Origin of the sequence: Streptomyces sp. NRRL F-5727, from assembly GCF_000719555.1 — a bacterium.
In the GTDB taxonomy this organism is placed as follows: Bacteria; Actinomycetota; Actinomycetes; order Streptomycetales; family Streptomycetaceae; genus Streptomyces.
Window position 1 is genome coordinate 1 of record NZ_JOGX01000081.1, and the last position, 51,226, is coordinate 51,226.

The following is a 51,226-nucleotide window of genomic DNA, read 5'->3' on the forward strand; positions in this document are numbered from 1 at the left end:
CGGCGGGGTCGTGGGGGGCGTGGTGGTGGTGGGCGTGGTGGTGGTGGGCGGCGGCGGCGTGGTGGGCGGGGTGGTCGGGCGGGCGCCGGCCTTCACGGTGAGGGTGGCGGCGTCGAGAGCGTCGCCCGCCTTGTAGAAGCCGGCGAAGGCGGCGGCGCCGTCCTCGGTGAGCTTCGCCGGGATGTCCTTGAAGACCATCGCGCCGCCGGCGCCCCGGCCGGGGCGGACGCCGGTCATGTCGAGTGCGGCGAAGGAGACGTCGTCGCGGGTGGTGAAGGTGCCGTCCTTCTCCTTGGTGACGACGTCAGCGGTGATCTCGCCGGTCGGCGCGGCGGAGCCGGCGGTCCGGAGCCGCACGTCGGAGATCCGGATGTCGAGGGCGCCCTCGTGGGCCTCGAAGTGGACGCCGCCCTTGAAGGCGGTGGCGGTGGCGTGGCTCGTCGTGTCGTAGGTGCCGGTGCCGTCGACGAAGGTGAAGACGCCGTTGCCGGCCGCCTGGGTCGCGCCGCCCTCCGTCGTGGTCCTCCCCTTGGCGAAGGGCTGGGCGAGGTAGGAGCGGAAGGACTGCTTGATGCCCCAGTCCAGGGTGCCGTCCACCAGGGACGTCGGCGGGGCCGGGGTGTCGGCGGCCGCGGGAAGAGCGAGGGTCAGGGCGCCGGCGCCCAGGGCGGCGGCCGTGGTGACGGCGGCGGCCAGAGTGACGGGGCGGCGCATACGGGTGGCCATGTCGGGGTTCTCCTCGGCGGGGACAGCGGGGGTGTGGGGTGGAGGGGGGTGAGGTCAGTCGGTGGGGCCGGCGGTGCGGCGCCGGCGGAGGAGGGCGTACGCGACGGCGGCGGCGGCCAGGACGCCCGCGCCGATCCCGGCGTAGACGCCGAGGGGGGTGCCGGAGTCCGCGGCGGACGAGGCGGTCACCGGCACGGCGGACGGGGCGCCCGAGGCGGACGGGGACGGGGAGGCCGGAGCGGTCGGGTCGCTGCCGAGGTCGGGCAGGGCCGGGAGCGCGGCGGCCGGGTCGACGGAGACGGCGAGGGAGACCGGGTCCATCACGGTGCCCGCCTTGTACATCCCGCCGAAGGCGCGGGCTCCTCCCTCGGTGAGGGTGGCGGGCGCCTCGGTGACGACGGCGAGGCCCTTCTCCGGGACGAGGCCGCGGGCGGCGAAGGTGACGAGGGGCACGTCCCGCTCGGTTCTGCCGGAGCTGGTGACGTCGGCGGCGAGGGTGCCGGTGCCGCCGGTCACCTTCACGGTGACCCCGGCGAGGGTGAGGTCGAGCGGGGTGCCGGTGAAGCGGACGCTGCCGGCGAAGGCGGCGTCGAGGGTGCCGGTGGCGGGGTCGTAGGTGCCCTTGCCGGAGGGGAAGCGGAAGAGCGCTCCGCCGTCCTGGGCGCCGTCGGAGAGCGTCCACCTACCCTGCGCGAGGGAGCCGGTGACGTACTCGCGGAAGGTGCGCCGGACGCCCCAGTCGACGGCGGCGGTCCGCAGCGAGGGGGAGACCGCCCGCGTGGGCTTCGGCGTCGGACTCGGCTGGGCGGAGGGCGACTTCGCGGTGGGCGACTTCGCGGGCGGCGCGGCTTCGACGTCCACGGTGAGGCTGATCGGGTCGAGCGCGGTGCCGGCCGGGTAGTAGCCGGCGAAGGCGGCGGCGCCCTGGGCCGTGAGCGTGGCGGGGACGTTCGCGAGGGAGACGGGGCTGGTGCCGCCGCGCATGTCGAGGCCGCCGAGGTTCAGGGTGGCGAGCGGGACCTGGGAGCGGACCGTCAGGGCGCCGCCGCCCTTGGCCTTGCTCGCCATGTCGGCGTAGAGGGTGCCGGTGCCGCCCTGGATCCGCACCCGGGGGCTGCCGATGGTGAGGTCGAGCTCGTGCGTGCCGTCGGCCTTGCGGTGTCCGGTGAAGTGGACGCCGCCGCCGAACGCGGCTTCGAAGGCGCCGGTGGCGGGGTCGTACGCACCCCGCGCGGAGTGGAAGCGGTACTGGGTGCCGACCGTGCCGGCGCCACCGGTGAGGCTCCAACTGCCGTGCGCGATGGGCCCGGTGACGTAGCTCTGGAAGGAGGACTTGATGCCCCAGTCGAGCCGGCCGCCCCGCACCGGGCTGCTCTCCGCGTGGGCCGCGGCGGCCGGGACGAGGGCGGCGAGCAGGGCCGCGAACAGGGTCACGGCGAGTGCGCGGCAGGGTCTGGACAGCAGCATGGAGCACCCCTCCGGGGGCTAGCGAGTAAGGTAAGGCTAACCTAAGCTACATCCAGCCCGGCGGGAACCCATCCCACCCGAGACCGAAGGCCGAAGGCCGGGCCACGAACCTCCGACGCGGAACGACAGGACGGTGTCCGGTGCGCAGAACTCGCCTCGCGGGAGCGCTGACAGCAGTGATCGCCCTCGCCCTCACGGCGGCCGGATGCGGGGGCGGTGACGCTCCGAAGGCAGCCCCCGGCGCGATGGCGGCGGCCGCCCCCGACCGGGTCGAACCGCTCCCCTCCCCCGCCTCCCCCCGACTCCCCGTCACCGTCGCCTCCGCCGACGGGCGGAAGGTGACCGTCGGCTCCGCCGACCGGATCGTGCCGCTCAGCGGCTCGCTCAGCGAGATCGTCTTCACCCTCGGCCTGGGCGACCGGGTGGTGGCCCGGGACGTCACCGCCACCTTCGAACAGGCCGCGGAGCTCCCGGTGGTGACCCGCGCCCACGACGTCTCCGCCGAGAGCGTCCTCTCCCTCAGACCGACCCTCGTCCTCGCCGAGTCCACCACCGGCCCCGCCGAGGCGATCGCCCAGATCCGCGACGCGGGCGTCCCGCTCGTCGTCGTCCCGGCCGCCGAGGACCTCGACGACGTCGGCAGCCGCATCGACGACGTCGCCGCCGCGCTGGGCGTGCCCGCCGCCGGCACGGAGCTGCGCGAGCGGACCGCCGAACGGCTCGACGCCGTACGGCAGAAGATCCCGGCCCGCGCCGAGAAGCCGCGCGTCGCCTTCCTCTACGTGCGCGGCTCGGCCGCCGTCTACCTCCTCGGCGGCGCCGGTTCCGGGGCGAGTTCGCTCCTGGAGGCCGCCGGGGCCGTCGACGCGGGCAAGGAGTCCGGGCTGACGAAGGACTTCACCCCCGTCACCAGCGAGGCGCTCGCCGCGGCGGCGCCCGACGCGATCCTCGTCATGACCAAGGGACTCCAGTCCGTCGGCGGCGTCGACGGGCTGGTGAGGATCCCCGGCGTCGCCGAGACCCCGGCCGGCGCCGACCGCCGGGTCGTCTCCGTCGACGACGGCGTCCTCCTCAACTACGGCCCGCGCACCGACCAGGTGCTCGCCTCGCTCGTCGACCAGCTCTACCGGGACACCCCGTGACGGCCCTCCGGGAGCGGCCGGTCCTCCCGGCCGCGACGACCCCGGCGGCCGGCCCCCGGCGGGGCAGGGCCGCGCTGCTCACCGGCGGGCTGCTCGCCGCGCTGCTGCTGCTCGCCCTGCTGTCCGCCGGCATCGGCGCGTACGGCATCCCGCTCGGCGACGTGCTCGCCTCGGTCCTGCACCGGACCGGCCTCGGCGGGCACGCCCTCGACCGGACCGCCGAGAGCGTGCTGTGGAACATCCGGCTGCCCCGGGTGGTGCTCGCCGTGCTCGTCGGCGCCTCCCTCGGCTGCGCCGGCGCCCTGATGCAGGGCGTCTTCGGCAACCCGCTCGCCGAACCCGGCGTCATCGGCGTCTCGTCCGGCGCCGCCGTCGGCGCGGTCGGCGCGATCGTGCTCGGCGCGGGCTTCCTCGGCACCTGGACCGTGAGCGTCTTCGCCTTCGCGGGCGGGCTCGTCACGGTGGTGCTCGTCTACGCGATGTCCCGCTCGGGCGGCCGGACCGAGGTCGTCACCCTGATCCTCACCGGCATCGCCGTGACCGCCTTCGCGGGCGCGCTCATCGGGCTGTTCGTCTTCTTCGCGGACAACGCCCAGATCAGCCAGATCACCTTCTGGCAGCTGGGCTCGCTGGCCCAGGCCACCTGGCCGAAGGTGCTCGCGGTGCTGCCGTGCGCGCTGCTCGGCCTGGCCGTCGCCCCGCTGTACGCCCGCCGGCTCGACCTGCTCGCGCTCGGCGAGCGGCCCGCCCGGCACCTGGGCGTGGAGGTGGAGCGGCTGCGGATCGCGCTGATCCTGGTGGTGGCGCTCCTCACGGCGGCGGCGGTCGCGGTCTCCGGCATCGTGAGCTTCGTCGGCCTGGTCGTCCCGCATGTGCTGCGGATGGCGAACGGCCCCGGCCACCGCTTCCTGATCCCCGGCAGCGCGCTCGGCGGGGCGGTCGCGCTCACCGCCGGCGACCTGGCGGCCCGCACCCTCGCGGCCCCCGCCGAACTTCCCCTGGGCGTCCTCACCGCCCTCATCGGCAGCCCGTTCTTCTTCTGGCTGCTGCGCAGGACCCGCAGGAAGCAGGGGGGTTGGGCGTGATCGGCGTGTTCAGGAGGCGCACGAGGGAGCTGCCGGCGGCCGTGGAGCCCGGCGGGCTCGCCGCCGAGGCCGACGGGGTGACGGTGGCGCGGGGGCGGCGGACCGTCCTCGACGGGGCCCGGATCGGGGTGCGCGCCGGCGAGGTGCTGGCCCTGGTGGGGCCCAACGGCGCCGGGAAGTCGACGCTGTTGTCCGTGCTCGCCGGGGACCTGGCGCCCGCGGCGGGGTCGGTACGGATCGGGGGCCGGGCTGCCGGCGACTGGACCGCGCCGGAGCTGGCGCTGCGCCGGGCGGTGCTGCCGCAGACCGCCGAACTCTCCTTCCCCTTCACGGTCGAGGAGGTGGTCCGGATGGGCCGGGCCCCCTGGGCGGGCACCGGGCGGGAGGCGGAGGACGCGGCGGCGGTCGCGGAGGCGATGGCCGCGACCGGGGTCACGGGGTTCGCCGCCCGTCCGTTCTCCGCGCTCTCCGGCGGGGAGCGGGCCCGGGTGGCGCTGGCCCGGGTGCTGGCCCAGCGGGCCGGGCTGCTGCTGCTCGACGAGCCGACGGCCGCGCTCGACCTGCGCCACCAGGAACTGGTGCTGCGGGTCTGCCGGGAGCGGGCGGCGGCCGGGGACGCGGTGGTGGTCGTGCTGCACGACCTGGGGCTGGCGGCGGCGCACGCGGACCGGGTGGGGATCGTGCACGGGGGCGGCGTGGCCGCCGACGGGCCGCCCGCCGAGGTGTTCGGCGAGGCGCTGCTGAGCCGGGTCTACCGGCAGCCGGTGGAGGTCTTCCCGCACCCGCGGACCGGTGTCCCGCAGGTCGTCCCCCGGCGGGACGGACCCCAGGGCGAAATCACCCCGAACCACCCCGCTTGACCGGTGCTTGACCCCGCGATGGGGTGGTCATGGCGCGCCTGTTACCACCCCGTGTCCGATCCGCCGGACGTGAGAGTCACATCACTGGACGTGGGGGTTTGACTGAGGTAAGCCTCGGTTAAGTTAGGTCCGCCTCAGTGGCCGTTCCCGTCCCGTCGCCCCGTCCTGGAGCCCTCATGCGAGCCGTCCGCACCACCGCCGTCACCGCCCTGGCGGGCGCCGCCGTCGTCGCCGCCGTCACCGGCTGCACCGCGAAGAGCGACGCCAAGGGGGACGCCGACGGCATCACCGTCACCGCCAAGGACGACTCCTGCGAGGTGTCGAAGAAGGAGTTCCCGGCCGGCCACGTCACCCTGAACGTGGAGAACCGCGGCTCCAAGGTCACCGAGGTCTACGTCCTCTACCCGGACGACCGGATCGTCACCGAGCGCGAGAACATCGGCCCCGGCACCAAGGCCGCGCTCACCGCCGAGATCAAGGCCGGCTCGTACGCCGTCGTCTGCAAGCCCGGCATGACCGGCGCCGGCATCCGCCAGACCGTCACCCTCACCGGCGGCGCCGCCGCCCCCAAGCGCTCCGCCGAGATGGACGCCGCCGTCGCCGCCTACCGCCAGTACGTCCAGGCCCAGGCCGACGAGACGCTGCCCAGGGTGAAGGTCTTCACCGACGCCGTCCGCGCCGGCGACCTGGAGGCCGCGAAGAAGGCGTACGCCCCCTCCCGCATCGGCTGGGAGCGCACCGAGCCCGTCGCCGAGTCCTTCGGCGACATCGACCCGAAGGTCGACGTCCGCGAGGACGGCCTGGAGGAGGGCCAGGACCCGGCGAAGGACTGGACCGGCTGGCACCGCCTGGAGAAGGCGCTCTGGCAGGACAAGAAGATCACCGCCCGTGAGAAGCAGCTCGCCGACCTGCTCGACAAGGACCTCGCGGACTGGGTGAAGCGGGTCGGCAAGGCCGAGATCACCCCCACCTCCATGGCCAACGGCGCCAAGGAACTCCTCGACGAGGTCGCCACCGGCAAGGTCACCGGCGAGGAGGAGCGCTACTCCCACACCGACCTGGTCGACTTCAAGGCCAACGTCGAGGGCGCCCAGAAGTCCTTCGAGCTGCTCAAGCCGGTCGCCGCGAAGAACGACGCCGCGCTCGTCGCCGAACTCGACCGGCAGTTCGCCGCGCTGAACACGCTGCTCGACACGTACCGCGCCGACAAGACCGGGTACGACTTCACCTCCTACGACAAGGTCGGCAAGGCCCAGCGCAAGGAGCTGTCGGACGGCGTCAACGCGCTGGCCGAGCCGCTCTCCAAGCTCGCCGCGGCGGTCGTCAAGTGAGCCCGGCGCCCGCCCGCCGCACCGTCCTCGCCGCCGGCGGCGGCCTCGCCCTCGGTGCCGCCGTCGCCGGCGGCGCCGTGGCGCTGACCCGCGACGGGGACGCCACGACGCCGGTCGCCGACAGCGGCGCCGCCGTCCCCTTCCACGGCGCCCACCAGGCCGGCATCGCCACCCCCGTCCAGGACCGGCTGCACTTCGCCGCCTTCGACGTCACCACCGACGACCGCGAGAAGCTGGTGAGGCTCCTCAAGGAGTGGACCCGAGCCGCCGAGCGGATGACCGCCGGCCGCGAGGTCGGCGAGGGCGCCCACGGCGGGCTGCCGGAGGCGCCGCCGGACGACACCGGCGAGGCGCTCGGCCTGAAGCCGTCCCGCCTCACCCTCACCGTCGGCTTCGGCCCCTCCCTCTTCGACGGGCGGTTCGGGCTGAAGGACAGGCGTCCCGGGGACCTGGTGGAGCTGCCCAGGTTCCCGGGCGACAACCTCGACCCGGCCCGCAGCGGCGGCGACCTGTGCGTCCAGGCGTGCGCCGACGACCCGCAGGTCGCCGTGCACGCCATCCGCAACCTCGCCCGGATCGGCTTCGGCACGGTCGCGGTCCGCTGGTCCCAGCTGGGCTTCGGCAAGACCTCCTCGACCACCCCGGACGCGCAGACCCCGCGCAACCTCTTCGGCTTCAAGGACGGCACCCGGAACATCGCCGGCACCGACGCCGCCGCCCTCGACCGGCACGTCTGGGTCGGTGCGAAGGACGCCACCGGCGGCGCCGCCTGGATGGCCGGCGGCTCGTACCTGGTCGCCCGCCGCATCCGGATGAACGTCGAGACCTGGGACCGCACCCCGCTCGCCGAGCAGGAGGACATCTTCGGCCGGGACAAGAAGGAGGGCGCGCCCGTCGGCAAGGCGAAGGAGCACGACGAGCCGTTCCTGAAGGCGATGAAGCCGGACTCGCACGTCCGGCTCGCCCACCCGGACACCAACGGCGGGGCGACCCTGCTGCGCCGCGGCTACTCCTTCACCGACGGCACGGACGGCCTGGGCCGGCTCGACGCGGGCCTGTTCTTCCTCGCGTACCAGAAGGACGTCCGGGCCGGCTTCGTCCGGGTGCAGACCGCGCTCGCGGCGTCGGACGCCCTCAACGAGTACATCCAGCACGTCGGCTCGGCGGTCTTCGCCGTCCCGCCCGGCGTCCGCGACGCGGACGACTGGTGGGGCCGCGGCCTTTTCTCGTAACCCCCCGGAGGTGTACGCCGTGTTCGGCAACTATCTGATCGGCCTGCGCGAGGGGCTGGAGGCCAGCCTCGTCGTCTGCATCCTCATCGCCTACCTGGTGAAGACCGGCCGGCGGGACGCGCTGAAGCCGATCTGGGCCGGGTTCGGCGTGGCCGTCGGCATCGCGCTCGCCTTCGGCGCCGGCCTGGAGTTCGGCTCCCAGGAGCTGACCTTCGAGGCGCAGGAGCTGCTCGGCGGCTCGCTGTCCATCCTCGCCGTGGTGCTGGTGACCTGGATGGTCTTCTGGATGAGGAAGACCGCCCGGCACCTGCGGGCGGAGCTGCACGGCAAGCTCGACGCGGCCCTGGCGACGGGCACCGGCGCGCTCGTCGCCACCGCCTTCCTGGCCGTGGGCCGGGAGGGCCTGGAGACCGCCCTCTTCGTGTGGGCGTCGGTGCGGGCCTCCTCCGACGGCAGCCACGCGCCGCTGATCGGCGTGGTGCTCGGCCTGCTGACGGCGGTGCTCCTCGGCTGGCTGTTCTACCGGGGCGCGCTGAGGATCGACCTGGCGAGGTTCTTCACCTGGACCGGCGGGATGCTGGTCGTGGTGGCGGCGGGCGTCCTCGCGTACGGCGTGCACGACCTCCAGGAGGCGCGCTTCCTCGGCGGCCTCGCGGACAAGGCGTTCGACGTCTCGGCGACGGTCCCGCCGGACAGCTGGTACGGCACGCTCCTCAAGGGCGTGTTCAACTTCCAGCCCGACCCGACGGTCCTTCAGGTCACGGTGTGGGCGCTGTATCTGGTCCCGACGCTCGCGCTCTTCCTCGCCCCGATAGGGTCGGGTCCGTCCGTGCGCGTGGAGAAGCAGAAGGCGACCGATGAGAAGGCTGAGGCCGGAACGGCAGACCCGGCGGTCTGAGGTACGGCGGGGACGGCGTCCCGCGAGGACCCTGGCGGCCGTCGCCGCGGCGACGGTCGTGGCGCTGACGGCGAGCGGCTGCGTGACCGTCCACGGCGAGACCGCCGTCGTGACGGGCGCGACCCCGGAGGAGGCGACGGCGGCGCTGGCCTCCTTCGTCACCGCGTTCAACCGGGCCGACAAGGCCAACGACCCGAAGCTCGACGCCGAGCGGGTGACCGGCCCGCTCGGGGCGATCAACCAGGCCGGGCTGAGGTCGAAGTCGGTGACCCAGCCGGAGGGCAATCCGGACCACGAGCCGCTGGAGCTGCGCGACGCCCGCTTCCTGGTCCCCAGGAAGGCGGGCTGGCCGCGCTGGTTCGTCGCGGACACCGACGCCAACCGGGACGACGGCACCCCCGGGGCGGACAACCGCTGGCTGGTCGCCTTCGTCCGCAACGGCCCCGACCAGGGGTGGAAGGCCGCCCATCTGGTGATCCTCGGCCGCGACGAGATGCCCGAGTTCGCCGAGGCGGACGGGGGCCTGGTGCCGGTCGCCGCCGGCTCGGACGCGCTCGCGGTCGCTCCCGGCGAGCTGAGCGAGCGGTACGCCGCGTATCTGAAGGACGGCGGGGCGAGTCCGTTCGCCGCCGGCGCGCACACCACCGAGTGGCGCGAGAAGCGGGCCCGTACCGCCCAGCGGCCCGGCCTGGCCACCCAGTTCATCGACCGGGCCGCCGACGCGGGCGACTTCGCGCCGCTGGCGCTCGGGACGGCGGACGGCGGGGCGCTGGTCTTCTTCGCCAGCCGCCACTTCGAGCGGCAGACGACCTCGCCCGGCTACCGGCCGAAGCTGGGCCCGGAGCTGCGGGCCCTGATGAAGGGCGAGCTCAGGAACACGGTGACCAAGGAGTGGGTGTCCAGCCAGGCCGTCCTGGTGAAGCCGGCGGGCACCGAGCGGGACGCGGTCACCTTCGCGGGCCGGCTCCAGGGCGTGGTGGCCGTCGAGGGCTCGTAGCCGCTCCCGCTCCCGGGCGGGGGGTCAGCGGGTGAGGGGCCAGGCGATCTCGTGGGCCTCGTCCCCGTCCCCGGCCTCCCGCTCGGCGGCGTGCCGGGCGCAGGCGTCGGTGAGGGTCTCCAGCAGGTTCAGCGGGTCGGGCAGGGCGTGCTCGGGGCCGCGGACCCAGCCGACGACCGGGTGGTCGTCCTCGTCACCGGGCAGCCGGGCGGGCGGGACCAGGACGTAGCTGCCGCGGCAGTGCCAGCGCAGGCCGGGATGCTCGTCCATGGTCTCGGGATGGCAGTCCAGCTCGCAGGGCCACCACTCGTCCTCGTCCTCGGGGGTGCCGCGGGTGGCGGTGAAGAAGAGCATCCGGCCGCCGTCGCCGGTGCTGTCCGGGGACTCGGCGACCGGTCCGACCTCGACGCCGTCGGCGAGCAGCCGCTCCAGGGCGGCCCGGCCGGCGGCCAGCGGCACGTCGAGGACGTCGTGGACCATGCCGGTGGCGGTGATGAAGTTCGCCCGGGGCTCGTTCCGCGCCCAGCGCTCGATCTGCGCGCGGTCGGTGGTCGACTGGGTCTGCCAGGCGAAGGAGACCGGGTGCCGGGCCGGGGTGGGACAGCCGATCCGCTCACAGGAACAGCTGTAGCCGACGGGGTAGGCGGCGGGGGCCAGGGGCAGTCCGGCGGCGGCGACGGCCAGGAGCAGCGACTCGCGGGTGTTCCCGTCGTCGGCCGCGGACCGTTTCGGGCGCCGGCGCAGCCACTGTGCGAGTTTGCCCTCCGTGCCGCGGTAGCGGCCGATGCCGTCGCCCATCTATCCCCTCACAGCTCATGCTCGCCCGGTCGTGGCTCTGCCCATCGTCCCACCATCCTGCTCCCCGGGTGACCGGAGTGGGGAACCCGGGCCGGTGACGACGCTCACGCTCGTCACGGCCGGGGCGTGAGGCCGCGCAGGGCGAGGTCGACGAGGGCGTCGGCGTAGGCGTGGGTCAGCGGCCCGGTGCGGTGCAGCCACCGGTGGTGGAGCGGCCCCACCAGGAGCTCGGTGGCGAGCCGGGCGTCGACGTCCGGGTCCGCCTGGCCGGCGGCCTGGGCGGCCTCGATCCGGCGGGCGTACAGCTCCAGTTGCGGTGCGAGGAGGGCGGCGGTGAAGCGGGCGCCGAGCTCGGGGTCGGTGCAGCCCTCGGCGGCGAGCGCCCGGGTGGGGGCGTCGTAGCGGGGGTCGTTCAGCTCGTCCACGGTGGCGCGGAGGACGAGCCTGAGGTCGGCGCCCAGGTCCCCGCTGTCGGGCAGCCCCGCCTGGCCGGGCGCGGCCCCGGCCTCCTCGGCGGCGCGGCCGGCCAGGTCGAGATAGGCGTCGAGCAGGACGGCCGCCTTCGAGGGCCACCACCGGTAGATGGTCTGCTTGCCGACCCCGGCGCGCGCGGCGATCCCCTCGACGGTGGTCTTCCCGTACCCCACCTCGGAGACGAGACCGAGCGCGGCGTCGAAGATGGCCCGCCGGGACCGCTCGCTCCGCCGGGAGGCGTCGGGAACCCTGTGCTGTTCGGACATGCCGCCAACCTACCACCTGGGCGAGACGCCGCGTCTCGCCACTCCGCTCCGGGCAGGGGACGGGTGGCGACGGGGTGGCCGGACGGGGTCGAGCGGGTGTGCGGAGCGCGAACCACCCGAACGGTCCACTGTGCGGGGGCGCCTGAGAGCGGACCATGGCTCCACCGATCCACGGCCCGCCCCGCGGGCCGCCCGTCCGTGAGGAGGCCCGATTGCGCTCCACTCCGCGCGAGTCCTCGCCCCGCCGCTACCTGATGTGCCCACCCGCGCACTTCACGGTGACGTACTCCATCAACCCGTGGATGGACCCGACGAAACCCGTCGACCTGCCGCTCGCCGTCGCCCAGTGGGAGGACCTGGCCGACCGGTACCGGGCCCTCGGGCACACCGTCGAGCTCCTCACCCCCGACCCGGCCCTGCCCGACATGGTCTTCGCCGCGAACGGCGCGACGGTCGTCGGCGGACGGGTCCTCGGCGCCCGCTTCGCCTACCCCGAGCGGACCGCCGAGGCCGACGCGCACCTCGACTGGTTCCGCCGCAACGGCTGGGCCGAGGAGGACCTGCGGGTCCCGCAGCACGTCAACGAGGGCGAGGGCGACTTCGCCGTCACCGACTCCTGGATCCTGGCCGGCACCGGTTTCCGCTCCAGCCCGCTCTCGCACGGCGAGGCGCAGGAGTTCTTCGGACGGCCGGTGATCGGCCTGGAGCTGGTGGACCCGCGCTACTACCACCTGGACACGGCGCTCTGCGTCCTCGACGAGGCGGCCGACGAGGTCATGTACTTCCCGGACGCCTTCTCCCCCGGCAGCCGCGCCGTCCTCGACCGGCTCTTCCCCGACGCCCTGAAGGCCACCGCAGAGGACGCGGCGGCACTCGGGCTCAACGCGGTCAGCGACGGCCGGCACGTGCTGCTCCCCCAGACGGCCACCGGCCTCTTCGCCCCGCTCCGCGCCCGCGGCTTCGAGCCGATCGGCATGGACCTCGGCGAACTCCTCAAGGGCGGCGGCAGCGTGAAGTGCTGCACCCAGGAGCTGCGGCCCTAGTCGTCCTCGGCGGGCGGCCAGGAGTCGCCCCACTCGGCGTCACGGGCCTGCTTGTAGAGGGGTCCGTGGCGCTTGGTGACGGTCTCGCGGCCCAGTCCCTCCGGGGCGCAGAGGTCGAGGAGGACGAGGCCCTTGCGGATCTGCGGCCTGCGGGTGACGCGGGCGGGCGCGGGCGTCACGGGGAACCTGGTGGCGGCCACGTACGCGAACTTCTCGTCCTCGTACGGCAGCGAGCCGCCCTTCACCCGGCGGTGCAGCGAGGAACGGCTGACCCGGGCCGAGAAGTGGCACCAGTCGGTGCCCGGTTCGATCGGGCAGGCGCCGCTGTGCGGGCAGGGCGCGGCGACGGTGAAGCCGGCGTCGACGAGGACGGACCGGGCGGCGATGATCCGCTCGTAGCCGTCCGGGGTGCCGGGCTCGACGATCACGACGGCGCCGCGGGCGGCCCGGGCCGCCTCGGTCACCAGCGCGGTCCGGTCGGCCTCGGTGAGCTCCTTGAGCACGTACGAGACGGTGACCAGGTCGGTGTCGGCGAGCCGCAGCGCGGTGCCGATCCGCTCGCGCCGCCAGTCGGCGTCCAGGACGCCGGCGGCCAGTTCGCGGCCGAGGGCGAGCGCGGGCTCGGCCCAGTCGAGGACGGTGGTACGCGGCGGGGCGCCGTCCCACGCCTCGGCGACGGCCCAGCTCGCGGCGCCGGTCCCGCCGCCGACGTCCGTGTGGCTGCCGGGCACCCACTCCGGCGCGGCGGCCCGCAGCGCGTCCAGGGCGGCGCGGGCGGCCTCGACGGTGGCGGGCATCCGGTAGGCGGCGTACGCGACGACGTCGGACCGGTCCCGGAGGACGGGCGCGTCGGTCGGGGTCGCGCCGCGGTAGTGCGCGATCAGCCGCTCGACGGCCTTCGCGGCGTGCGAGGGGGGCAGGCCGTCGAGGACCCTGGCGAGGGCGGCGCGCAGAACATCGACGGAGACGGCGGAATCATTCACCGTCCCCAGTCTAGGCGCCCCTCCTCACCCGCCGTTCCGTCGTGGCCCGGCGCGGGGTCGGGTGTCAGGGGGTCGGGCGCCAGGGGCGGCAGAGGAGGAGGAAGCTCGCCAGCGCGGCGGTCGCGCACGCGAGCTGGACGACCGCCATCGGGACCGCCGTGTGCTCGCCCGCGATGCCGACGAGCGGCGACGCGATCGCGCCGATCAGGAAGGAGGACGTCCCGAGCAGCGCCGACGCCGAGCCCGCCGCGTGCGGCGTCCGCATCAGCGCTTGCGCGTTCGTGTTCGGCAGCGCCAGTCCCATCGCGGACATGAGGACGAAGAGCCCGGCCGCGACCGGCACCAGGCCGACCTCGCCGAAGACGCCCGTCGTCATCAGGAGCAGCGCCGCCGAGGCGAGCAGGACGACGGACAGGCCCCAGCCGAGCGCCTTGTCGAGGCTGACCCGGCCGACGAGCAGCTTGCCGTTGATCTGGCCGACGGCCACGAGGCCGATGGAGTTGAGTCCGAAGAGGAGGCTGAAGGTCTGCGGGGAGGCCCCGTAGATCTCCTGGACGACGAACGGCGACGCCGAGATGTAGGCGAAGAGCGCGGCGAAGGCGAGCCCGCCCGCCAGCATGTAGCCGGTGAAGACGCGGTCGGCGAGCAGTCCGCGCATGGTGCGCAGGGCCTGGCCGACGCCGCCCTCCTGGCGTCGCTCCGGAGGCAGCGTCTCGTGCAGGAAGCGCCAGACGACGAGGGTGAGCAGGACGCCGATGACGGCGAGGACGTGGAAGACGCCCCGCCAGTCGGTGAGCCGCAGGATCTGCCCGCCGATGAGCGGCGCGACGATCGGCGCGACGCCGGAGATCAGCATCAGGGTGGAGAAGAAGCGGGCCATCTCGACGCCGTCGTAGAGGTCGCGGACGACGGCCCGGGCGATGACGATGCCGGCGGCCCCGGCGAGCCCCTGGAGGAGCCGGAAGGCGATGAGGAGTTCGGCGCTGGGCGCGAAGGCGCAGACGGCGGTGGCGAGGACGTAGACGACCATGCCGGCGAGGAGGGGCCGGCGGCGCCCCCACTTGTCGCTCATGGGGCCGACGACGAGCTGGCCGAGCGCCATGCCGGCGAGGCAGGCGGTGAGGGTGAGCTGGACGGTGGCGGCGGGGGCGGTCAGCGAGCGGGTGACCTCCGGCAGGGCCGGCAGGTACATGTCCATGGACAGCGGCGGGAGGGCGGTGAGCCCGCCGAGCACGAGGGTGACGAGCAGTCCGGCCCGCCGGGCGGCGGCGGGAACGACCACCGGGGTTCCGGTTATGTGTCCTTGTGTGGATTTCTGGCCGCTCTCCGGCATCGACTGCTCCATTTCGTTGAATCCTTGCCTATGCTCTCAGCTCGGCGGGGCGGATCGAGACCCTTGGGGTGGACGGACGTGAACGACATGGCCGACATGGTGCGGTGGGGCGTGCTCGCGACGGGCGGGATAGCCGAGCGCTTCGCGACGGATCTCGCGGAGCTGGACGGCGCGGAGGTGGTGGCGGTGGCGTCCCGGACGGAGGCGTCGGCGCGGGCCTTCGCGGACCGGTTCGGGATCGAGCGCGCGTACGGCGGCTGGGACGGCCTCTTCGCCGACCCCGAGGTGGACGTGGTCTACGTGGCGACCCCGCACCACGCCCACCGGGAGGCGGCCGGCCGCGCCCTGGAGGCGGGCAAGGCGGTCCTCTGCGAGAAGGCGTTCACGCTGAACGCGCGGGAGGCCGAGGAGCTGGTCGCGCTCGCCCGCGGCCGCGGCCTCTTCCTCATGGAGGCCATGTGGATGTACTGCAACCCGCTGGTCCGGCGGCTCGCGGAGCTGGTCCGGGACGGCGCGATCGGAGAGGTGCGGACCGTCCAGGCCGACTTCGGACTGGCCGGGCCGTTCGGCCCGGACCACCGGCTGCGGGACCCCGCCGTCGGCGGCGGCGCCCTGCTCGACCTGGGCGTCTACCCGGTGTCGTTCGCCCAGCTGCTGCTCGGCGAGCCGGACTCGGTGCAGGCGCACGCACGGATCTCCCCGGAGGGCGTCGACCTGAACACCGGCATGCTGCTGGGCTGGTCGGACTCGGGCGCCTCGGCGCTGCTGTCCTGCTCGCTGGAGGCGGACACCCCGCTGACCGCCTCGGTGACGGGCACGAAGGGCCGGATCGACGTGCCGCGCGGCTTCTTCTTCCCCGAGCGGTTCACACTGCTGCGGGACGGGGCGGAGCCGGAGGAGTTCACCAACTCCCACGACCCCCACTCGCTGCGGCACGAGGCCGCCGAGGTGATGCGGTGCCTGCGGGCCGGGGAGACGGAGTCGCCGCTGGTGCCGCTGGACGGCACCCTCGCCGTGATGCGGACGCTCGACGCGGTACGCGAGCGCGTCGGCGTCCGCTATCCGCAGGAGGCCGAGCTCACGCGGGTGTGAGCCCCGGCCGGCCGGCCTCCGTCACGAGGGAGGCGGCGGTGGTGACCGGGGCGCCCGGCGTCGTCACGTACGGGACCGTGCGGAAGTCGGCGCGGGCGCTCTCCTCCCCGAGGGTCACGGTGACGTAGCCGCGCCGGCCGTGGAAGAACCTCAGGTGCGGGTTGGCCTGGGTCAGCCGGTCGTAGTTCGACGGGCGGTCGGCGCCGTCCTTGCCGCTGGCGATCGAGGTGGCGACGATCTCGGTCCCCAGCGTCCGGGAGCCCGGGTCGCGGAAGTCGGCCTTGATGTCGAGGCCGTACGAGACGTGGACGTCGCCCGTCAGCACCATCAGGTTCTCCACCCCGGCGGACTCGGCGCCCGCGAGGATCCGCGCGCGGGCGGCCGGGTAGCCGTCCCAGGAGTCCATGGAGAGCTTGAAGTCGGCGGTGGGGCGGTCCCGGCGCTCGGCGAAGACGACCTGCTGGGGCAGCACGTTCCAGCGGGCGTCCGAGGCGCGCCAGCCGTCGAGGAGCCACCGCTCCTGGGCGGCGCCGGTCATGGTGCGGGCCGGGTCCTCGGAGAGCGGGCCCGGGACCTGCCAGCCGTCGCCGTACGCCTGGTCGGAGCGGTACTGCCGGGTGTCGAGGATGTCGAACTGGGCGAGCCGGCCGAAGCTCAGCCGCCGGTACAGCCGCATGTCCGGGCCCTCGGGGAGCTGGGGGCGGCGCAGCGGCTGGTGCTCCCAGTACGCGCGGTAGGCGGCGGCCCGGCGGAGCAGGAACTCCTCCGGCGGGACGGAGTTCTCGGGGATGCCGCCCGCGTAGTTGTTCTCGGTCTCGTGGTCGTCCCAGGTGACGACGAAGGGGTGCGCGGCGTGCGCGGCCCGCAGGTCGGGGTCCGACTTGTAGAGGCCGTACCGCAGCCGGTAGTCCTCCAGGGTGACCGTCTCGCGGTTGAAGACGGCCGGGAGGGTGCGGTCGGTGTAGGCGCGGGCGCCGCCGCTGGCGTTGACGGCGTACTCGTAGAGGTAGTCGCCGAGGTGGAAGACGACGTCGAGGTCCTCGTCGGCGAGGTGCCGGTAGGCCGTGAAGTACCCGTCGTGGTACGCCTGGCAGGAGACGGCGCCGAGCCGCAGTCCGGCCGGCCGGGCCCAGGGCGCGGGCGCGGTGCGGGTCCGTCCGACCGGGCTGACCCAGTCCCCCGCGCGGAAGCGGTAGAAGAACGCGCGCCCCGGCTCCAGGTGCTCGACCTCGACGTGCACGGTGTGGGAGAACTCCGGGTGCGCGGTGGCGCGGCCGCGCCGCACGGTGCGGGTGAAGCGCTCGTCGTGGGCGAGCTCCCAGTGGACGGAGACCCTCTCGGCCGGGAGGCCGCCGCCGGGCTCGAAGGGGCGGGGCGCGAGCCGGGTCCACAGCAGGACCGAGCCGGGCAGCGGGTCGCCGGAGGCGACGCCGAGGGTGAACGGCTCCTCGGTGATGCGGCGCGCGTCCAGCTCCGCGGCGGCGGCCGTGCCGGCGGCGGGCAGCTGGGTGGCGAAGGCGAGCGCGGCGGCGGCGCCGGCCGCGGTGAGGAACCGGCGGCGGCCGAAGTGGCGTGCGGCGGCGCGGAGTTCCTCGCTGTGGGCCGGTGTGCTGCTCGGTGCGGGTGTCATGTGCCCCTCCCCTGACGGTTGGTGTCCGTCGGTATTCGAGGGGCGCGGAGCGACATCGCATTGTCGGGGACAGGTCATCCACGTGTCGGACGGATGAGTTCATGGGGCACGCGTCTGGCGTACGCTGCGCGGCCGGGAGCGACACGAGGCTGGAAAGGCGGTTCGGCATGGGCGTCGCGGTGGTGACGGGAGCGGGTTCGGGCATCGGCCGGGAAGTGGCGCGGGCGCTCGCGGCGGCGGGCTGGTCGGTGGCGCTCGCGGGCCGCAGGCTCGGGCCCCTGGAGGAGACGGCGGAGGGGCCGGCGGACGCCCGCACCCTGTGCGTCCCGACGGACGTGACGTCACCGGAGGAGGTGGCGGCCCTCTTCGACGCGGTACGGGACCGCTTCGGCCGCGTCGACCTGCTCTTCAACAACGCGGGGACGTTCGCCGGCGGCGGCACCCCGGTCGAGGACCTGGCCTACGACACCTGGCGCGCGGTCGTCGACGTCAACCTGACGGGCGCCTTCCTCTGCGCCCAGGCGGCCTTCCGGGCGATGAAGGAGCAGTCCCCGCAGGGCGGCCGGATCATCAACAACGGCTCGATCTCCGCGCACGTGCCGCGCCCGCACGCGATCGCGTACACCGCGACCAAGCACGCCATGACGGGCCTGACCAGGTCCCTGTCGCTGGAGGGCCGCCCGTACCGGATCGCCTGCGGCCAGATCGACATCGGCAACGCGGCCACCGAGATGACGGCCCGCATGCGGACCGGCATCCTCCAGGCCAACGGCGAGCTGGCCGCCGAGCCGGTGATGGACGCGGCGGACGTGGCGGCGACCGTCGTCCACATGGCGGCCCTGCCGCTGGAGGCGAACGTGCAGTTCGCCACGGTGATGGCCACGGCGATGCCCTACATCGGCCGCGGCTGACGGCTCACTCCACGGGGGCCTGCCCGGTCTCGAACCGCGCCACCTTCCCGTCCTCGACGGTGAACCGCCAGACCGTCCGCATGGCCCCCCAGGTGTCGTTGCCGTAGGTGGCGACGAGGCCGAGCCCGTCCTCGGTCTCGCTCTCCACCACCATCCGCCCGTTCGACGAGAAGACCTCCCGCTCGGTCCACTCCGCCAGGTCGCGCTCCGACCCGTCGTCGGACATGGTCGCCCCGGGCGCGAGGGCGGCGGCGAAGGCGTCACGGTCGTTGGCGTTCAGCGCGGCGACGAAGGCGCGCACGGCGGGCTCACGGAGCCGGTCCACGGGAAGCGTCATGCCCTACCCGTACACCGCCCGTCCCGCCCGCCCGGCGGAACCCGGCCGCGCCCCCGGCGTGTCAGCGCCCGGGCTGGGCCGCCCGGGTGACCGGGGCCCGGGCGGACGGCACCACCGCGGCCGGCTCGCCCGGCGGCGGGCCCGCCGGGCCGGCTCCCGGCGGCAGCGCCGCCTCCAGCCGCTGCCGCTGCCCCTCGTCGAGCTCGTGCGCGAGGAGCGGGCCCAGGACCGCGTCGGCGCCCTGGAGGGCGAAGGTCTCGGCGGTGCCGTCGCCGTGGTGTTCCAGCCACTGGACCGACCACTCCACGACGCGCCGCGTCTCCGCCGCCGACAGGTCCTCCAGCACGAGCAGGGACCGGAGGAGGAAGCGGGCGCGCCAGTGCGGCATGCGGTGTTCCAGCCACGCCAGCGACCAGGAGATCGTCTTCGCGCGCTGCGCCAGCGGGACGTCGAGGCGGGTCAGACGGGGCTCCAGCACGAAGGTGGCGCGGGAGGCGGTGGGGTCCGCCGACACCCGGGCGGTCACCAGCGCGTCGACGTCCGCGGCCCGGTCGGCCGGCAGGTCCGGGCGCTCGGCGAGGACGCCGAGCATGCACCACGCCTCCGTCGTCTCCTGCCGGCGGATCCACCACAGCCCGTAGTCCGCCAGCCGCGCGGTCTGGGCCTCGCTCAGGCCCTCCATGTCGAGCAGCGACCGCAGCGTGCGGTGCAGCTTGACGGCATGGCCGTGGTTCTCCAGCCAGACGAGGGCCGTGTCCAGGTAGGTGTCGCGCTCGGCCGGCCCCATCCCGCCGCGCTTGGCGAGCGCGACCAGGAGCCGCCGCGCCGCCCGGCTGGTCCGGTGGCTCCTCAGCCACTCCAGGGCGCGCGGCAGGACCCACTCCCATTCGCCGTCCGTCAGGTCCCCCCGCGCCACCAGCGGGGTGAGGACGAAGCCGGCCTCCTTCATCGCGTGGTGCCGGGCGAGCCAGGCACGGGCCATCGCGACGGTGTCCCGGACCCGGTTCTCCACCAGCCCCGGACACTCCAGGAGCCGCTCCGCGAGCAGCCCCGCCTCGACGGTCGTCACCCGGTGCCGCAGCCAGCCGATGGCCAGCAGGGCGCTGTCGTCGAGCTGCCGCTCGTTCAGCTCCCTGTGGGTGAGGAGCAGTTCCAGCACGAACCGGGCGCGGGGCTGCTCCTCGTACGTCACCAGCCACCGCAGGCTGTGCGTCACCACCGCGTCGAGCTGCGCGTCCGTCAGGCCCGGTGTCTTCAGCAGCCGCTGGATCAGGTACGTGGCGGTGATGGTCGTGCCGTGCCGCTCCAGCCAGGCGAGGGCTGAGGCGACGACCCTTCCGGCGTACTCCTCCGCCTGCTCCGCGTCCTGGAGCGCGGGCTGCCCGAGCACGGTGGTCAGCAGGTGCAGCGCCTGCCGCTCGGTGGCGTTCTCCTCCAGCCACTCCACGGCGTGGACCAGGTCCCGCAGCCGCTCCTCGTCGGTGCGTGCCGTGTGGTCCTCCAGCGCCCGGTGGAGCCGCTGGACCTCCAGCCGGAGGGCGGGATCCTCCCGCTCCCGGAGCTCGGCGAAGGCCGCGGCCCGCCCGCGCTGTTCGGCGGTGAGCTCGGGCCGCCGCAGCAGCTCCGGCAGCAGCTGGTCGGTTCCGCTGCCCGGGCAGTGCCGCTCCAGCCAGGTCAGTCCCTCCTCCACGCCGGCCGCGGCCTCCGCCGTCGTCAGGTCGTCGCGCGCGAGGAGCGCGCCGAGCAGGGAACCCGCGACCTTGTGCCGCCGGTGCTGCTCCAGCCAGCGGGCCGTGTACCGGACGCCGGACCGGACGCCGGCGGGCTTGAGTTCGGCGCGGCGGAGCAGGGGGCGCAGGACCCGGTCCGCCGTGTCGGCGAGGTGGTGCGCGCGCAGCCAGGCGAGCGCCGAGGCGATGCCCTGTTCCGCCTGGGCGCCGGCGAGTTCGGGCCGGGCGAGCAGGGCGGGCAGGACGTAGCTGGCGTCCTTGTCCTCCTGGTGCGCCGACAGCCAGCCGAGGGCCAGGACGACGGCCCGGCCGGCCTCGAACGCGGGAATGTCCTCCCGCCCGAGCAGGTGCTGGAGGACGAACCCGGCCCCCGGCTTGTGTCCGTGGAGCTCCAGCCAGGACGTCGCGAGCCCTATGGTCAGCCGGGCCTGCTCCTCGGCGAGGTCGCTCCGGGACAGCAGCCTGGACATGATGAAGCTGGCGTTCTCCTCCTCGGCGTGGGCCTCCAGCCACGCGACGCCGAAGCCCGTCACGAGCCCCCGGCCCTCGGGGGTGAGGTCGTCGCCCTCGAGGAGCCGGCGGATCAGGAAGTCGGGGTCCTTGTCCTCGGCGTGGGCCTTCAGCCACGCGACGCCGAAGCCCGCCACCACCCCTCGCTCCTCGGGGGTGAGGTCGTCGCCCTCGAGGAGCCGGCGGATCAGGAAGTCGGCGTCGTTCTCCACGGCGTGGGACGACAGCCACCGGAGCGCGTGGTCGACCGTCTGCCGGAGCTGTGACCTGCCCGCTCCCCGCAGGCCCAGCACCGGGTGCAGGACCCGGTTGGCGTGCCGCGTCTCGCCGTGGTGCTCCAGCCATTCGAGCGCCAGGGTGGCGGCGTAGCGGATCTCCTCGCGCGGCAGGTCGGGGTGTTCCAGCAGGGCGACGACGACCCTCGACGAGATCTCCAGGGTGTGGTGGCGCCCCACCCAGCCGTAGGACGCGGCGAACGCGCGGCGCACCTCGTCGTTGGTCAGGTCCCGCCGGACGAGGAGGGGGTACAGGATCGTCCCGGTCTGCCGCGCGGCCATCGTGTTCTCGCACCAGTGCAGGGCCGCGGGGACGGCCTTCCTCACCTGGTGCGGGGCGAGGTCGCCGCGGGTCACCAGGGCGCTCAGGACGAAGTGGGCCTCCCGGGACCGGCCGTGGAGTTTGATCCAGCCGATCGCGTTCTCCAGGAACGGGCTCAGCCCGTCCGGGAGGTCCGTCCGGCTGAGCAGCGGGCCCAGGACGTAGCTGGCGTCCTGGCGCCAGCCGTACGCGTCGAGCCAGCGCAGCGCCGTCGGCACGAGCAGGGCCGCGCTCTCGGCGGGCAGGCGCGACAGGCCGCTGTGGAGCAGGTGGCGGGCGTCGGCGTGGTCGCCGTACTCGTCGAGCCAGGGTCCGGCGATCTCCTGCCAGTTCCGTACGGCCGCCTGCGACCAGGGCGGACCGTAGACGAGGGCCCCGAGGGCGTACCCGCCCGTGTCGGCGTCGCGCCGCATGGCGTCGCCGATGGCGGCGGCGTTCTCCGTGAACCAGCGGTCGAGGAGCTCCGACACCGCGTCCCGGGAGCGGGGCGCCAGGTCGTTCATCAGCCGGGCGAGGTTCGTCGCGTAGCGCCCGAGCGTCCGGGGGCCGGTGAGGGAGGCGTCGAGCAGGGCCGAGGTCCTCCGGCGGTCCGGGGACCGGGATCCGGACGGGAGGATCACGGACTCGGCGAGCTGGTCGCAGACGATGTCGTGGGCGGTGGTCACCGTGTCGGCCGGCCCGGTGCGCTGCAGCCATCCCAGGTCGAGCAGGGTCTCCACGACCTCCTCGGCCTCCAGCGCGTCCTCGCGTCCCCGGGGAAGCGCGGCCCGGGCGGCGGCGACCACCTCGGCGTACCGCTGCGGACACGCGGTGGCCGCGGCCGCCGCGGCCACCAGCAGATCGGACGCCGGGACCTGCTGGAACGCGGTCGCCCTGGGGTGCTCCCCCGCGGTCCGGACGACGCCGAGGTCGTCCTCCTCCAGCCGGCTCCTGAGCCAGGTGGACAGCTCGCCGCTGGCCCGCAGCCCGGCGAGGTCCGGCAGGCTGCCGTCCTCGAAGCGGCGCTCCACCTCACGGGCGATCAGCAGCGCGATGACGGGGCGGTGACCGCAGATCTCCCACATCCGGTCCATGCCCAGGCGGGCGACGGCGGTGGGTGCCAGCCTGGTGAGCGCCTGCTCCGCCACCCGCCGCTGGAACTCCTCGTCCTGCCGCAGCGTGAGCTCGTCGAAGAGTTCGTACAGGTGGAGTTCGTCGCTCTTGCGCAGCCAGCCGGGGCGTGCCGTGGCGAGGAAGGCCACCTTGATCCCCTGGAGGCGGGCGGCCGGCAGGAGCTGGTAGCGCAGGGTCGTCAGGTCGAGCCGGGGGCCGTCGTTCCTGACGTAGTGGTGGAGGTAGTCCATCACCACCAGGGCGGGGGTGGCCTCGGCCAGGACCTCGTCGACGACCTCGGTGGTCACGGACTCCTTGCCGCCGGGGCGCAGGTGCAGCACCCGCCAGCCCTCGTCCAGCGCCACCCGTCCCACCTCGAGGACGGTGCGGGTCTTTCCGGTGCCGGCCGCGCCGGTGAGCAGCACGCCGCGGTCGTCGGAGGCGCGCAGGCGGCGGAAGAGGCGGGACGGTTCGGTGTCGTGGTCCTGGCCGGGGGACACGTAGGGGAGGCATTCGGGGGTGAGGTTCCGCTCGAACCCGCCGAGCCCTCCGACGAAGCTCTCCTGGGGGATCACCGACCCCAGCCCCGGGGGGCGTCGGGCGGGCCGGCCGGCGGCCCCTGCCGCGGCGGCGGGCTTCTCGCCGGTGAAGGCCCGGTTGCGGGCGAGCGGGATCCGGAAGCCTTCGCCGGTGGCGGCGATGCGGGGTTCCGGTACCTCCTTGCCTCCCTCCATCCGGTCCGCCAGCCGTGACCTGAGGACCGTCAGGACGTCCCCGGTCGTCAGATGGCGCTGCTCCTCGCCTCGGCGTCCGTCGCCGAGCGGTCCCGTGATCCCGTCTCGGAGCAGGTCCGTCAGGGCGAGGGTGAACACGCTGCCGGCCGGGGTGCACAGCGATTCCTCGGTCGCCGCGGCCGAGGTGAGGACGCAGGCCCCCTCGATGCCGAAGTCCTCGTCCTCCGGGCGGTCCTCGCCGCCCATCCGCACGGCGTAGCCGCTGTAGCAGCAGTCGACGATGACGACCTTGTGGCGCGCGAGGGAGTGGTCGACGCACTCCCTGATCTCGTTGTAGTCGATCGAGTGGAACTTCCGCCCGTGGCTGGATTCCTTCGTCGCGAGGAGCAGGCCCTGCCCGCCCCGCGGGTGGTGCCCGTGCCCGGCGTAGTAGACCAGCAGCAGGTCGGAGGCTTCCTCCGCGGCGGTGGACACGGCCGTGAGGAATCTGTCCCGCGGGCTGTCGGCGGGAAGGATCTCGCAGTCCGCCTGCCGGAGCAGTCCTCGCTCCGGGTGGGTGAGCTGCTCGACGAGCCCGGGGATGTTCTTGGCGACTCCGTCGAGTCCGGGGAAGCCGGCGAACGCGTGGACGCCCAGGAGGACAGCCCGGGACGAGGGGGCCGCCGGGTCGGTCACGACGGGTCGGCGCCGTCGCCCGTGGCCGTGGCCGTGTCCCCGGCCTCCAGCCGGCGCAGCAGGTCGGCCAGCTGCTCCGGTTCGAGGTGCCCGATGTCGACGGTCGTGCCCCCGAAGGTCAGCGTGCGCGCGCCCCGGTTCTCCGCGCGGCCGCGGGCGAGCCGCCAGCCGGCGTAGCCGACCGCGAAGTTCGCGATGTCGCCGGCGGACCCCAGGATGATCTCCAGGGCGTCCATCGCGCCCATGGTGGGCCCGGGGGTGGAGACGGGGGTGACGGACAGCCGGCGCGCCTTCGGATGCCGGGCCAGCCAGTCCTGAAGCTCCGTCAACGCCTGCTTGTCGTCGTCGCTTTCGACGCGAACGCGCATCGTCAGGCCCCCTCGCCCATCGGTGAACAGACGTCGATGGTAGCGGCCGCCTCCTCGCCGTCGGACGGGATGCGCTCAGGTGGCCGGATCTCGCGGTCGCCCCCCCCCCCCCCCCCCCCCCCCCCCCCCCCCCCCGCCCCGGCGGGGGGGGGCTATCGAGGGGCCAAGCCCCCGTCCGCCGCTGGAGGAGCGATGTCGGAGCAGGACCGGATCGTCAGGCTGTACGCGAAGGGGGCCCCGGTCGGGGTCCACGAGGGAAGGCTGGTCGGCTTCCTGGTCGACGAGCACCGCACCGCCGAGTGGGCGGTCGGCGAGGCGGACGGCGGCTTCCGCCTGACCGTCAAGGGCACCGAGGACACGCTCACCGCCGCCGGCACCGACCGGGCCCCGGTCCTGGTCCGCCCCGACGACACCCCGGCCTCGGTCTGGCGCCTGCAGCGGGTCACCCCGGAGGGCGTCGCCACGGTCACCACCCTCGACGCCCTCGGCACCGGCACGTACGTCATCACCCAGCACGGCCTCCCCCTGGGCCGCGACCTCTTCGAGGACCGCTCGCTCGCCCCGAAGCCGGTGGTGACCCGCACGGACGACCGCGCACCGCACTGGACGGTGGAGGTCCTGGCCTGACCGGCGCGCCGTCCCGCCGCACACGAAAGGGCCCCGCGTGGGGGCCCTGAGGGGCAGACGAGTCGGGCTGTACGCCGGGTTCTGTACCCCGGGACCTCGCGGTCGTCGGGGTGACGGCCATCCATCTAGGGCCGGCGTTGCCGCCGGCCTCGTGCGGTCTACCCGCGAACTCGGGCGAGCAGCCCTCGATCATTCGCGCAGGGACACCGGGGTGTCCCCTCTTGACCTTGCTCCGGGTGGGGTTTACCTAGCCGCCTGAGTCACCTCAGGCGCTGGTGGTCTCTTACACCACCGTTTCACCCTTACCGTGGGCCGAGGCCCCCGGCGGTCTGTTCTCTGTGGCACTGTCCCGCGGGTCACCCCGGGTGGCCGTTAGCCACCACCCTGCTCTGTGGAGCCCGGACGTTCCTCGGGGAGATCCGAAGACCTCCACGCGGCCGCCCGCCCGGCTCGTCTGCCGTGCCGACCATGCTACCTGGCGGGAGGGACGGTGCTTGACCTTGCCGCGACGTCAGGGTTTCTCATGAGGGCATGCGTATCGGAGAGCTCGCCGCGCTCGTCGGGGTCACCCCCCGCGCCGTGCGGCACTACCACCATCTGGGGCTGCTGCCCGAGCCGGAGCGGCGGCCCAACGGCTACCGGGAGTACGGCATCCGGGACGCGGTGCTGCTCGCCCGGGTGCGGCGGCTGACCGAGCTGGGGCTGGGCCTCGACGAGGTGCGCGACGTGCTCGCGGACGACGAGGGGCGGGAGCTGGTGGAGGTGCTGGAGGAGCTGGACGCGGACCTGGCGCGCCAGGAGGCGGTCGTGCGGGAGCGGCGGGCGCGGCTCGCCGGGCTGCTCGGCGAGGCGCGGGCCGGGCGGCTCACCGCCGAGGGGCCGGTCTCGCCGGAGCTGGCGGCGCTGCTCGCCGGCGTCGGCGAGCTGCCGGACTCGCCGATGGCGGTGAAGGACCGGGAGATCCTCGCGCTGCTCGACACCGTCGTGCCCGCCGGGGAGCGTGCCCGGCTGATGGGGCTGATGCACGAGGTCGCCGGGAGCGCCAGGGAGGTGTACGGGCTCCTCGACGCGCTCGCCGACGCCCCGGCGGACGATCCGCGGGTCGAGGAGGCCGCGCGGGCGCTCGCCGGGGCGCTGCCGGCCGGGATCGGCGGCTTCGAGCTGCCCGTCGAGGGGTCCGGCGGGCTCGCGGACGTGTTCTTCGCGGATCTCGCGCCGGCCCAGGCGGCCGCCGTGCGGCGCGCGATGGCGCTGGTGGCGGAGCGTTCCGGGGAGGGTGACGGCCATGGCGGGGAGTGAGCGGGGGCCGGTGCTGCGGGTGCTGCGCGGGATCGCGTACGCGGCGCTGCCGGCGGAGCTGGTGGTGTTCGTGCTGCTGCTCGGCGGGGTGCGGATCCCGGGCGCCGTACTGGCCGGCGCGGAGCTGGTGATGGTCGCGCTGCTCGCCGCCGAGGGCGTCGTGTGGCTGCGGCTGCGGCGCCGGGGGCTGTCGCGGCGGGAGGCGCTGGCGGAGCTCGTACCGGAGCGGGTGCTGCGGCTGGCCGGGCACGAGCTGCGGCTGATGACGAGCCTGGGGCGGTGGGCGGCGCGGCGGCCGCACGGGACGGCGGGCGCCGAGGGCGTCTTCCCGCACGCGCGGGACCAGGCCGCCCTCATGTACGGCTTCGCCTTCGTCTGTCTGGTCGAGACGGCCGGCATGTCGTGGCTGCTGGCCGGGTGGCCCGTCGTCCACGCGGTCGTCCTCGTCCTCGAGGTCTACACGGTCCTGTTCGTGCTCGGGCTGCACGCGGCCTCCGTCACCCGGCCGCACGTGCTGGCCGGCGGGCGCCTGCGGGTCCGCCAGGCCGCCCATGTGGACGTGCCGGTCCCGCTGGACCGGATCGCGGCCGTCCGCCGGGAGAACCGTTTCACCCACGAGAAGCGGGACGGCGAGCTGAACCTCGCCGTCGGCTCGCAGACCTCCGTGACGCTGGAGCTGGACCGGCCGGTGGACGTGGTCGGGCTGCTCGGCTCGGTGCGGCCGGTGACCACCGTACGGCTGCACGCGGACGACCCCGGGGCGCTGTACGCGGCGGTCCGCGACGCCGTCACGCGGGCGCGAACAGCACCTTCGCCCGGCCGGGATCCGCTGCCGCGAGCCTGACCCGCAGCCACTCGCCCAGCGGCAGCGGGGCCGTGCCGCCCGCGACCCGGGCGACGACGGCCGGGTCGTCGACGTGGACGGTGCCGGCGGACGGCTCCCGCTCCTTCACGTCGATCACGTACGCGTCGAAGAGCTCGCCGACCCGGCCGCTGAGCAGCGCCGCCTCGACGATGTCGACGCTCTCCCGCTCCACCGTGTTGGCGCGCCGGGAGCCGGCGGCCATGACGTCCGGCAGGCCGGGCAGCGCGGCCCGCACCCACGCCGGCGGCTCGTCCCCGGCGACGGCCGCCACGCACAGCTCGGAGGCGTATCGGTCGACGAGCCGGCGCAGCGGGGCGGTGCAGTGGGTGTACTCGTCGGCGACGGCCGCGTGCACGGCCGGGTCGGGCAGCCGGCCGTCGGCGAAGACGGTGTAGCCGGCGCCGCGCAGCAGGGTGGTGCACTCCTGGAGGAAGGCGGCCTGGCGGGGGTCGGTGGGGTCGGCGTTCCTGACCACCTCCGCGTACGGCACGTGGTGCGGCCAGGCGACGCCGAGGGCCTCGGCGGAGCGGCGCAGCCGGGCGACGGCCCCGTCGGGGGCGACCGGCAGGGTGCGCAGGATGCCGGTGCCGGCGGCGGTCATGAGGTCGGCGGCGGCCATGCCGGTGAGCAGGGAGATCTGCGCGTTCCAGCTCTCGGCGGGCAGCGGCGCCCGGTAGGCGAGCGTGTAGGTGTGGTCGCCGGGGAGCTCGACGATCTCCTGTTCGGGGACGTCGAGGGAGATCCCGCCGCGTTCGATCTCGCACTCCTCGCGGAGCCGGCCGATGTCGCGGAGGAGGGCGAGGGGCTCCTCGGCGGTGCCGGAGTCGATCTGCCGCTGTACGGAGGCGTAGTCGAGCTTGGCGCGGCTGCGGACGAGGGCGCGGCGCAGGTCGGTGGCGACCCGGCGGCCCTCGGCGTCGAGGTCGATCCGCCAGAGCAGGGCGGGGCGGGGTTCGCCGGGCAGCAGGCTGGCGGCGCCCTCGGAGAGGACCGGCGGGTGGAGGGGGACCTTGCCGTCGGGGAAGTAGAGGGTGAGGACCCGTCGGTGGGCCTCGGCGTCGATCGCCCCGCCGGGGGCGACGAAGGCGGCGACGTCGGCGATGGCGTAGTGGACGCGGTAGCCGCCGTCGGCCCGCCTGGCCAGGTGCATGGCCTGGTCGAGGTCGGTGGAGGTCGGCGGGTCGATGGTGACGAACGGCAGGTCGGTGGCGTCGTACGCGGGGAGGCGGGGGTCCTTCGCGGCGGCCTCGGCCTCGGCGAGCACGCCGGCCGGGAACCCCGCGGGCACCCCGAGCTCGGTGCGGAGGGCGCGCAGCGCGGCCCGCAGCGGAGCCTCCGCCGCGCCGGTCACGTGGATGTGGCGTCGGGGCATGGAACCGAGCGTAGGGCGCGGGAGGGGGCCCGGCACCTCGTACGCTGGCTGGTCGGGGCCGCATCCCCGGTCGTGTACGTACGTAAGGAGAACCACCGTGCTCGTGCTGCTGCCGCCCTCCGAAGGCAAGGCGCCCTCCGGGTCCGGGGCGCCGCTCAAGCCGGAGTCGCTGTCGCTGCCGGGGCTCGCGGCGGCGCGGGCGGCGGTGCTGGACGAGCTGGTCGAGCTGTGCGCCGCCGACGAGGAGAAGGCGCGCGAGGTGCTGGGCCTGAGCGAGGGGCTGCGCGGCGAGGTCGCGAAGAACACCGGGCTGCGGACGGCGGGCGCGCGCCCGGCCGGCGAGATCTACACCGGGGTGCTGTACGACGCGCTGGGTCTGGCGACGCTGGACGCGGCGGCCCGGAAGCGCGCCGGCGCCTCGCTGCTGGTCTTCTCCGGGCTGTGGGGCGCGGTGCGGGTGACCGACCGGATCCCCTCGTACCGCTGCTCGATGGGGGTCAGGCTGCCCGGGCTCGGCGCGCTGGGCGCGCACTGGCGCGGGGCGATGGCCTCGGTGCTGCCGGAGGCGGCCGGGGACGGGCTCGTGCTGGACCTGCGCTCGTCGGCGTACGCGACGGCGTGGAAGCCGAGGGGCGAGGTGGCGGCGCGGACCGCGACGGTGCGGGTGCTGCACGCGCCCACCCGGAAGGTGGTCAGCCACTTCAACAAGGCGACCAAGGGCCGGATCGTGCGGAGCCTGCTGGAGTCGGACGCGGCCCCGGGCACGCCGGCGGAGCTGGTGGAGGCGCTGCGGGGCCTCGGGTACGTGGTGGAGACGGGGGCGAAGGCGGGGGCGCTGGACGTGCTGGTGGACGAGATCCACTGAGTCTGTTGCGCAGGGCGCAACGCTCGTTGCGCTTGCTGGTGGTGCTGGGCAGGATGAGGCCATGCCCCGCACCCCCGGCCTCTTCGCGCTCGCCCCGCACGCCCCCGTCGTCCCGGTCGTGGTGGTCGAGGACGCCGCCGACGCCGTGCCGCTGGCCCGGGCCCTGGTGGCCGGCGGGCTGCCGCTGATCGAGATCACCCTGCGCACCCCGGCCGCGCTCGACGCGGTGCGGGCGGTGGCGGCCGAGGTGCCGGAGGCGGTGGTCGGCGCGGGGACGGTGGTCTCGGCGGCCGGCGCGGCGGACGCCGTACGGGCGGGGGCGCGGTTCCTGGTGAGCCCGGGGTGCTCGGGGCGGCTGCTGGGGGCGCTGCGGGAGTCGGGCGTGCCGTTCCTGCCGGGCGTCTCGACCGCCTCCGAGGTGCTGGCCCTGCTGGAGGAGGGCGTCACGGAGCTGAAGTTCTTCCCGGCGGAGGCGGCGGGCGGCGTCCCGTATCTCAGCTCCCTGGCGGGTCCGCTGCCGCAGGCCCGGTTCTGCCCGACGGGCGGCATCTCGGCCGCCTCGGCCCCGGGCTATCTCGCGCTGCCGAACGTCGCCTGCGTGGGCGGCACCTGGATGCTGCCGCCGGACGTGCTCGCCGCCCGCGACTGGCGGTTGGTGGAGGCGCTGGCGCGGGAGGCGGCGGCGCTCAGCCGTCGGTGAAGCGCACCCCGAGGTGGTCGGTCACCGGACGGTAGCCGAGGCGCCGGTAGAGGGCGTTGCTGGTGGGGTTGGCGAGGTCGGTGAAGAGAAGGACCTGCGCGGCGCCGGCGGCCAGGGCGGCCCGGCTGACGGCGGTGGTGGCGCCCGCGGCGTATCCCCGGCCGCGCTCGGCGGGCGGGGTGTAGACGAGGTGCACCCGGGCCTGGCCCTCGACCGTGCGGGAGACGGCGGCCATGGACACCGGGGGCCCGCCCGGGGCCTCCCAGAGGTGGAGACGGCCCTCGGCGAGGCGTTCGGCGAGGATGCCGGTGTAGTCGTCGGCGGGTTCCTCGCCGATGGCGCGGACGAAGTCCGCGGTCCACTCGGCGAGAACGGGCAGGTCCGCCTCGGTCGCGAGCCGGGCGCGGCCGGCCGGGGCCGGTTCGGGCGGCGTGAGCGCGCCGAGCCGGTAGAGCCGCATGCTCCGGAGTGGGGTCCAGGGGCGGCCGGCGGCGTCGAGGTACGCCTCCACCGCCGCCGTCTCGCCGCGCAGCTGCTCCACCGGTGCGTCGCCGTCCGGCAGCGCCAGCGCACGGGCCGCCTCGGCGGTGGTCACGCCGAGCGACGGCAGTCCGGGGCGCGGGACCGCGACGACGCCGGTCACCCGGCCGTCGGGCTCCGTCCACCAGCCGAGCCGGGCCGCCTTCTCCGCCAGCGTCAGCACGGAGGTGTTGCGGGCCGGGTCGGCGGCGAGATGGGCACCGGCGGCGGCGCGGAAGACGGCGGGGTCGTCGGTGAAGTGCCAGCCCACGGGTCAGCGCCGGAGGTGCGAGGTGTCGTTGAGGAGGCGTACGGAGGCGTTGCCGTCGGCGTAGTAGGCGACGGCGGAGAGCGAGGCGGCGGACAGCTCCATCTTGAACAGGGACTCCGGCGGGGCGCCGAGCGCCAGCCTGACCAGGGTCTTGATCGGCGTGACGTGGCTGACGAGGAGGACCGTGCGGCCCGCGTGGGCCGCGGCCAGCCGGTCGCGGGCGGCGGCGACGCGGCGGGCGACGGCGGTGAAGCTCTCGCCGCCGCCGGTGGGGGCGGCCTTCGCGGAGGCGAGCCAGGCGTCGAGGTCCTCGGGGTGGCGCTCGCGGACCTCGGCGAAGGTGAGCCCCTCCCAGGCGCCGAAGTCGGTCTCGCGCAGCCCCTCGTCGACGACGACGTCGAGCCCGAGGCGGGCGGCGACGGTCTCGGCGGTCTGGCGGCACCGGACGAGCGGCGAGCTGACGATGTGCTGGATCGTGCCGCGGGCGGCGAGCGCGTCGGCGACGGCGGCGGCCTGGCGGCGCCCGGCCTCGGACAGCTCGGGGTCGGAGCCCCCGCTCCCGGAGAACCGCTTCTCGGACGTGAGCACGGTCTCGCCGTGCCGGAGCAGGACGAAGGTGGCGGGGGCGGAGAGGTCCGGCGGGGCGGTGGCCGCCGCCCCGGCCGAGGCCGGTGCGGGCTCGGCAGCAGGCGGGTCCTGGGGAGCGGTGCCCGGCACCGGGGGCTGTGCCCAATCGTTCCGCCCTGCGGAACGCTTGCCCACAGCGGGCGCGCCGGCTACGGACGACAGGGCCTCTCGGGCGCGGGCGGCGCCCGCCTTCGCGTCGCCCGGGGGGCCCGAGGGGGGCAGGGCCGCCGCGACCCGGGCCGCGGAGGTGTCGCGGGGGGACCACTGCTCGCCGCGCCCGCCGGCGTCCATCGCCTCGTTGGCGAGCCGGTCGGCGTGCTTGTTGCGCTCGCGGGGGATCCACTCGTAGCGGACCCGGTCGGCGGGGAAGGCGCGGGCCGCCTCCGCCGCCAGCGGCTTCATGTCGGGGTGCTTGATCTTCCAGCGGCCCGACATCTGCTCGACGACGAGCTTGGAGTCCATCCTGACCCGGACCACCGCGTCGGGCGCCAGGTCCAGGGCCGCGCGGAGGCCCGCGATGAGGCCCCTGTACTCGGCGACGTTGTTGGTGGCGACGCCGATGTACTCGGCGGCCTCCGCGAGCGTCTCGCCCGTGGCCGGGTCGAGGACGACGGCACCGTAACCGGCGGGTCCGGGATTGCCCCGGGAGCCGCCGTCCGCCTCGACCACGAGCTCGCGCATTACAGGCCGGACTCCGCCGTGCGGACCAGGATGCGGCGGCAGTTCTCGCAGCGCACGACCGCGTCCTTCGCGGCGGCCCGCACCTCGTTCAGCTCGGTGATGTTGAGCTCGATGTGGCAGCCCTCGCACTTGCGCTGGTAGAGACGGGCCGCGCCGATGCCGCCCTGCTGCTCGCGGAGCTTGTCGTAGAGCTTGAGCAGGTCGGCGGGGACGGTGCCGGCGACGACCTCGCGCTCCTTGGCGACGCCGGCGGCCTCCTCGTCCAGGCCGGTCTGGGCGGTCTCCCGGCGGCCGGTGGCGTCGTCCACCTTGGCCTGGACGGCGGCGACGCGCTCGGTGAGCTCGGCGACGCGCTCCTGCGCGGACTCGCGGCGCTCCATCACCTCCAGGACGATCTCCTCCAGGTCGCCCTGGCGCTTGGCGAGCGAGGTGATCTCGCGCTGGAGGCTCTCCAGGTCCTTCGGGGAGGAGACGGCGCCGGAGTCGAGCCGCTGCTGGTCGCGGGCGGCGCGCTGGCGGACCTGGTCGACGTCCTGCTCGGCCTTGGTCTGCTCGCGGGCGCAGTCGCTCTCCTCGGTCTGCGCGGCGACGAGCAGGTCGCGCAGCTGGGTGAGGTCCTTGGTCAGCGCCTCGATCTCCGCGTGCTCGGGCAGCGCCCTGCGCTTGTGGGCGAGCTGCTGGAGGCGGACGTCCAGGGCCTGGACGTCGAGGAGGCGGATCTGGTCGGCGGGCGCGGCGTTCAGTTGGGGGCTCCAGAGGAAGTGTGGTGGGAGGACCAGGGGTCGGTGACCGTCTTCGAGACGTGGACGCGGAGGTCCCAGCCGTGGCGGTCGGAGATCTCGTCGAGCTGGGCGGCGGCCTGTTCGCACCAGGGCCACTCGGTGGCCCAGTGGGCGGCGTCGACGAGGCCGAGCGGAGAGTGCTGGGTGGCCTCGGAGACGGGGTGGTGGCGCAGGTCCGCGGTGAGGAAGGCGTCCACCCCCGCGGCCCGCACGGCGTCGAAGAGGCCGTCGCCGGAGCCGCCGCTGACGGCGACGCGGCGGACGGTCATGGCGGGGTCGCCGGCGACCCGGATGCCCTGCGCGGTCGCGGGCAGCCGCTTCGCGGCGCGGGCGGCGAACTCGGCGAGGGTCTCGGGGTGGTCGAGCTCGCAGATCCGGCCGAGGTTGTTCTCGGGGACGAGCGGGCCGGTGACGCGCAGGTCGAGGGCGCCGGCGAGGGCGTCGGAGACGCCGGGATCGGCGGTGTCGGCGTTGGTGTGCGCGACGTGCAGGGCGATGTCGTGCTTGATCAGGGTGTGCACGACCCGGCCCTTGAAGTGGCCCGCCGCGACCGTCGTCGTCCCGCGCAGGTAGAGCGGGTGGTGGGTGACGATCAGGTCGGCGGCGAGGGCGACGGCCTCGTCCGCGATCTCCTGGACGGGATCGACGGCGAAGAGGACACGGCGCACCTCGGCGTCGGGGTCGCCGCAGACGGTGCCGACGGCGTCCCACTGCTCGGCCCGCTGGGGCGGCCAGAGGGCGTCGAGTTCGGCGATGACTTCAGACAGACGGGGCACGGAGGAAAGGCTACCTGTCCTCCGTGCCCCGCCGTCCTGGCCTGTGGACAACTCCGGGTTACTTGACCAGGTCGGCGCGCAGGTCGTCGAGGACGCTGTTCGCGGCGGTCACGCCGAGGCCGAGGTACCAGGTCTCGTCGGCGACGTCCTTGGCCTGGCCGCCCTTGACGGCCTTGAGGTTCTTCCACAGCGGGTTGCCCTGGGCGGCGTCCTTCTTGGTCGCCTTGGCGTCGCCGTAGACGCCGGTGAAGATCCAGTCGGCGTCGGCCTGGTCGATCTTCTCGGGGCTGATCTCGGCCGCCAGCTCGTCGATCTGCTGGTTCTCGGGCCGGGGCAGGCCGGCGTCCTCCAGGATGGTGCCGATGAACGACGCCTTCGCGTAGAGGCGGATCTTGCCGGGGAGGTAGCGGACCATGGAGATGGTCGGCTTGTTCGGTCCGATGTCGGTGCCGAGCTGCTTGACCTTGGTCTCGTAGGCGGCGAGCTTCGTCTTCGCCTCGGCGGTCTTGTCGAGCGCGGCGGCGTTGAGGAGGTAGTTCTCCTTCCAGGTGAAGCCCGGGCGGATGGAGAAGACGGTCGGCGCGATCTTCGACAGCTCGTCGTACTTGTCGGCGGCGCGCAGCTGGCTGCCGAGGATGAGGTCGGGCTGGAGGTTGGCGATCGCCTCCAGGTTGAGGTTGTTGATGGTGCCGACGGACTTCGGGCTGCCGGCGTCCTTGGCAAGGTAGCCGGGGATGCCGTCGTCGCCCTCGGAGGGGGCGTAGCCGACGGGCTTGACGCCGAGGGAGACGACGTTGTCGAGCTCGCCGACGTCGAGGACGACGACGCGCTTCGGGGCGGCCTTGACCTCGGTGGTGCCCATGGCGTGGGTGAGGGTGCGGGGGAACCGGCCCGGCTCGGCGTCGGTGCCCATGGCGGCGGTCTTGGCGGCGGCGTCGCCGAAGTCCTTGCCGCCGGTGGCGACGTCCTTCTTCTTCGCCGTGTCCTCCTTCTTGGCGGAGGCGTCGGACGAGCCGTCGCCTCCTCCGCAGGCCGCGAGGGAGAGCGCGGCGGCGAGGGCGACGGCGGCGGCGGTGCCGCGGCGGCGGAGGGACATCGGGAGGGCTCCTCTTCGATGGCGGACGTCGAGGGGGGACGACGCGGGACTGATCCACGGCGGACCCACAGGCTCCGCTTAGGCTCGCCTTACCTTACGTATCCCTGGTCCCGGCAGCACAACCGGCCCCCGCCCTCAATCGAACGAGCCGACCGCCACCCTTATGTGTGAAGTGCGGGGGCTCGTGTTGTTCGGCTGGAAGTGCGAAAACTAGCGTCGTGGCCGGAGGTGACGAGTCGATGACAGCGTGTGCCATCGAGACCACGGCCGAGGACGGCGACCACGAGGGGACGGCCGTCCCCCTCCCGGCGGGTTTCGCGATCACGGCGAACGGCGCCTACGGTGCCCGGCTCGCCGGTTCCGGGGACGCCCTGTACGCGGAGCGGTGGACGCTCGACGGCCCGGAGCCGTACGCCGTCCCGCTCCCGCTGGACCAGCCCGAGGAGCCGGACACCCGGCTGCTGCCGCTGGCCGACGGCCGGGTCCTGGTGTGCCGCCGGGTCGACGGGCGGCGCCACACCTTCTCGCTGCTGTACCCGACCGGCCCCGGCACCGGCGAGCTGCGGCTCGGCTCGGTGGAGGCCCCGGGCCCGGGGCCGGTGGAGCTGCTGCCGCCGTCCCCGGACGGCATCTGCGCGTACGCGGTGCACGCCGGCCCGGAGTCCACCACGCTGTGGCTGGTGGCGGGCGGGGCGTTCGGCCCGGAGCGGGTCGCGGAGCTGCCCGGGCACTGCGCGGGCGGGGTCTGGCTGGACCGTACGGGGCGGATGCTGGCGCTCGACCGGCGGCTCGGCGACGGGCCGGTGAAGACGGTGGCGGTGGACCTGGAGCGGGGCGGCGAGGTGTCGCCGCTGCTGCAGATCACCGAGGAGAGCAACGACCGGCTGCTGCTCGCGGACCCGGACAGCGGGCTGCTCCTGATCCGTTCGGACGCGCCGTCGCCGGGGCACGAGCGGCTGGGCTGGGGCGTGCTGGGCAGTCTGCTGCCGGTGCGGTTCCCGGAGTGCCTGCGGCTGGACGACGCGGCGGTGACGCCGTTCGCGATCCAGCCGGGGCAGGTGCTGATGCCGGAGAGCTGCGGGGTGGCGCTGCGGATCGACGCGGCGGGCGGCAGCTGGGTCGGCCTGTGGCGCCCGTCGGGGCGGCGGATGCACCAGGTGGCCGCGCCGCCCGGGTGGGTGGCGGGGGCCGGAACGTGGTCGCCGGAGGGCGTCCTGCGGCTGCCGTGCTCCACGGACGAGCTGCCGTGCGCGCTGGCGGGCCTCACGGTGCCGCCGGAGCGGGACCCGGAGCCGGAGCCGGCCGGGGTGCCGGAGCCGGCCGGGGTGCCGGAGCCGGCCGGGGAGGCGGGCCGGGGGCCGGACACGGAGGACGGGCGCCCGCGCGCGTGCCGGCCGGTCCCGCTCCAGCAGGCGCCTCTGACGGACCGTAAACCCGCTGGTTAGACTCACCGCCGCAGCAACAGCACAGCACCAGCATGTCCAACGGGGTGAGTACGACCATGACGGAGAACAGCACGGAGACGACGCAGGAGTCGCAGGACACGGGTGCCGGACGGCACCGCGGTTCGGCCGCGGCGGCGGAGGAGCCCTCCGCCGCGCCGCACGGCCGGCACCGGCGCGAGGCGGGCGAGCACTAGGGCTCGGCACGCGCGGGGCGAAGGGCCCCGGGGATCCGCTCCCCGGGGCCCTTCGCCGTTCCCACCGCCCCCCCGGCCCACGGACACGCCGGTGGTGGTTCAGCCCTTCTTCAGCCCGAGGACCTCGGAGGCCGCGAAGGTCTCGCCCGGCGGGCGCTCCGCGAAGTACGGGGTGAGCAGGGCGTCCAGCTCCTCGAAGCCGAAGGCTTCCTTGGCGGTGTCGAACTTGGCGGCCACCCGGGGCCGTTCGACGACGGCGACCATCCCGCCGTGGACGACGAGCAGCTGTCCGTTGACCCGGGCCGCCGCCGGGGAGGCGAGGTAGCCGACGAGCGGGGCCACGTGCTCCGGCGACAGCGGGTCGAGCTCGTCCTCGGCGGCCGGCTCGGCGAAGCCGGCGAAGACGTCCTCGGTCATGCGGGTACGCGCGCGGGGGCAGATCGCGTTGGCGGTGACCCCGTACCGGGCGAGGGCGAGCGCCGTCGAGGTGGTGAGGCCGACGATGCCGCCCTTGGCCGCGGCGTAGTTGGGCTGTCCGGCCGAACCGGCGAGGAACGCCTCGGAGGAGGTGTTGACGATCCGGCCGTAGACGCCGGTCTCCCCCGCCTTGGCGCGCCCGCGCCAGTGCACGGCCGCGAAGTGGGTGGTGTTGAAGTGGCCCTTGAGGTGCACGCGGATGACCGAGTCCCACTCGTCCTCGCTCATCGAGAAGACCATCCGGTCGCGCAGGATGCCCGCGTTGTTGACGAGGACGTCCAGCTTGCCGAACTCGGTCACGGCCAGGTCGACCAGGCCGCGCGCGGTCTCGAAGTCGGCGATGTCGCCGAGGTGGGCGACGGCCCGGCCGCCGGCCGCGGTGATCTCGGCGGCCACCTCCTCGGCGGGGGTGGCCGACGCCTCCCCGGAGCCGTCCCGGCCCGGCTGCCCGTAGTCGTTGACGACCACGGACGCGCCGAGCCGGGCCAGTTCGAGCGCCTCGGCGCGGCCGAGCCCGCGCCCGGCGCCGGTGACGATCGCGCTCAGCCCCTCAAGAGGCAGTGACATGTCCCGTGTCCTCTCAGATCTCGATGCAGGTACGGAGGGAGGTGCCGGTCCGCATCTGCTCCAGGGCGTCGTTGATGCCCGCCAGCGGGACCCGGTGGGTGATCAGCGACTCCAGGTCGATGCGGCCCGCCCGCCAGAGCGCGATGGCCCGCTCGTACGACCGGAGCACGTCGCCGCCGCCGTACATGGAGGGCAGGATCCGCTTCTCGTCGAAGAACAGCTCGAACATGTTGAGCTGGAGGTTGTCGTCCATGGCGCCCGCGCCGACCACGCAGAGGGTGCCGCCGCGCCGGGTGGTCTCGTACGCGGTCCGCGCGGTGGCGGACTTGCCGACGACCTCGAAGACGTAGTCGAAGCCCTCGCCGGCGGTGATCCGCTGCTTGGCGTCGCCGAGGGCCTCGGGGGCGACGGCCTCGGTGGCGCCGAAGCGGAGCGCGGCCTCACGGCGGGACTCGACGGGGTCGACGGCGACGATCTGGGCGGCGCCCTGGAGCCGGGCGCCCTGGATGGCGGAGATGCCGACGCCGCCGCAGCCGATCACGGCGACCGACGAACCGGCCTCCACCTTGGCGGTGTTGATGGCGGCGCCGAGCCCGGTGGTCACCCCGCAGCCGATCAGGGCGGCGATGTCGAAGGGCACGTCGTCCGGGATGGGGACGGCGCAGCCGGCGTCGACGACGACCTCCTCGGTGAAGGTGCCGGTGCCGGCGAAGCCGAAGACGTCCCCGCCGGGGCGCTTGAAGTTGGGGGTGCCGGCGTTCATGAAGCCGGCGAGACAGAGCTGGGTCTGGCCGCGCCTGCAGGCGGCGCAGGCACCGCAGGCGGGCAGCCAGCAGAGCAGGACCCGCTGGCCGGGGGTGAGTCCGGTGACGCCGTCGCCGACGTCGAGGATCTCGCCGGCGCCCTCGTGGCCGGGGATGAACGGCGCCGGCTGCGGCAGCACCCCGCTCATGGCGGAGACGTCGGAGTGGCACAGGCCGGTGGCCCGCACCCGGATCCGCACCCTGCCCGGGCCGAAGCCCACCGCCTCGACGTCGTCGAGGACCTCCAGTTTGTCCTGGCCGATCTCGTGCAGTACGGCTGCGCGCATGGTGCGGCTCCAATCGTCAGATCAGGAGTGTTCGACGAGCGTGTCGGCGAGGACGGGGGCGTCGTCGCGCTCCACGGCCGTCGCCGTCACCTGGACGCGGCCGTCCCCGGCCCACATCCGGATGCGCAGGGTCTCGCCGGGGAAGACGATCCCGGCGAAGCGGGTGCGGTAGGCGCGCACGCGGGTGACGTCGCCGCCCAGCACCGTGTCGACGACGGCCTTGAGGGTCATGCCGTACGAGCAGAGGCCGTGCAGGATCGGGCGGTCGAAGCCGGCCAGGGCGGCGAACTCGGGGTCGGCGTGGAGCGGGTTCCAGTCGCCGGAGAGCCGGTAGAGGAGGGCCTGCTCCTCGCGGATCGGGCGCTCGACGGTCTTGTCGGGCTCGCGGTCCGGGAGCTCCAGGCGCTCGGAGGGGCCGCGGTCGCCGCCCCAGCCGCCCTCGCCGCGGACGAAGATCTGGGCGTCGGAGGTCCACAGCGGGCCCTCGTCGTCGGCGGCCTCGGAGCGCAGCACGAGGATGGCGGCCTTGCCCTTGTCGTAGACGGCGGCGACGCGGGAGGTGGAGACGGCCCGGCCGCCGGTGGGCAGCGGACGGTGGAGGGTGATCGACTGGCCGCCGTGGAGGACGGCGGCGAGGTCGATGTCGATGCCGGGGGCGGAGAGCCCGCCGACGACCCCCATGCCGGCCCCGGCGACGGTGGCGAAGCTGGGCAGCACGTGGAGCCGGGATTCGAGGGTGTAGCGCAGCTCGGCCGGGTCGGTGGCGGGGCTTCCGGCGCCGAGGCCGAGGTGGTACAGCTGGACGTCCTTGTGGTCCCAGGCGATCTCGGCGCTGCGGGGTTCGGCGGCGAGGGCCTTGGCGGGGTCAATGGGCATCGACTTGCTGCTCCTTGGAGGTCCCTGGAGTGGAAGACCTCGGCGCGACCGTCCGCACCGTCGGTCACGCCGAGGCCGTGCGGGAACCGTCCCGTACGCGGCTGACTAGAACGCGTTCCAGTTCGGTGTCCCCCATGTATAGCGGAGGGGCCGGGCGTTGGGAACCCTCGCGCGCCAGACTCCTGACGATACGTCAGGTACCGTGCGGGGCACGGTCACCCAGGACATTTGTCACCGCCAGGTCCGTACACCGACGCCTGCCGGGGCGGGCCCTCCGCTCCGTACGTTCGAGGGCATGACGAACGAACCCGCGGCCGTCCTGGAGACGGTCACCAAGACGTACGGCGCCGTCCGCGCGGCGGACGGACTGGACCTCGCCGTGCGGCGCGGCGAGACGGTGGCGCTGCTGGGACGGAACGGCGCCGGGAAGTCGACGGCGATCAACCTGCTCCTCGGCCTCGACACCCCCGACGGCGGCCGGGTCTCGCTCTTCGGCGCACGACCGGGCCGGGCGGTCGCCGCGGGCCGGGTCGGGGCGATGCTCCAGGAGGGCCGGCCGGTCCCCCGCGTCACCGTCCGCGAACTGGTCGGCTTCGTCGCCCGGACCTACCCCGCGCCGCTGCCCGTCGCCGGCGCGCTCGCCGCGGCCGGCCTGACCTCCCTCGCCGACCGCCGGGTGGACCGGCTCTCCGGCGGCCAGGCCCAGCGGGTCCGGTTCGCCGTCGCGCTGGCGGGCAACCCGGAGCTGATCGTGCTGGACGAGCCGACGACGGCGCTCGACGTGGAGGCCCGCCGCGAGTTCTGGGAGGCGATGCGGGGGTACGCCCGCCGGGGCAACACGGTGCTGTTCTCCACCCACTACCTGGAGGAGGCCGACGACTTCGCCGACCGGGTCGTCGTCCTCGACGGCGGCCGGATCGTCGCCGACGGCACGAGCGCGGAGCTCAAGCGGGCGGCCGGCGGCAGCCTCGTCTCCTTCGACCTGGCGGGCGCCCCGACGGACCGGCTCGGCCTGCTGCCCGGCGTCGGCTCGTACGAGGTCAGGGGCGACCGCGCCCTGCTGCGCACCACCGACTCCGACGCCACCGTGCGGGCCCTCGCCGAGCGGGGCGCGATCCGGGCCCTGGAGGTGGCACCGGTCTCGCTCGACGACGCCTTCCTCGCCCTGACCTCCCCCCAGCCCCCACAGCACCCACAGCCCCGTCAGTCCCCTCAGCCCCTGGAGTCGGCCCGATGATCACCGCGTACGTGCGCCTCGAAGTACGCCGCACCCTGCGCGACCCCGCCTTCGTGATCTCCACGGTCGGCGTGCCGGTGATGATGTACCTGCTCTTCACCAACCTCCTGGGCGGCCAGGACACCGCCTTCCGCACGGCCGCGATGATCGGCATGGCCGCGTACGGCACCCTCGGCGCGGCCCTCTCGCTCGGCACCGGCGTCGCCGAGGACAAGTCCACCGGCTGGCTCCGGCAGCTGCGCGTCACCCCCGTGACGCCCCGGCAGGTGGTGACGGGCCGCGCCCTCACCGGCACGGTGGTCGTCCTGCCGGCGATCGTCTCGGTGCTGCTCGCCGGCGCCCTGGTCAACTCCGTCCGGCTGGCCGCCTGGCAGTGGGGCGCGCTGGCGCTCGCCCTCTGGGCCGGCTCGCTGCCGTTCGCCCTGCTCGGCATCGGCAACGGCTACCGGCTCACCGCGCAGACCACCGGCGTCGTGAACCTCGCCTGCAACCTCGGCCTCGCCGTCCTGGGCGGGCTCTGGTTCCCGGTGGCGCTCTTCCCCGACTGGATGCGGACCCTCGCCGCGTACACCCCGACCTTCCGCTTCGCGGAGCTGGGCGGGACCGTGTCCGGGGGCCACGCCCCCACGGCGGCGGCGCTCGGCGTGCTGGCCCTGTGGACGGTCCTCTTCGGCGGCTACGCGGCGGTCTCGTACCGTCGAGCGGCGAGAACGGTGTAGGGAGGAGTCCGTCATGGCGGTGACCCGGCTGAAGCGCACGACGACGGCGTGCCGTCCGGCGACGGTACGGGACCGTTGGCGGGCCCGGAACGGCCGCGGGCCCAACGGGTTCAGCATGCTGCCCTGGCTGCTCATGGGCCTGGGCGCCCTCTCCCACCTGGTCCGGGGCGAGGCCGCGAACCCCTGGTTCGGCGGGCTCGGTCTCCTCGTCTTCCACACCCTCTACATCGCGGTCGTCTTCCGCGCCTTCGACCGGGGGCGCCGCGAGGCCCCCCTCACCTGGGTGCTGCTCGCCGCCCTGGCCGCGCTGACCTTCGCGCTCGCCATCGGCTACGGCCGGGAGTGGCTGATGCTCTTCCCGCTCCTCGGTCTCGCGGTGGGGTCCGTGGCGCGCCGCCCCCGGCTGCTGCCGGCGCTCGCCTTCCCGCTCTGCGCGGCGGTCGCCCTGGTGACCGTCTGGCGGGACGGCTGGACGGCCATCGGGGTCGTGTACGGGACGTTCATCTCGGTCATGGTGACGGCGGCGATCCTCGCCCTGGACGAGACGGTGCGGGAGCTGCGTGAGACCCGTGAGGAGCTGGCGCGGGCGGCGGTGGAGCGGGAGCGGCTGCGGTTCTCCCGCGACCTGCACGACCTGCTCGGCCACACCCTGTCGGTGATCGTGGTGAAGTCGGAGGCGGCCCGGCGGCTCGCACCGCGCGATCTCGACGCGGCGCTCGGGCAGGTCACGGACATCGAGGCGGTGGGCCGGCAGGCGCTCACCGAGATCCGGGAGGCGGTCACCGGCTACCGCGAGGGCAGTCTCGGCACGGAGCTGGACCGGGCGCGGTCCGCGCTGGCCGCGGCGGACGTGGAGCCGGTGGTCCGCCGGTCGGGGCCGCCGCTGGAGCCCGCGGCGGAGGCGCTGCTCGGCTGGGTGGTGCGGGAGGCGGCGACGAACGTGGTCCGGCACGCGCGGGCGAGCCGGTGCGAGATCGTGGTGACGAGCGGCCCGGAGCGGACCCGCCTCACCGTCGCCGACGACGGCCCGGGCCCCTCCCCCGCCGCCGCCGGCGGCGCCGGCACCGGCCTGCGGGGGCTGCGCGAGCGGCTCGCGGCGGCGGGCGGCACCCTCACCACGGCGGCGGCCCCGGCCGGCGGCTTCCTCCTGACGGCGGAGCTCCCGGCCTCTCCGGACCCGACCGCCTCGCCCGGCGGGGAGGAACCGTCCGGCCTAGGCTCTCGGTTGTGAACGAGATGCCGCGGGACCACCGTCCGTCGAAGTCCATCCGGGTCCTCCTCGCCGAGGACCAGGGGATGATGCGCGGGGCGCTCGCGCTGCTGCTCGGGATGGAGCCGGACATCGAGGTCGTCGCCCAGGTCGGGCGGGGGGACGAGATCGTGGACCGGGCACTGGTGGCACGGCCGGACGTGGCGCTGCTCGACATCGAGCTGCCTGGGCGGTCGGGGCTCGACGCGGCGGCGGAGCTGCGGGACGAGGTGCCGGACTGCCGGGTGCTGATCCTGACGACCTTCGGCCGTCCGGGGTATCTGCGGCGGGCGATGGAGGCGGGGGCGGCCGGGTTCCTGGTGAAGGACGGGCCGGTGGAGGAGCTGGCGGAGGCGGTCCGGACGGTGCTGCGGGGCGAGACCGTCATCGACCCGGCGCTCGCGGCGGCGGCGCTGGGCGCGGGGCCGAACCCGCTGACGGCGCGGGAGCGGGAGGCCCTGTCGGCGGCGGTGGACGGGGCGACGGTCGCGGACATCGCGGGCCGGCTCCATCTGTCGGAGTCGACCGTGCGGAACTACCTGTCGGCGGCGATCGGGAAGACCGGGACGCGCAACCGGATGGAGGCGGCCCGGGCCGCCCGGCAGCAGGGCTGGCTCTAGGCGGTCCTGCCTCTGGCGGTCCTGCCTCTAGACGGTCGCGTCTCTGGGCGGTCGCGTCTCTAGGCGGTCGCGTCTCTAGACGGTCGCGTCTCTAGACGGTCGCGCCTCTAGGCGGTCGCGCCTCTAGGCGGTCGCGCCTCTGGACCGTCCCGCCTCTAGGCCGTCCCGCCCGGGACGACCAGGCCCGTCTCGTAGGCCAGGATCACCAGTTGGGCGCGGTCGCGGGCGCCGAGTTTGGCGAGGGCCCGGGTGACGTGGGTCTTGGCGGTGAGGGGGCTGATGACGAGGCGTTCGGCGATCTGGTCGTTGGAGAGGCCGGTGGCGATCAGACGGGTGACCTCCCGTTCGCGGGCCGTGAGGACGTCGAGGCGGGCGGAGGTCCCGGCGGGGGCGGCCGGGCGGTGGGCGAACTGTTCGATCACCCGGCGGGTCGCGCTCGGCGAGAGGAGGGCGTCGCCGGCGGCGACCGCGCGGACGGCCTGGCGCAGGTCGTCCGGTTCGATCTCCTTGGTGAGGAAGCCGCTGGCGCCGGCCCGGAGGGCGGCGAAGACGTACTCGTCGGTCTCGAAGGTGGTGAGCACGATGACCCGGCACCCGGTCAGGCCGGGGTCGCCGACGAGGGTGCGGGTGGCGGTGAGGCCGTCGGTGCCGGGCATGCGGATGTCCATGAGGACGATGTCGGGGCGGACGGCGCGGGCGGTGCGGACGGCCTCGTCGCCGGTGCCGGCCTCGCCGACGACCTCGATGTCCTTGGCCCGGCCGAGGAGGCTGCGGAAGCCGGCCCGCACCAGGGCCTGGTCGTCGGCGAGGAGCACCTTGATCGTCATGGCCGGAAGCCTGGCACAGGGATGACGGCCCGGACCAGCCATCCGCCGCCGTCGCCGGGCCTCCCGGCGGTGAGTTCGCCGCCGAGGGCGTGGACGCGTTCGGTCATGCCCCGGATGCCGTGTCCGGGGGCGGCCGCCGGGCCCGGCGGGGTCCGGCCGTCGTCGGCGACCGTGACCTCCACCCGGTCCGCGTCGCAGCGGACGGCGACGTCGGCGCGGGAGGCGCCGGAGTGGCGGGCGGTGTTGGTGAGGGCCTCCTGGACGAGGCGGTGGACGGCGAGGGAGACCGGGGCGGGGACGGCGGCGGGGTCGCCGGTCGTCTCCAGGCGGATGGCGAGGGCGGGGGTGCGCATGCGGGCGACGAGCGCGGCGAGTTCCGGCACGCCGGCGGCGGGCTCCTCCGGGGACGGGGCCGGGGCCGGTGACTCCCCCGGTGCGCGCAGGACGTGGACGAGGGCGCGGAGGTCGCGGACGGCGGCGGTGCGGACCTCCTGGGCGGTGGTGAGCGCGGCCCGGGCCTCGGCCGGGGAGTCGTCCAGGGACTCGGCGGCGACGCGGAGCTGGAGGCCCACGACGGTGAGGGTGTGGCCGACGACGTCGTGGAGTTCGCGGGCGATCTCCAGACGGGCCTCGGCGATGCGCCGGCCTGCCTCCAGGTCGCGCTCGCGGGCCGCCCGGAGGAGGCGGTCGTCGAGTTCGGCGCGCCAGCGGAGCCGGTTGCGGTAGGCGGTGGCGGCGGCGAGCAGCAGGGCCAGCCACAGGGCCTCGGCGCCCAGCGAGCCGAGGACCTCGCGGGGGCCGGTGCCGGTCGCGGGCAGCTCCCAGCCGGCGGCGAAGGCGAGTTCGGCGACGCCGACGGCGGCGGCCCGGGGCAGGCCGGGCCGGCCGGGGCGGTCGTCGGCGGCGAGCCCGGCGTACGCGGCGGAGACCGGCCACACCCAGCCGATGTCGGTGAGACCGGAGGTGCGGAAGACGATGACGGCCTGGACGGAGAGGAGGAGGACGGCGAGGGGCCACCGGCGGCGGGCCAGGAGCAGCAGGCCCAGCCAGAGGGCGAGCGGCAGGGCGCCGGCCGCCTCCAGCCGGCCGCCGAGGCGGGCGGTGCCGGCCAGTACCGCGACGAAGGTGACGGCCGCGAGGAGCCCGTCCACGGGGCGTACCGCGCGCAGGGCGGCGGTCGTACGGGCGAGCGCTCGGTCCATGCGCCGATCATGCACGACGGCCCCGCCCTCCGGTGGCGGTCGCGAGGAGTGCGACGGCGACCCAGCCGAAGTCGGCGGCGAGCACGAGCCGTTCGACGAGCCCGAGGGGGGTGGGGGCGCCGAGCAGGCCGAGGGAGGGCCCGCCGTCCATGACGTCGGCGAGGAGGACGGCGAGCGCGGCCGTGCCCAGGAGCGAGACGAGGGTGAGGGCGTTCAGGGCGGTGCGCAGCCGGGGGCGGGCCGCCGTGAGCGTGCGGCGGAGGAGGAGCGCGGCCGCGGGGAGGGCGGCGAAGGCGAGGAAGGCGGCGTTGCCGTGGACGAGTTCGGAGAGGGAGGGGCGGTGGTGGTGGCCGGGCGGGTCGGCGGGGAAGAGCCCGGCGACCAGGATCCCGGCGGCCCACAGCCCTACGGCGGTCCGTCCGGTGCCCCGGAGGCGGGCGGCGAGGACGGCGGAGGCCGCGGCGACCGCCAGGAGGCCGGCGGGGAGGAGGAGGCCGGCGGTGCCGTGCACGTAGCGGCTGAGGGTCTCGCTCAGCGGGTCGTAGCCGGGGTTCAGCAGCTCCACGGCCGTCAGGGCCAGGGCTCCGGTGCCGATCAGGGCGAGCGGGGCCCGTACCCCCGTGGTGGTGGTCGTCATCGTCGTCGCCATGCCGTCCTCTTCCGTCGTGGCTTCCGGTGGTGCTCCGGAAGTTACGGAGGGGAAGGGGGCGGCCGCGTCCTCCCGGCGCGGTCACCCCGGCGTACACCGGACGGTGACGGCGGCTAGGGCTTCTGCACCGTTCGGTGTACGGGGCGGGGCAGCCAGGCGGCCATCAGGACGGCCGCGGCGAGGAGGACGGCGGCGGAGACGCGGAAGGCCAGGGCGTAGCCGGGGACGAGCGACGCGCCGGGGTTCGCCGCGTACGCGGCGTAGGGCAGCGCGTCGGCCGGGGCGGAGGCCGCCACCGTCGTGAGGACGGCGAGGCCGAGGGCGCCGCCCATCGTGCGGGAGGTGTTGACCAGGCCGGAGACGAGGCCGGCGTCGCCGGGGGCGGCGCCGGAGGTGGCGAGGGTCGCGAGGGGGGTGGTGGCGAGGCCGAGGCCGCCCATCATGAGGAGGCCGGGGCCGAGGATGGTGGCGAGGAAGGTGCCGTCGGCGGTCATCGTCGACTGCCAGGCGAAGCCGGCGGCGGCGACAAGGAGTCCGGCGACGGCGAGGTTCCTGGCGCCGGTGACGGCCATCAGGCGGGGCGCGGTCTTGGAGCCGACGAGGACGGCGAGGGAGCTGGGGACGAGGGCGAGGCCGGCCTGGAGCGGGGTGTAGCCGAGGACGTTCTGGGCGTAGACCGTCATGAAGAACCACATGGCGAACGAACTGGCCCCGCCGAGCGCCATCCCGGCGTTGGCGGCGGACACGGCCCGGTTGCGGAAGATGCCGAGCGGGACGAGGGGTTCCGCGGTGCGCCGCTCGACGGCGACGAAGACGGCGAGGAGCCCGAGGCCGCCGAGGAGCGGGAGGAGGGCGGCGGCGGAGGTCCAGCCGGACGTCTCGGTCCGCACGATGCCGTACGCGAGGGTGGCGAGTCCGGCGGTGACGAGGACCGCGCCGGGCAGGTCGAGGCGGCGGCCGGCGTCGGCGCGGCCCTCGCGGAGCCACAGCGCGGCCGCGGCCAGGATGAGGAGGCCGAGGGGGACGTTGACGAGGAGGACCCAGCGCCAGTCGAGCAGGTCGACGAGGACGCCGCCGACGAAGCCGCCCGCGGCGCCGCCGGCCGCGCCGACCGCCGTCCAGGTGCCGATGGCCCGGGTGCGGGCGGCGCCGGCGGGGACGGCGGCGGTGACGAGGGTGAGGGTGGCCGGGGAGAGCACGGCCGCGCCGAGGCCCTGGGCGGCGCGGGCGCCGATGAGGTAGGCGCCCTCGGGGGCGATGCCGCCGACGGCCGAGGCTGCGGTGAAGAGGCCGAGGCCCGCCAGGAACATGGTCTTGCGCCCGTACAGGTCGACCGCTCGGCCGCCGAGGAGCATGAAGCCGGCGAAGGCGATCGAGTAGGCGTTGAGCACCCACTGGAGGCCGAGGGTGCTCAGGTCGAGGTCGGCCTTCATGGAGGGCAGGGCCACGTTCATGACCGACACGTCGAGGACGACGAGGAACTGCCCGGCGCAGGCGATGAGGACGACGAGCCAGGGGCGGGGGGTGCGTATGGAGTCGGGGGGCGTGGCGGTTCCGGTGGCGGAGTCGTTCTGCGGCATGCGTGTCATGGTCGCAGAACGGCTCCGACCCGTACATGAGCGGAGGAACCGGCCCTCGGGGGAAGAAAGTCCTACGTCCTGCGCAGGAGGGTCACGCCTGGCGCAGGAGGGTCACGCCTTGCGCAGGAGGGTGACGACGGCCGCGCCGCCGAGGCCGATGTTGTGGGCGAGGCCGACGCGGGCGCCGGGGACCTGGCGGGCGGCGGCCTCGCCGCGGAGCTGCCAGACGAGTTCGGCGGCCTGGGCGAGGCCGGTGGCGCCGAGGGGGTGGCCCTTGGAGATGAGGCCGCCGGACGGGTTGACGACCCAGCGCCCGCCGTAGGTGGTGGCGCCGGACTCGACGAGTTTGCCGGAGGCGCCCTCCTCGCACATGCCGAGGGCTTCGTAGGTGAGGAGTTCGTTGACGGAGAAGCAGTCGTGGAGTTCGACGACGTCGACGTCCTCGATGCCGAGTCCGGAGCGCTCGTACGCCTGCCGGGCGGCCTCCCGGGACATGGGGCGGCCGACGGCGTCGATGCACGATCCGGAGGCGAAGGACTCGCCGGTGTCGGTGGTCATGGCCTGGCCGGCGATCTCCACGGCGCGGGCCTCCAGACCGTGTTCGGCGACGAAGCGGTCGGAGACGACGAGGGCGGCGGCGGCTCCGTCGGAGGTGGGCGAGCACTGGAGCTTGGTGAGGGGCCGGTGGACGGTCCTGGCGGCGAGGATCTCGTCGACCGTGTGGACGTCCTGGAACTGGGCGTTGGGGTTGCGGGAGGAGTGCAGGTGGTTCTTGGCGGCGACGGCCGCGAGCTGCGCCTCGGTGGTGCCGTACCGCTCCATGTGCTCGCGGGCGGCGTTGCCGAAGATCTGCGCGGTGGGCGGGGACGCCTCGAAGCCGTGGGCGGCGGCCATGATGCCGTAGTGCCGGGCGACGGGTGACGTCGTGAAGTCGCCCGCCCCGCTGCCGCCGCCGAGGGAGCCCCTGCTCATCTTCTCGAAGCCGAGGGCGAGGACGCAGTCGGCGATGCCGCCCTCGACGAGCTGGCGGGCGGTCATGAGGGCGGTGGAGCCGGTGGCGCAGTTGTTGTTGAGGTTGTAGACGGGGAGGCCGGTGAGGCCGAGTTCGTAGACGGCCCGCTGACCGGCGGTGGACGCCTGGAAGCAGTAGCCGACGGCGGCCTGTTCGACCCGCTCGTACGGGATCCCGGCGTCGGTGAGGGCGGCGGTGCCGGCTTCGCGGGCCATGTCCCAGTACTGCCAGTCGCGGGTCTCCGGCTTCTCGAACCTGGTCATGCCGACCCCGACGACGTACGACTTCCCGGTGTGCCGCATGGCGTACTTCATGGCGTGCCCCTCTCGGTTCTCAGTCCCTGGGGAGGCCGAGCAGGCGCTCGGCGACGACGTTGAGCTGGACCTGGGTGGTGCCCCCGGCGATGGTCAGGCAGCGGGACATGAGGAGCCCGTGGACGGCCGCCGCGCCGGGCCCCTCGCGCACGGCGCCGTCGGGGCCGAGGAGTTCGAGGGCGAGTTCGGCGGTCTTCTGCTGGTGGAGGGTCTGGACGAGCTTGCGGACGCTGGCGCCGGCGCCCGGTTCGAGTCCGGAGACCTGGAGGAGGGTGGTGCGCAGGCCGATGCAGGCGAGGGCGTGGGCCTCGGCGAGGAGGGCGCCGGTGCGGGCCCGGACGGAGCCGTCGGCCTCGGCGGACGCCTTGATGAGGGCTTCGAGGCCGGTGTCGAAGACGACCTGGTCGGCCATGTGGACGCGTTCGTTGCCGAGGGTGTGGCGGGCGACCCGCCAGCCGTCGTTCACCTCGCCGACGACGGCGTCGGCGGGGAGGACGGCGCCGTCGAACCAGACCTCGTTGAAGAGGGAGTCGCCGGTGATCTCCTTGAGGGGGCGGATGTCGATGCCGGGGGTGTTCCTCATGTCGACGAGGAAGTAGGTGAGTCCCCGGTGTTTGGGCGCGTCGGGGTCGGTGCGGGCGAGCAGGATGCCGTGGTCGGCCGTCTGGGCGGCGCTCGTCCACACCTTCTGTCCGGTGATCCGCCAGCGGCCGTCCTCGGTGCGTTCGGCGCGGGTCCGCAGCGAGGCGAGGTCGGAGCCGGCGCCGGGTTCGGAGAAGAGCTGGCACCAGCGCTGTTCGCCGCGGAGGGTGGGGCCGAGGTGGCGTTCCCGCTGTTCCGGGGTGCCGTGGGCGAGGAGGGAGGGGACGACCCAGGTGGCGATGCCGAGTCCGGCGACGGTGATGCCGGCCTCGTCGAGTTCGCGCTGGACGGCGAGCTGCTGGAGGGGGCCCGCGCCGAGGCCGTACGGCTCCGGGAGGTGGGGCGCGGCGTAGCCGGTGGGGGCGAGGGCGCGGCGGGCGGCGGCCGGGTCGAGTCCGGCGGCGGGGGCGAGGGCCGCGCGGGCGGCGGCGCGGTAGGGCTCGGCGGCGGGCGGCAGGTCGAGGCGGAGGCCGCGGCGGAGGCCGGTGGCGGCGTGCCGGAGGGCGTCGAGCCGGAACCGGTCGCCGGTGCCGAGGAGTTGTCGGGCGACGAGGGCGCGGCGGAGCAGGATGTGGGCGTCGTGTTCCCAGGTGAAGCCGATGCCGCCGAGGATCTGGATGCAGTCCTTGGCGCAGCTGTACGCGGCGTCGAGGGCGGTGGCGGCGGCGAGGGCGGCGACGAGGGGCCGGGCGGGGTCGTGGGCGGCGCGGGCGGCGTCCCAGGTGAGGGCGCGGGCCTGTTCGAGCCGCACGAGCATGTCGGCGCAGAGGTGTTTGACGCCCTGGAACCGGCCGATGGGACGGCCGAACTGCTCGCGGGTGCGGGCGTGTTCGGCGGCGGTCTCGACGGCGCGGGCGGCGGTGCCGCAGGCGTCGGCGGCGAAGAGGACGGCGGCGAGGTCGTGCACGAGCCCCGTGTCGACGGTGAGCGTCCGGTCGGCGGGCACGGGGTGGGCGGCGGCGGTGACCTCGGCGGTGGGCCGGGTGGGGTCGGCGGAGGCGTGGGGGCGGACGGTGAGGCCCGGCCCGTCGGAGGCGGGTGCGTCGACGGCGAGCCAGACGGTGCCGTCGGCGGTGGCGGCCTGGAGGAGGAGCAGGTCGGCGTGGGCGGCGCCGAGGACGGGCGGCGCGGTGCCGTCGAGGACGTGGCCGGTGTCGGTACGGACGGCGGTGAGCGTACCGGTGCCACCGAGCGCGACGGCGCCGATCCGGCGGCCTTCGGCGAGGTCGGCGACGAGCGGTCCGAACGCCCCGGCGCGGTGGAGGAGTCCGGTGGCGAGGACGGACGGCAGGTAGGGGCCGGGGAGGAGGGCGCGGGCGGTCTCCTCCACGACGACGGCGAGGTCGTCGAGGCCGCCGCCCCCGCCTCCGTGCTCCTCGGGTACGTGGATCCCCAGGAGGCCCTGTGCGGCGGCGGCGTCCCAGTGCGCGGGCCGGCCGGCCGGCGGCTCGGGCGCGTCGAGCCACCGGCGGAGCTCCTCGGGGGGTGCGGCGCGGGTGAGCCAGGCGCGGACGGACCGGGCGAGCTCCCGCTGTTCGTGCGTGATGGCGATGCCCATGGCGCGCAGACTAGAACACGTTCCATTCTGACGGAAGGTCAGATACGGAGCGGATCCCGGCGCGCCAGGGGCTGCGGGCCCTAGGTCCTGTCGTCAAACTCCCGTCGTCGCCCGAAGGGCGGCCCCGCGGCGTCAGGTGCGTGCTCTCGGCGTGCCGGGTGGAAGTCCTCGTACTGG

At 75.0% G+C, this 51,226-nt stretch carries 46 protein-coding genes and 1 other RNA gene; 21 read left to right on the plus strand and 26 right to left on the minus strand.

All coding sequences use genetic code 11. The annotated features are described in order from the left end of the window. Both IF73_RS0133395 and IF73_RS0133400 read right to left on the minus strand, forming a co-directional pair. Positions 1-726, minus strand: a 726-nt coding sequence (locus IF73_RS0133395; RefSeq protein ID WP_031014393.1) for an HtaA domain-containing protein, incomplete at its 3' end; no start/stop codon positions are given. Between the two features lie 54 nt (positions 727-780). Then, positions 781-2,193, minus strand: a complete 1,413-nt coding sequence (locus tag IF73_RS0133400; protein WP_031014396.1) for an HtaA domain-containing protein — start codon at positions 2,191-2,193, stop codon at positions 781-783. Between the two features lie 140 nt (positions 2,194-2,333). Between IF73_RS0133400 and IF73_RS0133405 the strand changes: the two genes are divergently transcribed. The 7 genes from IF73_RS0133405 to IF73_RS0133435 all read left to right on the plus strand — a co-directional run bounded on the left by IF73_RS0133405 (position 2,334) and on the right by IF73_RS0133435 (position 9,738). Next, on the plus strand, positions 2,334-3,335 hold the full coding sequence (locus IF73_RS0133405; RefSeq protein WP_051717566.1) for a heme/hemin ABC transporter substrate-binding protein: 1,002 nt from the start codon (positions 2,334-2,336) through the stop codon (positions 3,333-3,335). Continuing rightward, positions 3,332-4,420: a FecCD family ABC transporter permease gene (locus IF73_RS0133410; RefSeq protein WP_031014400.1), complete on the plus strand. Its 1,089-nt coding sequence runs from the start codon at positions 3,332-3,334 to the stop codon at positions 4,418-4,420. Before IF73_RS0133405 ends, IF73_RS0133410 begins: the two co-directional genes overlap by 4 nt. Beyond that, positions 4,417-5,280 carry a heme ABC transporter ATP-binding protein gene (locus tag IF73_RS0133415; RefSeq protein ID WP_031014402.1) on the plus strand — a complete coding sequence of 288 codons (864 nt, stop codon included), beginning with the start codon at positions 4,417-4,419 and terminating at the stop codon, positions 5,278-5,280. Before IF73_RS0133410 ends, IF73_RS0133415 begins: the two co-directional genes overlap by 4 nt. A 176-nt stretch (positions 5,281-5,456) precedes the next feature. Further along, positions 5,457-6,611: an iron uptake system protein EfeO gene (gene efeO / locus IF73_RS0133420; protein ID WP_031014405.1), complete on the plus strand. Its 1,155-nt coding sequence runs from the start codon at positions 5,457-5,459 to the stop codon at positions 6,609-6,611. After that, on the plus strand, positions 6,608-7,843 hold the full coding sequence (efeB, locus tag IF73_RS0133425) for an iron uptake transporter deferrochelatase/peroxidase subunit (RefSeq protein WP_031014408.1): 1,236 nt from the start codon (positions 6,608-6,610) through the stop codon (positions 7,841-7,843). Before efeO ends, efeB begins: the two co-directional genes overlap by 4 nt. A 19-nt stretch (positions 7,844-7,862) precedes the next feature. Further along, positions 7,863-8,741 (plus strand): iron uptake transporter permease EfeU, encoded by an 879-nt coding sequence (gene efeU, locus IF73_RS0133430; RefSeq protein WP_031014411.1) that lies wholly within the window; start codon positions 7,863-7,865, stop codon positions 8,739-8,741. Positions 8,742-8,772: 31 nt separating this feature from the next. Continuing rightward, positions 8,773-9,738, plus strand: coding sequence for a hypothetical protein (locus tag IF73_RS0133435; RefSeq protein WP_031014412.1), 966 nt, complete (start codon positions 8,773-8,775; stop codon positions 9,736-9,738). 24 nt (positions 9,739-9,762) lie between these two features. On the opposite strand, the gene IF73_RS0133440 is transcribed toward IF73_RS0133435, so the two are convergent. Together IF73_RS0133440 and IF73_RS0133445 are read right to left on the minus strand one after the other, a co-directional pair. After that, positions 9,763-10,536, minus strand: a complete 774-nt coding sequence (locus tag IF73_RS0133440) for a bifunctional DNA primase/polymerase (protein ID WP_031014416.1) — start codon at positions 10,534-10,536, stop codon at positions 9,763-9,765. 113 nt (positions 10,537-10,649) lie between these two features. Next, positions 10,650-11,276 carry a TetR/AcrR family transcriptional regulator gene (locus IF73_RS0133445; RefSeq protein WP_031014418.1) on the minus strand — a complete coding sequence of 209 codons (627 nt, stop codon included), beginning with the start codon at positions 11,274-11,276 and terminating at the stop codon, positions 10,650-10,652. 212 nt (positions 11,277-11,488) lie between these two features. Here IF73_RS0133445 and ddaH point away from each other — a divergent pair, with 212 nt between their 5' ends. After that, positions 11,489-12,319: a dimethylargininase gene (ddaH, locus tag IF73_RS0133450; RefSeq protein WP_402311747.1), complete on the plus strand. Its 831-nt coding sequence runs from the start codon at positions 11,489-11,491 to the stop codon at positions 12,317-12,319. Here the strand turns inward: ddaH and IF73_RS0133455 are convergent. Together IF73_RS0133455 and IF73_RS0133460 are read right to left on the minus strand one after the other, a co-directional pair. Further along, positions 12,316-13,302 carry a small ribosomal subunit Rsm22 family protein gene (locus IF73_RS0133455; RefSeq protein WP_031014423.1) on the minus strand — a complete coding sequence of 329 codons (987 nt, stop codon included), beginning with the start codon at positions 13,300-13,302 and terminating at the stop codon, positions 12,316-12,318. The genes ddaH and IF73_RS0133455 overlap by 4 nt on opposite strands. A 64-nt stretch (positions 13,303-13,366) precedes the next feature. Beyond that, a complete protein-coding gene (locus IF73_RS0133460; protein ID WP_031014425.1) occupies positions 13,367-14,635 on the minus strand; it encodes a Bcr/CflA family multidrug efflux MFS transporter in 1,269 nt (422 codons plus the stop codon). Positions 14,636-14,722: 87 nt separating this feature from the next. Here IF73_RS0133460 and IF73_RS0133465 point away from each other — a divergent pair, with 87 nt between their 5' ends. Continuing rightward, positions 14,723-15,727 (plus strand): Gfo/Idh/MocA family protein, encoded by a 1,005-nt coding sequence (locus IF73_RS0133465; protein ID WP_037881308.1) that lies wholly within the window; start codon positions 14,723-14,725, stop codon positions 15,725-15,727. Here the strand turns inward: IF73_RS0133465 and IF73_RS0133470 are convergent. After that, positions 15,714-17,357: an alkaline phosphatase D family protein gene (locus IF73_RS0133470; RefSeq protein WP_031014430.1), complete on the minus strand. Its 1,644-nt coding sequence runs from the start codon at positions 17,355-17,357 to the stop codon at positions 15,714-15,716. The two genes, IF73_RS0133465 and IF73_RS0133470, sit on opposite strands and share 14 nt — an antisense overlap. Before the next feature lie 167 nt (positions 17,358-17,524). Here IF73_RS0133470 and IF73_RS0133475 point away from each other — a divergent pair, with 167 nt between their 5' ends. After that, the gene (locus IF73_RS0133475; RefSeq protein WP_031014432.1) at positions 17,525-18,268 is read left to right on the plus strand and encodes an SDR family oxidoreductase; all 744 of its coding nucleotides are present in this window, start codon (positions 17,525-17,527) and stop codon (positions 18,266-18,268) included. Positions 18,269-18,272: 4 nt separating this feature from the next. On the opposite strand, the gene IF73_RS0133480 is transcribed toward IF73_RS0133475, so the two are convergent. The 3 genes from IF73_RS0133480 to IF73_RS0133490 all read right to left on the minus strand — a co-directional run bounded on the left by IF73_RS0133480 (position 18,273) and on the right by IF73_RS0133490 (position 24,311). Beyond that, positions 18,273-18,605 carry a hypothetical protein gene (locus IF73_RS0133480; protein WP_031014435.1) on the minus strand — a complete coding sequence of 111 codons (333 nt, stop codon included), beginning with the start codon at positions 18,603-18,605 and terminating at the stop codon, positions 18,273-18,275. A 61-nt stretch (positions 18,606-18,666) separates the two neighbouring features. Then, positions 18,667-23,943 carry a caspase, EACC1-associated type gene (locus IF73_RS0133485; protein ID WP_031014437.1) on the minus strand — a complete coding sequence of 1,759 codons (5,277 nt, stop codon included), beginning with the start codon at positions 23,941-23,943 and terminating at the stop codon, positions 18,667-18,669. Then, positions 23,940-24,311, minus strand: coding sequence for an effector-associated constant component EACC1 (locus IF73_RS0133490; RefSeq protein ID WP_031014439.1), 372 nt, complete (start codon positions 24,309-24,311; stop codon positions 23,940-23,942). The genes IF73_RS0133485 and IF73_RS0133490 overlap by 4 nt, the downstream gene beginning before the upstream one ends. A gap of 192 nt (positions 24,312-24,503) precedes the next feature. On the opposite strand from IF73_RS0133490, the gene IF73_RS0133495 reads away from it, so the two are divergent. Further along, on the plus strand, positions 24,504-24,938 hold the full coding sequence (locus IF73_RS0133495) for an I66 family serine proteinase inhibitor (protein WP_031014441.1): 435 nt from the start codon (positions 24,504-24,506) through the stop codon (positions 24,936-24,938). Between the two features lie 54 nt (positions 24,939-24,992). Here the strand turns inward: IF73_RS0133495 and rnpB are convergent. Then, positions 24,993-25,391: RNase P RNA component class A (gene rnpB, locus IF73_RS38950), an RNA gene on the minus strand. 78 nt (positions 25,392-25,469) lie between these two features. Here rnpB and IF73_RS0133500 point away from each other — a divergent pair. Both IF73_RS0133500 and IF73_RS0133505 read left to right on the plus strand, forming a co-directional pair. Beyond that, positions 25,470-26,237: a MerR family transcriptional regulator gene (locus tag IF73_RS0133500; protein WP_031014444.1), complete on the plus strand. Its 768-nt coding sequence runs from the start codon at positions 25,470-25,472 to the stop codon at positions 26,235-26,237. Continuing rightward, positions 26,224-27,081, plus strand: coding sequence for a hypothetical protein (locus IF73_RS0133505; protein ID WP_031014446.1), 858 nt, complete (start codon positions 26,224-26,226; stop codon positions 27,079-27,081). The genes IF73_RS0133500 and IF73_RS0133505 overlap by 14 nt, the downstream gene beginning before the upstream one ends. On the opposite strand, the gene IF73_RS0133510 is transcribed toward IF73_RS0133505, so the two are convergent. Then, positions 27,026-28,474 (minus strand): RNB domain-containing ribonuclease, encoded by a 1,449-nt coding sequence (locus IF73_RS0133510; RefSeq protein ID WP_031014448.1) that lies wholly within the window; start codon positions 28,472-28,474, stop codon positions 27,026-27,028. The two genes, IF73_RS0133505 and IF73_RS0133510, sit on opposite strands and share 56 nt — an antisense overlap. A gap of 97 nt (positions 28,475-28,571) precedes the next feature. Between IF73_RS0133510 and yaaA the strand changes: the two genes are divergently transcribed. Together yaaA and eda are read left to right on the plus strand one after the other, a co-directional pair. Continuing rightward, the gene (gene yaaA, locus IF73_RS0133515; RefSeq protein ID WP_031014450.1) at positions 28,572-29,339 is read left to right on the plus strand and encodes a peroxide stress protein YaaA; all 768 of its coding nucleotides are present in this window, start codon (positions 28,572-28,574) and stop codon (positions 29,337-29,339) included. Positions 29,340-29,400: 61 nt separating this feature from the next. Further along, positions 29,401-30,039, plus strand: coding sequence for a bifunctional 4-hydroxy-2-oxoglutarate aldolase/2-dehydro-3-deoxy-phosphogluconate aldolase (gene eda / locus IF73_RS0133520; RefSeq protein ID WP_031014453.1), 639 nt, complete (start codon positions 29,401-29,403; stop codon positions 30,037-30,039). Here the strand turns inward: eda and IF73_RS0133525 are convergent. The 5 genes from IF73_RS0133525 to IF73_RS0133545 are packed head-to-tail and all read right to left on the minus strand — an operon-like array spanning position 30,026 to position 34,791. After that, positions 30,026-30,829: a GNAT family N-acetyltransferase gene (locus IF73_RS0133525; RefSeq protein ID WP_031014455.1), complete on the minus strand. Its 804-nt coding sequence runs from the start codon at positions 30,827-30,829 to the stop codon at positions 30,026-30,028. The genes eda and IF73_RS0133525 overlap by 14 nt on opposite strands. A gap of 3 nt (positions 30,830-30,832) precedes the next feature. Further along, on the minus strand, positions 30,833-32,137 hold the full coding sequence (locus IF73_RS0133530; RefSeq protein ID WP_031014457.1) for a bifunctional RNase H/acid phosphatase: 1,305 nt from the start codon (positions 32,135-32,137) through the stop codon (positions 30,833-30,835). Then, entirely contained in the window at positions 32,137-32,880 is a 744-nt protein-coding gene (locus IF73_RS0133535) for a zinc ribbon domain-containing protein (RefSeq protein WP_199806768.1), read from the minus strand. Before IF73_RS0133535 ends, IF73_RS0133530 begins: the two co-directional genes overlap by 1 nt. Next, entirely contained in the window at positions 32,877-33,695 is an 819-nt protein-coding gene (locus IF73_RS0133540) for a Nif3-like dinuclear metal center hexameric protein (protein WP_031014461.1), read from the minus strand. Before IF73_RS0133540 ends, IF73_RS0133535 begins: the two co-directional genes overlap by 4 nt. Before the next feature lie 58 nt (positions 33,696-33,753). After that, entirely contained in the window at positions 33,754-34,791 is a 1,038-nt protein-coding gene (locus IF73_RS0133545) for an ABC transporter substrate-binding protein (protein ID WP_031014464.1), read from the minus strand. A 239-nt stretch (positions 34,792-35,030) separates the two neighbouring features. Here IF73_RS0133545 and IF73_RS0133550 point away from each other — a divergent pair, with 239 nt between their 5' ends. Both IF73_RS0133550 and IF73_RS41675 read left to right on the plus strand, forming a co-directional pair. Then, complete coding sequence (locus tag IF73_RS0133550; protein ID WP_199806766.1) at positions 35,031-36,236, plus strand: hypothetical protein; 1,206 nt, start codon at positions 35,031-35,033, stop codon at positions 36,234-36,236. Between the two features lie 56 nt (positions 36,237-36,292). Further along, a complete protein-coding gene (locus IF73_RS41675) occupies positions 36,293-36,430 on the plus strand; it encodes a hypothetical protein (RefSeq protein WP_199806767.1) in 138 nt (45 codons plus the stop codon). A gap of 99 nt (positions 36,431-36,529) precedes the next feature. Here the strand turns inward: IF73_RS41675 and IF73_RS0133560 are convergent, their stop codons facing one another. From IF73_RS0133560 to IF73_RS0133570, 3 genes are read right to left on the minus strand one after another with little or no spacing between them, the layout of a single operon-like run. Beyond that, positions 36,530-37,474, minus strand: a complete 945-nt coding sequence (locus IF73_RS0133560) for a 3-oxoacyl-ACP reductase (protein WP_031014469.1) — start codon at positions 37,472-37,474, stop codon at positions 36,530-36,532. 13 nt (positions 37,475-37,487) lie between these two features. Continuing rightward, a complete protein-coding gene (locus tag IF73_RS0133565; RefSeq protein ID WP_031014471.1) occupies positions 37,488-38,564 on the minus strand; it encodes a Zn-dependent alcohol dehydrogenase in 1,077 nt (358 codons plus the stop codon). Positions 38,565-38,585: 21 nt separating this feature from the next. Next, the gene (locus IF73_RS0133570) at positions 38,586-39,440 is read right to left on the minus strand and encodes a MaoC/PaaZ C-terminal domain-containing protein (protein ID WP_031014473.1); all 855 of its coding nucleotides are present in this window, start codon (positions 39,438-39,440) and stop codon (positions 38,586-38,588) included. Between the two features lie 295 nt (positions 39,441-39,735). Here IF73_RS0133570 and IF73_RS0133575 point away from each other — a divergent pair, with 295 nt between their 5' ends. Genes IF73_RS0133575 through IF73_RS0133590 form a run of 4 tightly spaced genes read left to right on the plus strand, consistent with a single transcriptional unit; the run spans position 39,736 to position 43,265 of the window. Then, on the plus strand, positions 39,736-40,677 hold the full coding sequence (locus tag IF73_RS0133575; protein WP_051717568.1) for an ABC transporter ATP-binding protein: 942 nt from the start codon (positions 39,736-39,738) through the stop codon (positions 40,675-40,677). Continuing rightward, a complete protein-coding gene (locus tag IF73_RS0133580; protein WP_031014480.1) occupies positions 40,674-41,396 on the plus strand; it encodes an ABC transporter permease in 723 nt (240 codons plus the stop codon). Before IF73_RS0133575 ends, IF73_RS0133580 begins: the two co-directional genes overlap by 4 nt. Positions 41,397-41,409: 13 nt before the next feature. Next, positions 41,410-42,627, plus strand: coding sequence for a sensor histidine kinase (locus IF73_RS0133585; protein ID WP_078868398.1), 1,218 nt, complete (start codon positions 41,410-41,412; stop codon positions 42,625-42,627). A gap of 5 nt (positions 42,628-42,632) precedes the next feature. Then, positions 42,633-43,265: a response regulator transcription factor gene (locus tag IF73_RS0133590; protein ID WP_031014484.1), complete on the plus strand. Its 633-nt coding sequence runs from the start codon at positions 42,633-42,635 to the stop codon at positions 43,263-43,265. Positions 43,266-43,420: 155 nt separating this feature from the next. Here IF73_RS0133590 and IF73_RS0133595 read toward each other — a convergent pair whose 3' ends face one another. From IF73_RS0133595 to IF73_RS0133620, 6 genes are all read right to left on the minus strand, one after another. Next, positions 43,421-44,092, minus strand: coding sequence for a response regulator (locus tag IF73_RS0133595; RefSeq protein ID WP_031014486.1), 672 nt, complete (start codon positions 44,090-44,092; stop codon positions 43,421-43,423). After that, positions 44,089-45,294, minus strand: a complete 1,206-nt coding sequence (locus IF73_RS0133600) for a sensor histidine kinase (RefSeq protein WP_051717570.1) — start codon at positions 45,292-45,294, stop codon at positions 44,089-44,091. Before IF73_RS0133600 ends, IF73_RS0133595 begins: the two co-directional genes overlap by 4 nt. Before the next feature lie 7 nt (positions 45,295-45,301). Further along, entirely contained in the window at positions 45,302-45,943 is a 642-nt protein-coding gene (locus IF73_RS38945) for a DUF998 domain-containing protein (RefSeq protein WP_051717571.1), read from the minus strand. Positions 45,944-46,056: 113 nt separating this feature from the next. Continuing rightward, complete coding sequence (locus tag IF73_RS0133610) at positions 46,057-47,532, minus strand: MFS transporter (protein ID WP_031014491.1); 1,476 nt, start codon at positions 47,530-47,532, stop codon at positions 46,057-46,059. A gap of 102 nt (positions 47,533-47,634) precedes the next feature. Next, a complete protein-coding gene (locus IF73_RS0133615) occupies positions 47,635-48,849 on the minus strand; it encodes a lipid-transfer protein (protein ID WP_031014493.1) in 1,215 nt (404 codons plus the stop codon). 19 nt (positions 48,850-48,868) lie between these two features. Further along, positions 48,869-51,049, minus strand: a complete 2,181-nt coding sequence (locus IF73_RS0133620) for an acyl-CoA dehydrogenase (protein WP_031014495.1) — start codon at positions 51,047-51,049, stop codon at positions 48,869-48,871. Positions 51,050-51,226: the final 177 nt, after the last annotated feature.

Bases quoted from the DNA above. Each gene is read 5' to 3' on its own strand.
- IF73_RS0133400 (WP_031014396.1), bottom strand. From the start codon at position 2,193: ATGCTGCTGTCCAGACCCTGCCGCGCACTCGCCGTGACCCTGTTCGCG.
- efeO (WP_031014405.1), top strand. From the start codon at position 5,457: ATGCGAGCCGTCCGCACCACCGCCGTCACCGCCCTGGCGGGCGCCGCC.
- IF73_RS0133440 (WP_031014416.1), bottom strand. From the start codon at position 10,536: ATGGGCGACGGCATCGGCCGCTACCGCGGCACGGAGGGCAAACTCGCA.
- IF73_RS0133445 (WP_031014418.1), bottom strand. From the start codon at position 11,276: ATGTCCGAACAGCACAGGGTTCCCGACGCCTCCCGGCGGAGCGAGCGG.
- IF73_RS0133460 (WP_031014425.1), bottom strand. From the start codon at position 14,635: ATGCCGGAGAGCGGCCAGAAATCCACACAAGGACACATAACCGGAACC.
- IF73_RS0133465 (WP_037881308.1), top strand. From the start codon at position 14,723: ATGGCCGACATGGTGCGGTGGGGCGTGCTCGCGACGGGCGGGATAGCC.
- IF73_RS0133470 (WP_031014430.1), bottom strand. From the start codon at position 17,357: ATGACACCCGCACCGAGCAGCACACCGGCCCACAGCGAGGAACTCCGC.
- IF73_RS0133475 (WP_031014432.1), top strand. From the start codon at position 17,525: ATGGGCGTCGCGGTGGTGACGGGAGCGGGTTCGGGCATCGGCCGGGAA.
- IF73_RS0133480 (WP_031014435.1), bottom strand. From the start codon at position 18,605: ATGACGCTTCCCGTGGACCGGCTCCGTGAGCCCGCCGTGCGCGCCTTC.
- IF73_RS0133490 (WP_031014439.1), bottom strand. From the start codon at position 24,311: ATGCGCGTTCGCGTCGAAAGCGACGACGACAAGCAGGCGTTGACGGAG.
- IF73_RS0133495 (WP_031014441.1), top strand. From the start codon at position 24,504: ATGTCGGAGCAGGACCGGATCGTCAGGCTGTACGCGAAGGGGGCCCCG.
- IF73_RS0133500 (WP_031014444.1), top strand. From the start codon at position 25,470: ATGCGTATCGGAGAGCTCGCCGCGCTCGTCGGGGTCACCCCCCGCGCC.
- IF73_RS0133505 (WP_031014446.1), top strand. From the start codon at position 26,224: ATGGCGGGGAGTGAGCGGGGGCCGGTGCTGCGGGTGCTGCGCGGGATC.
- IF73_RS0133510 (WP_031014448.1), bottom strand. From the start codon at position 28,474: ATGCCCCGACGCCACATCCACGTGACCGGCGCGGCGGAGGCTCCGCTG.
- eda (WP_031014453.1), top strand. From the start codon at position 29,401: ATGCCCCGCACCCCCGGCCTCTTCGCGCTCGCCCCGCACGCCCCCGTC.
- IF73_RS0133530 (WP_031014457.1), bottom strand. From the start codon at position 32,137: ATGCGCGAGCTCGTGGTCGAGGCGGACGGCGGCTCCCGGGGCAATCCC.
- IF73_RS0133545 (WP_031014464.1), bottom strand. From the start codon at position 34,791: ATGTCCCTCCGCCGCCGCGGCACCGCCGCCGCCGTCGCCCTCGCCGCC.
- IF73_RS0133550 (WP_199806766.1), top strand. From the start codon at position 35,031: ATGACAGCGTGTGCCATCGAGACCACGGCCGAGGACGGCGACCACGAG.
- IF73_RS41675 (WP_199806767.1), top strand. From the start codon at position 36,293: ATGACGGAGAACAGCACGGAGACGACGCAGGAGTCGCAGGACACGGGT.
- IF73_RS0133560 (WP_031014469.1), bottom strand. From the start codon at position 37,474: ATGTCACTGCCTCTTGAGGGGCTGAGCGCGATCGTCACCGGCGCCGGG.
- IF73_RS0133565 (WP_031014471.1), bottom strand. From the start codon at position 38,564: ATGCGCGCAGCCGTACTGCACGAGATCGGCCAGGACAAACTGGAGGTC.
- IF73_RS0133570 (WP_031014473.1), bottom strand. From the start codon at position 39,440: ATGCCCATTGACCCCGCCAAGGCCCTCGCCGCCGAACCCCGCAGCGCC.
- IF73_RS0133575 (WP_051717568.1), top strand. From the start codon at position 39,736: ATGACGAACGAACCCGCGGCCGTCCTGGAGACGGTCACCAAGACGTAC.
- IF73_RS0133580 (WP_031014480.1), top strand. From the start codon at position 40,674: ATGATCACCGCGTACGTGCGCCTCGAAGTACGCCGCACCCTGCGCGAC.
- IF73_RS0133585 (WP_078868398.1), top strand. From the start codon at position 41,410: ATGGCGGTGACCCGGCTGAAGCGCACGACGACGGCGTGCCGTCCGGCG.
- IF73_RS0133590 (WP_031014484.1), top strand. From the start codon at position 42,633: ATGCCGCGGGACCACCGTCCGTCGAAGTCCATCCGGGTCCTCCTCGCC.
- IF73_RS0133595 (WP_031014486.1), bottom strand. From the start codon at position 44,092: ATGACGATCAAGGTGCTCCTCGCCGACGACCAGGCCCTGGTGCGGGCC.
- IF73_RS0133600 (WP_051717570.1), bottom strand. From the start codon at position 45,294: ATGGACCGAGCGCTCGCCCGTACGACCGCCGCCCTGCGCGCGGTACGC.
- IF73_RS38945 (WP_051717571.1), bottom strand. From the start codon at position 45,943: ATGGCGACGACGATGACGACCACCACCACGGGGGTACGGGCCCCGCTC.
- IF73_RS0133610 (WP_031014491.1), bottom strand. From the start codon at position 47,532: ATGACACGCATGCCGCAGAACGACTCCGCCACCGGAACCGCCACGCCC.
- IF73_RS0133615 (WP_031014493.1), bottom strand. From the start codon at position 48,849: ATGAAGTACGCCATGCGGCACACCGGGAAGTCGTACGTCGTCGGGGTC.
- IF73_RS0133620 (WP_031014495.1), bottom strand. From the start codon at position 51,049: ATGGGCATCGCCATCACGCACGAACAGCGGGAGCTCGCCCGGTCCGTC.